49 protein-coding genes and 1 tRNA gene (1 of these 50 cut by a window edge) are annotated in these 56,980 nt (G+C 67.7%); 25 read left to right on the forward strand and 25 right to left on the reverse strand.

Annotated elements, in window-relative coordinates:
* The first annotated feature begins 116 nt into the window (after positions 1–116).
* The 6 genes from tnpA (at position 117) to ACIQCS_RS02885 (ending at position 6,794) form a co-directional block, all read left to right on the forward strand.
* Positions 117–494 (forward strand): IS200/IS605 family transposase, encoded by a 378-nt coding sequence (gene tnpA / locus ACIQCS_RS02860; RefSeq protein ID WP_401530245.1) that lies wholly within the window; start codon positions 117–119, stop codon positions 492–494.
* A 142-nt stretch (positions 495–636) separates the two neighbouring features.
* The gene (locus ACIQCS_RS02865) at positions 637–942 is read left to right on the forward strand and encodes a CopG family transcriptional regulator (protein WP_401530015.1); all 306 of its coding nucleotides are present in this window, start codon (positions 637–639) and stop codon (positions 940–942) included.
* Positions 939–3,026 carry a type IV secretion system DNA-binding domain-containing protein gene (locus ACIQCS_RS02870; protein WP_286774549.1) on the forward strand — a complete coding sequence of 696 codons (2,088 nt, stop codon included), beginning with the start codon at positions 939–941 and terminating at the stop codon, positions 3,024–3,026. Before ACIQCS_RS02865 ends, ACIQCS_RS02870 begins: the two co-directional genes overlap by 4 nt.
* Entirely contained in the window at positions 3,023–5,980 is a 2,958-nt protein-coding gene (gene mobF / locus ACIQCS_RS02875) for a MobF family relaxase (protein ID WP_286774548.1), read from the forward strand. Before ACIQCS_RS02870 ends, mobF begins: the two co-directional genes overlap by 4 nt.
* Entirely contained in the window at positions 5,977–6,537 is a 561-nt protein-coding gene (locus tag ACIQCS_RS02880; RefSeq protein ID WP_401530017.1) for a lytic transglycosylase domain-containing protein, read from the forward strand. The genes mobF and ACIQCS_RS02880 overlap by 4 nt, the downstream gene beginning before the upstream one ends.
* 50 nt (positions 6,538–6,587) lie before the next feature.
* Positions 6,588–6,794, forward strand: coding sequence for a helix-turn-helix domain-containing protein (locus ACIQCS_RS02885; RefSeq protein WP_286774547.1), 207 nt, complete (start codon positions 6,588–6,590; stop codon positions 6,792–6,794).
* 345 nt (positions 6,795–7,139) lie between these two features.
* Here ACIQCS_RS02885 and ACIQCS_RS02890 read toward each other — a convergent pair.
* The 6 genes from ACIQCS_RS02890 to ACIQCS_RS02915 all read right to left on the reverse strand — a co-directional run bounded on the left by ACIQCS_RS02890 (position 7,140) and on the right by ACIQCS_RS02915 (position 12,396).
* A tRNA-Glu gene (locus ACIQCS_RS02890) sits at positions 7,140–7,214 on the reverse strand.
* Positions 7,215–7,308: 94 nt separating this feature from the next.
* Complete coding sequence (locus tag ACIQCS_RS02895; protein WP_345851774.1) at positions 7,309–7,656, reverse strand: DUF952 domain-containing protein; 348 nt, start codon at positions 7,654–7,656, stop codon at positions 7,309–7,311.
* A 135-nt stretch (positions 7,657–7,791) separates the two neighbouring features.
* The gene (gene gyrA, locus ACIQCS_RS02900) at positions 7,792–10,560 is read right to left on the reverse strand and encodes a DNA gyrase subunit A (RefSeq protein ID WP_345852103.1); all 2,769 of its coding nucleotides are present in this window, start codon (positions 10,558–10,560) and stop codon (positions 7,792–7,794) included.
* A gap of 169 nt (positions 10,561–10,729) precedes the next feature.
* Complete coding sequence (locus ACIQCS_RS02905) at positions 10,730–11,344, reverse strand: hypothetical protein (protein WP_345851775.1); 615 nt, start codon at positions 11,342–11,344, stop codon at positions 10,730–10,732.
* 136 nt (positions 11,345–11,480) lie between these two features.
* A complete protein-coding gene (locus tag ACIQCS_RS02910; protein WP_345851777.1) occupies positions 11,481–11,909 on the reverse strand; it encodes a hypothetical protein in 429 nt (142 codons plus the stop codon).
* Between the two features lies 1 nt (position 11,910).
* On the reverse strand, positions 11,911–12,396 hold the full coding sequence (locus tag ACIQCS_RS02915) for a hypothetical protein (RefSeq protein ID WP_345851779.1): 486 nt from the start codon (positions 12,394–12,396) through the stop codon (positions 11,911–11,913).
* Positions 12,397–12,706: 310 nt separating this feature from the next.
* Between ACIQCS_RS02915 and dnaE the strand changes: the two genes are divergently transcribed.
* Together dnaE and ACIQCS_RS02925 are read left to right on the forward strand one after the other, a co-directional pair.
* Positions 12,707–16,180 carry a DNA polymerase III subunit alpha gene (gene dnaE / locus ACIQCS_RS02920; RefSeq protein WP_345851781.1) on the forward strand — a complete coding sequence of 1,158 codons (3,474 nt, stop codon included), beginning with the start codon at positions 12,707–12,709 and terminating at the stop codon, positions 16,178–16,180.
* A gap of 473 nt (positions 16,181–16,653) precedes the next feature.
* Positions 16,654–18,246 carry a long-chain fatty acid--CoA ligase gene (locus ACIQCS_RS02925; protein WP_345851784.1) on the forward strand — a complete coding sequence of 531 codons (1,593 nt, stop codon included), beginning with the start codon at positions 16,654–16,656 and terminating at the stop codon, positions 18,244–18,246.
* A gap of 162 nt (positions 18,247–18,408) precedes the next feature.
* Here ACIQCS_RS02925 and ACIQCS_RS02930 read toward each other — a convergent pair whose 3' ends face one another.
* Entirely contained in the window at positions 18,409–21,018 is a 2,610-nt protein-coding gene (locus ACIQCS_RS02930; RefSeq protein ID WP_345851786.1) for a M1 family metallopeptidase, read from the reverse strand.
* A 318-nt stretch (positions 21,019–21,336) separates the two neighbouring features.
* Between ACIQCS_RS02930 and ACIQCS_RS02935 the strand changes: the two genes are divergently transcribed.
* Entirely contained in the window at positions 21,337–23,436 is a 2,100-nt protein-coding gene (locus ACIQCS_RS02935; protein ID WP_401530022.1) for a GDSL-type esterase/lipase family protein, read from the forward strand.
* Positions 23,437–23,478: 42 nt separating this feature from the next.
* Here the strand turns inward: ACIQCS_RS02935 and ACIQCS_RS02940 are convergent, their stop codons facing one another.
* Entirely contained in the window at positions 23,479–24,549 is a 1,071-nt protein-coding gene (locus ACIQCS_RS02940; protein WP_345851788.1) for a PA0069 family radical SAM protein, read from the reverse strand.
* A gap of 51 nt (positions 24,550–24,600) precedes the next feature.
* Here ACIQCS_RS02940 and ACIQCS_RS02945 point away from each other — a divergent pair, with 51 nt between their 5' ends.
* The gene (locus tag ACIQCS_RS02945) at positions 24,601–24,942 is read left to right on the forward strand and encodes a VOC family protein (protein ID WP_345851790.1); all 342 of its coding nucleotides are present in this window, start codon (positions 24,601–24,603) and stop codon (positions 24,940–24,942) included.
* A gap of 120 nt (positions 24,943–25,062) precedes the next feature.
* On the forward strand, positions 25,063–25,575 hold the full coding sequence (locus ACIQCS_RS02950) for a YbjN domain-containing protein (protein ID WP_280279031.1): 513 nt from the start codon (positions 25,063–25,065) through the stop codon (positions 25,573–25,575).
* A 285-nt stretch (positions 25,576–25,860) separates the two neighbouring features.
* Here ACIQCS_RS02950 and moaB read toward each other — a convergent pair whose 3' ends face one another.
* Genes moaB through ACIQCS_RS02965 form a run of 3 tightly spaced genes read right to left on the reverse strand, consistent with a single transcriptional unit; the run spans position 25,861 to position 28,899 of the window.
* Positions 25,861–26,388: a molybdenum cofactor biosynthesis protein B gene (gene moaB, locus ACIQCS_RS02955; RefSeq protein ID WP_345851792.1), complete on the reverse strand. Its 528-nt coding sequence runs from the start codon at positions 26,386–26,388 to the stop codon at positions 25,861–25,863.
* Positions 26,375–28,180, reverse strand: coding sequence for a lytic transglycosylase domain-containing protein (locus ACIQCS_RS02960; protein ID WP_345851793.1), 1,806 nt, complete (start codon positions 28,178–28,180; stop codon positions 26,375–26,377). The genes moaB and ACIQCS_RS02960 overlap by 14 nt, the downstream gene beginning before the upstream one ends.
* Positions 28,181–28,182: 2 nt before the next feature.
* A complete protein-coding gene (locus ACIQCS_RS02965) occupies positions 28,183–28,899 on the reverse strand; it encodes a uracil-DNA glycosylase family protein (RefSeq protein ID WP_345851794.1) in 717 nt (238 codons plus the stop codon).
* A gap of 127 nt (positions 28,900–29,026) precedes the next feature.
* Between ACIQCS_RS02965 and ACIQCS_RS02970 the strand changes: the two genes are divergently transcribed.
* From ACIQCS_RS02970 to ACIQCS_RS03010, 9 genes are all read left to right on the forward strand, one after another.
* Positions 29,027–30,679: an electron transfer flavoprotein-ubiquinone oxidoreductase gene (locus ACIQCS_RS02970; RefSeq protein WP_345851795.1), complete on the forward strand. Its 1,653-nt coding sequence runs from the start codon at positions 29,027–29,029 to the stop codon at positions 30,677–30,679.
* A 49-nt stretch (positions 30,680–30,728) separates the two neighbouring features.
* Positions 30,729–32,261, forward strand: a complete 1,533-nt coding sequence (locus ACIQCS_RS02975) for a tetratricopeptide repeat protein (RefSeq protein ID WP_345851797.1) — start codon at positions 30,729–30,731, stop codon at positions 32,259–32,261.
* Positions 32,258–33,058, forward strand: coding sequence for a 4-(cytidine 5'-diphospho)-2-C-methyl-D-erythritol kinase (locus ACIQCS_RS02980; RefSeq protein ID WP_345851798.1), 801 nt, complete (start codon positions 32,258–32,260; stop codon positions 33,056–33,058). The genes ACIQCS_RS02975 and ACIQCS_RS02980 overlap by 4 nt, the downstream gene beginning before the upstream one ends.
* A gap of 367 nt (positions 33,059–33,425) precedes the next feature.
* Positions 33,426–34,148: an enoyl-CoA hydratase/isomerase family protein gene (locus ACIQCS_RS02985; RefSeq protein ID WP_345851800.1), complete on the forward strand. Its 723-nt coding sequence runs from the start codon at positions 33,426–33,428 to the stop codon at positions 34,146–34,148.
* Positions 34,145–34,846, forward strand: coding sequence for an N-formylglutamate amidohydrolase (locus ACIQCS_RS02990; RefSeq protein WP_345851802.1), 702 nt, complete (start codon positions 34,145–34,147; stop codon positions 34,844–34,846). The genes ACIQCS_RS02985 and ACIQCS_RS02990 overlap by 4 nt, the downstream gene beginning before the upstream one ends.
* A gap of 671 nt (positions 34,847–35,517) precedes the next feature.
* Positions 35,518–37,239: a dihydroxy-acid dehydratase gene (gene ilvD, locus ACIQCS_RS02995; protein WP_345851805.1), complete on the forward strand. Its 1,722-nt coding sequence runs from the start codon at positions 35,518–35,520 to the stop codon at positions 37,237–37,239.
* Positions 37,220–37,690 (forward strand): hypothetical protein, encoded by a 471-nt coding sequence (locus ACIQCS_RS03000; protein WP_345851806.1) that lies wholly within the window; start codon positions 37,220–37,222, stop codon positions 37,688–37,690. Before ilvD ends, ACIQCS_RS03000 begins: the two co-directional genes overlap by 20 nt.
* The gene (locus ACIQCS_RS03005) at positions 37,687–39,102 is read left to right on the forward strand and encodes an NAD(P)H-hydrate dehydratase (RefSeq protein WP_345851808.1); all 1,416 of its coding nucleotides are present in this window, start codon (positions 37,687–37,689) and stop codon (positions 39,100–39,102) included. The genes ACIQCS_RS03000 and ACIQCS_RS03005 overlap by 4 nt, the downstream gene beginning before the upstream one ends.
* A complete protein-coding gene (locus ACIQCS_RS03010) occupies positions 39,093–40,283 on the forward strand; it encodes a class I SAM-dependent RNA methyltransferase (protein ID WP_345851809.1) in 1,191 nt (396 codons plus the stop codon). The genes ACIQCS_RS03005 and ACIQCS_RS03010 overlap by 10 nt, the downstream gene beginning before the upstream one ends.
* A gap of 36 nt (positions 40,284–40,319) precedes the next feature.
* Here the strand turns inward: ACIQCS_RS03010 and truA are convergent, their stop codons facing one another.
* The gene (gene truA / locus ACIQCS_RS03015; RefSeq protein WP_345851810.1) at positions 40,320–41,060 is read right to left on the reverse strand and encodes a tRNA pseudouridine(38-40) synthase TruA; all 741 of its coding nucleotides are present in this window, start codon (positions 41,058–41,060) and stop codon (positions 40,320–40,322) included.
* Entirely contained in the window at positions 41,057–41,995 is a 939-nt protein-coding gene (gene fmt, locus ACIQCS_RS03020; RefSeq protein WP_345851811.1) for a methionyl-tRNA formyltransferase, read from the reverse strand. The genes truA and fmt overlap by 4 nt, the downstream gene beginning before the upstream one ends.
* A gap of 123 nt (positions 41,996–42,118) precedes the next feature.
* Here fmt and recR point away from each other — a divergent pair, with 123 nt between their 5' ends.
* From recR to rmuC, 3 genes are all read left to right on the forward strand, one after another.
* Complete coding sequence (gene recR / locus ACIQCS_RS03025; protein WP_345851812.1) at positions 42,119–42,715, forward strand: recombination mediator RecR; 597 nt, start codon at positions 42,119–42,121, stop codon at positions 42,713–42,715.
* Positions 42,716–42,976: 261 nt separating this feature from the next.
* On the forward strand, positions 42,977–43,504 hold the full coding sequence (gene def, locus ACIQCS_RS03030) for a peptide deformylase (protein WP_345851814.1): 528 nt from the start codon (positions 42,977–42,979) through the stop codon (positions 43,502–43,504).
* 199 nt (positions 43,505–43,703) lie between these two features.
* A complete protein-coding gene (rmuC, locus tag ACIQCS_RS03035) occupies positions 43,704–44,981 on the forward strand; it encodes a DNA recombination protein RmuC (RefSeq protein ID WP_345851816.1) in 1,278 nt (425 codons plus the stop codon).
* 133 nt (positions 44,982–45,114) lie between these two features.
* Here the strand turns inward: rmuC and ACIQCS_RS03040 are convergent, their stop codons facing one another.
* The 8 genes from ACIQCS_RS03040 to ACIQCS_RS03075 all read right to left on the reverse strand — a co-directional run bounded on the left by ACIQCS_RS03040 (position 45,115) and on the right by ACIQCS_RS03075 (position 51,004).
* On the reverse strand, positions 45,115–45,810 hold the full coding sequence (locus ACIQCS_RS03040; protein WP_345851818.1) for an META domain-containing protein: 696 nt from the start codon (positions 45,808–45,810) through the stop codon (positions 45,115–45,117).
* Between the two features lie 74 nt (positions 45,811–45,884).
* Positions 45,885–46,685 (reverse strand): RNA methyltransferase, encoded by an 801-nt coding sequence (locus ACIQCS_RS03045; protein WP_345851820.1) that lies wholly within the window; start codon positions 46,683–46,685, stop codon positions 45,885–45,887.
* 33 nt (positions 46,686–46,718) lie between these two features.
* Entirely contained in the window at positions 46,719–46,973 is a 255-nt protein-coding gene (locus tag ACIQCS_RS03050; protein WP_373384898.1) for an HPr family phosphocarrier protein, read from the reverse strand.
* Between the two features lie 14 nt (positions 46,974–46,987).
* Entirely contained in the window at positions 46,988–47,395 is a 408-nt protein-coding gene (locus ACIQCS_RS03055; RefSeq protein ID WP_345851821.1) for a PTS sugar transporter subunit IIA, read from the reverse strand.
* A 1-nt stretch (position 47,396) separates the two neighbouring features.
* Positions 47,397–48,326: an RNase adapter RapZ gene (gene rapZ / locus ACIQCS_RS03060; RefSeq protein WP_345851823.1), complete on the reverse strand. Its 930-nt coding sequence runs from the start codon at positions 48,324–48,326 to the stop codon at positions 47,397–47,399.
* Positions 48,323–48,748, reverse strand: coding sequence for an aldolase (locus ACIQCS_RS03065; protein ID WP_345851824.1), 426 nt, complete (start codon positions 48,746–48,748; stop codon positions 48,323–48,325). Before ACIQCS_RS03065 ends, rapZ begins: the two co-directional genes overlap by 4 nt.
* Entirely contained in the window at positions 48,748–50,328 is a 1,581-nt protein-coding gene (locus ACIQCS_RS03070; protein ID WP_345851825.1) for a stimulus-sensing domain-containing protein, read from the reverse strand. Before ACIQCS_RS03070 ends, ACIQCS_RS03065 begins: the two co-directional genes overlap by 1 nt.
* A complete protein-coding gene (locus ACIQCS_RS03075) occupies positions 50,297–51,004 on the reverse strand; it encodes a response regulator transcription factor (RefSeq protein ID WP_280279008.1) in 708 nt (235 codons plus the stop codon). Before ACIQCS_RS03075 ends, ACIQCS_RS03070 begins: the two co-directional genes overlap by 32 nt.
* Positions 51,005–51,179: 175 nt before the next feature.
* Between ACIQCS_RS03075 and ACIQCS_RS03080 the strand changes: the two genes are divergently transcribed.
* Positions 51,180–52,787, forward strand: coding sequence for a phosphoenolpyruvate carboxykinase (locus ACIQCS_RS03080; protein ID WP_345851827.1), 1,608 nt, complete (start codon positions 51,180–51,182; stop codon positions 52,785–52,787).
* A gap of 106 nt (positions 52,788–52,893) precedes the next feature.
* The gene (locus ACIQCS_RS03085; RefSeq protein ID WP_280279006.1) at positions 52,894–53,214 is read left to right on the forward strand and encodes a hypothetical protein; all 321 of its coding nucleotides are present in this window, start codon (positions 52,894–52,896) and stop codon (positions 53,212–53,214) included.
* A gap of 47 nt (positions 53,215–53,261) precedes the next feature.
* On the opposite strand, the gene ACIQCS_RS03090 is transcribed toward ACIQCS_RS03085, so the two are convergent.
* The 4 genes in view from ACIQCS_RS03090 to ACIQCS_RS03105 are tightly spaced (at most 32 nt apart) and all read right to left on the reverse strand, a layout consistent with a single transcriptional unit that may run on beyond the window.
* Positions 53,262–55,004, reverse strand: a complete 1,743-nt coding sequence (locus tag ACIQCS_RS03090; RefSeq protein WP_345851829.1) for a serine hydrolase — start codon at positions 55,002–55,004, stop codon at positions 53,262–53,264.
* Between the two features lie 10 nt (positions 55,005–55,014).
* Positions 55,015–55,860 carry an AraC family transcriptional regulator gene (locus ACIQCS_RS03095; protein WP_345851831.1) on the reverse strand — a complete coding sequence of 282 codons (846 nt, stop codon included), beginning with the start codon at positions 55,858–55,860 and terminating at the stop codon, positions 55,015–55,017.
* Between the two features lie 32 nt (positions 55,861–55,892).
* Positions 55,893–56,261: a DUF2809 domain-containing protein gene (locus ACIQCS_RS03100; RefSeq protein ID WP_345851832.1), complete on the reverse strand. Its 369-nt coding sequence runs from the start codon at positions 56,259–56,261 to the stop codon at positions 55,893–55,895.
* Positions 56,261–56,980, reverse strand: partial view of a DUF885 domain-containing protein gene (locus tag ACIQCS_RS03105; protein WP_345851833.1) — the 3' end only. Its footprint extends 1,101 nt past the window's final position; the window shows 720 of its 1,821 coding nt (coding positions 1,102–1,821); the start codon falls outside the window, past its right edge — the gene reads right to left on this strand; its stop codon occupies positions 56,261–56,263. The genes ACIQCS_RS03100 and ACIQCS_RS03105 overlap by 1 nt, the downstream gene beginning before the upstream one ends.

Below are 56,980 nucleotides of genomic sequence, written 5' to 3' on the forward strand. Positions count from 1 at the left end.
GAGCAATCTCGCCAGCGTCGCCTGATCGCCGAAATTACGCCGTCCACGTCGCCGCCGTCGCCCCGCAACCACGTGGGGCAGTTTTAGCGCTTACGCTTTATCATCATCGGTACCATATTGTCTGGGCGCCGAAATATCGGTTCAAAGTGCTGCACGGTGAGGTTCGTGAGCGAGTGCGCGTTATCATCAAACAGGTTTGCGCGGAGATGGGCGTGACTATCGTCAGCGGTGCTCTATCGCGCGATCACGTGCACATGTTTGTGGAAATTCCGCCGCATCTTGCGGTCAGCGACTTTGTGCGCCGAGCCAAGGGACGCTCGTCACGTAAGATTCAACAGGAATTCGAGCATATCCGGAAGCGCTTCTGGGGGCAGCGTTTCTGGGCGAGGGGATATTTCTCAACAACATCCGGTAACATCACCGACGATGTTATCATGAACTATCTGGAGAGACATACCGCGCCCACCAAATCAGGCTTCAGCCCCGCGCCATGAACCTGCCGGCGTCAGCCGGCCTGTCATTCAGTGTGGCGAACGGTCGCAGTACCATTTGCGCGAGCCCTATCTTGAAAGCGTACAGCGGCAGGAGTAAATAATCATCGCTTCATGACGCCCGCGACGGACTCCGCTGGAGGCCGTGCGCTTGCAGAAAATCAATTTCCGTATCGACGATCGGCTCGACCGAGAGCTTCGTCGTCGTGCATTTGGTGCCGGATTGTCGGTTTCCGATTTCGCTCGCCGGGCGCTCGAGCAGGCGGTCGATGAGCGGAAGCGATATGTCTTTTCGTCGCAGGACGAAATCCTCGCGACCGCTATCCAGATCCTCTCGATCGTGGCAACCTCGGTGGGCGAACGATCTCCCAAAGCGCTGGAGCAGGGAATGGCGCAGGCGCGCGCAATTCTCGCAGAACGAGGGCTGCTCGGCGACGAGACGGCGCGATGAGCATCTTCCGCAACGACACTTTGGGTTCGTGGACCCGCGGCGGACAGGCGATCGTCCACAATGTCCGCATGACGACCCAGGTCTTCTATCAGACCGTGCTCGCCGGGCTGGTGATCTGGATCATGGGCATCGTCTGGTATGCGCTTGAACGGTCGAGCGCCTACGAACGGTTTGTCCTGGTCAAACTGGCTGAGGCCTGGATCAAGGTCGACGCGGCTGGCGGCACCAATGACCCGGTCCGGTTCCACGCGCCCGACGGCAAAATCTATTGGACCTCGGCGGACTGGCTGGTTGCTTCACCGCTAGCAAAAAGAACCATCCAAAGCTTCGAGCTCTACCTGCTCCACGGCGCGCTGATATCGGGGCTGTTCGCCGTTGCGGCGCTCGGCTGGGCCTGGTTCTATTTCACGCGGACGGGGAGGGGCCTTGGTTCCAACGAATATGTCCGCGGCGCGCGGTTCGGTACGGTACGGGAGCTTCGTCGCTCGATGCGCGGCCAGAAGAAGGGCCCGCTGGTCATCGGCAAGGTGCCGGTGCCCGAAGCCTTTGAGCCGGAACATATCCTGATCTGCGGGGCGCCCGGCACCGGCAAGACCAGCCTCATTCTCGATATGCTCGATGGCGTTCGCAAGGCGGGACGTCGCGCGATCGTCTACGACACCGCTGGCACTTTCGTCGAAAAATTCTTCCGCCAGGGCACCGACTCGTTGCTCAATCCGCTCGATGGGCGAACCGCGCGTTGGTCGCCGTGGGTCGATGTCCCGCGCGAATATCATTACGATCAGATCGCGGAGTCAACGATCCCCGAAAAGCATGGTGATCCCTTCTGGGCCAAGGCGGCGCGCGGGACGTTGGTCGCGGTGCTACGCAAGCTCGCCGCCCAGAAGCACACCTATGTGTCTGTGCTACTCGATCGCCTGCTGAGATCGAAGTTGAAAGATCTTTCCGCGTTTGTTTCGGGCACCGATGCGGCGGCATTCATCAGCGCCGAAGGCGAACGGACCTCTGCCGGCGTCCAGGCCGAGCTTGCATCGGTCATGCGCAGCTTCGGCTATCTCGACGATACCGAGGATGGGTTTTCGATCCGCGACTGGGTTGAGAAGGGGGCTAATGGGAGCTGGCTCTTCATCACGGTCAAAGCCGATCAGCTTCCTTCGCTGCGGCCGCTCATCACTGTCTGGCTCGATATCGCGATCAGCGCGATCATGAGCCTGGCCCCCGATCGCGACCGGCGGCTCTATTGTGTCGTCGACGAGCTTCCCACCCTCCAGAAGCTCCCGTCGCTGTCCGATTTCCTCGCTCGCGCCCGCAAATATGGCGGATGCGGCGTGCTGGGGTTCCAATCCTATCCCCAGCTCGAGGGAACGTACGGCATCCAGGATGCCGCGGCGATCACGGGCTATTGCTCGACCTGGGTGGCGCTGCGCGCCAACGATACCGGCACCGCCAAACATGTCTCGGAAAATCTCGGTCAGGTCGAACAGGTCGAGGCCAACGAGGGCATGAGCTATGGCGTGAACGACATGCGCGACGGCGTGAACCTGTCGCGGATGCAGGTGACCCGCCCGCTGGTGATGCCGACCGAGGTCACCAACCTCCCAAATCTCGCGGGATTCCTGCGTTTCGGCCGCAGTCTTCCCGTGGTGCGGTTCGATGGAAACTTCAGCGATCTGCCGACCCTCACCCCTGCGTTTGTAGAGCGCACGGGGCAGCCTTGGCGGGCCGATCAGGCAGAAGAGCTTGTGCAGCTCGCTCACGCCGAAGCGCGTGTTCGTCAGGCGCTTGAACTCGAGACTGCCCGGAAAGCGCAATCCAGGGATCAGCCGCCATCGAAGTCTCCGCCCGCGTCGCCCCCTCCGGAGGCCGCGCCACCCGAACCTCAGCCGGACCTCTTTGATCCAGCATTTCAGAACATAGATCGCCACAAGGTGGAGGAAATCCTGCGCGGTAACGACGAGACCGAACTCCCCATTCCGCCGCGAGTCGCCTGGACCATCCTCGCCGGCCGTCAGGGACAAATCCGCTCCGATCTCGTCCAGCATGGCCGTGATGACGGCCCGCGCGAACCGGCGCGGCCGGCATGATCCAGTCGCAGCGCCTTCACGGCACACCCGCCAATGTCGCGAGATATTATACGGTCGGCGACTATTATACGAAGAGCGGCGAGGAGCCCTCGCAATGGGACGGGAAACTCTCACCCGAGCTCGGTCTGTCCGGTCCTGTCGATCCGAAGGTGCTCCGCCGCTTGCTTGCTGGCAAGGTCGGCGACCAGCAGCTCGGACGGCATCGCGCCGATGGTACGATCGAGCATCATCCCGGTTGGGATTTCACGGTCAGTGCGCCGAAATCGGTGTCGATCATGGCGCTGGTGGCGGGCGACGAGCGCGTGCTCGCCGCGCATGAGAAAGCGGTGTCTGCCGCCATCGGCTATCTCGAAGAGCAGGTCCAGCTACGCCACCGCGCCGAGGGCAAGATCGTCCGCGAGACGACCGGACGGTTTCTTGTCGCGCGCTTCACCGAGCACGGCAGCCGCGACCTCGATCCGCACCTCCATACCCATCTGGTCGTACTCAACATGACCAACCGGGCGCCCGATGACCGAATGGCGAGCCTTGAGAGCCGGCTCATGTATGAGGAGAAGAGCGCGGCGGGGCAGGTCTACCGGAATTCGCTCGCATTCTCGTTGCGCGAAGACGGATTTGGGATCGAGTTCGATCCGCGCACCGGCCTGTTTGAGATTCGCGGGGTACCGAAGGACCTGATCCAGGATTTCTCGCAGCGCAGCCGCGAGATTGAAGAGCATGCACGCGAACATGGGCTTGTGGGGCAGAAGGACAAACAGGCCTCATTCTATGCGACCCGCAAGGCAAAGGCGAAGGTCGGGCACGGCGATCTCATTGAGCAATGGTGCCAACGATCCGGGGAAAGACTCGCAGATATCCAACATCTTAGAGAGGCTTCTCGCGACGCCGAGGGAAAACATCTCCCGCCCACCGATCGTGAGGCAGCGCGCGCGGCGCTGTTCGGCCTGAAGCAGTTGGAGACGGCCGAGGCGGTCAATAACTTCGGTCATATCCTGCGCACCGGTCTTGCCGCGCATGTCGGTGAGGTGCGGCTCGAGGATATTCGCCCCCGGCTTGAAGCACACGAGGCGGCGGGCAAATTGCTACGCACGCATGAGCCAACGGGAGATCGCGTGCTGCCTCGCGGGCGGTCGTCGCGCGCGACCTGGCGGCTCGAACTCACGCTTACGCAGCATATCGCGCTTGGCCTCGACGATGCCCGGCCGATTGCGTCACATGACCGTCTGCTCGCCGTTCTCGAACAGACCAATCTCAATCTACCTCAGCAGCGGGCGCTGGTCGAGATCGCGACCAGCCGCGACCGGATCGCCGGGCTGCATGGCGTTGCCGGGTCCGGCAAATCGACTTTGGTCAAAGTGCTGGGCGAAGCCGCAGAGCCGGGGACCGCATTCATCGCATTGGCCCCGACATCGTCCGCGGCAGCGGGGCTCGGAAAGACCGCAGGATTCGAATCGCATACCGTTGCGAGCTTTGTCGCGCGCGGCGGTCATGGCGTGACCGACCGCCATGTCCTGGTGCTCGACGAAGCGGGGCAGCTCAGTAACCGACAGGCCAGGCGGCTTCTCGAGATCAGTAGGACGACGGGTGCGAGGCTCTTGCTGATCGGTGACGAAAAACAGACCGGAGCGATCGAGCAGGGCAAGCCTTTCTGGCTCATGCGCCGGCTGGGGCTTCCGACCGTCGAACTGACCGAGACTGTCCGCCAGGAAACCCAATCGATCAAGGATGCCGTCGCTTACGCCCGGGCACGCAATTATGCGGATTCGCTGGCCAAGCTCGATCGGGTCGCGACGGCCGCCGACAACGAGGACATGGCGAAACAGGTCGTCGCTGCCTGGACTCGGCTCAAGCCTGCGTCTCGCGCGGGCACTAACGTCCTGGTGCTGGACAACGCGACGCGGCTGATCGTCAACACCAAGATCAGGGAGGCGCTGCGGGACGAGAACGTCCTCGCCGCGGAAGACACCCGGCTTTCAATCCTGTCGCCCGCTGGCCTGACCGATACCGAGAAGCATATGGCGCGCTTCTATTCGGGCGGACAGGTCGTGCGCTTCGATCGGGACATTGCCGGCGCCGGCATTGCCCGCGACATTGAATATCGGGTGATCGGGCTGGGGCGCGAAGCCAACGGCCGTCAGATCGTGCGGCTCGTCGACGAACACGGGCTGATCGTTCGATGGGATCCACAATCCACGGCGGCACGACGCATCAATGTTTTCGATCGCGACGAGCGGGATCTGGCCGAAGGCGACCGCATTCAGTGGCGGCTCGTGAACAGAGAACTCGACCTGCGCAACGCCGAGCGCGGCACGGTCGAGAAGCTTGAAGGCCATATTGCGACGATCCGCTGGGACCGGAAGGCGGAACCGCAGCAAGTCGATCTCGGCGTCCACAAAACATGGGACCACGGTTACGCCGAGACCGTCTATTCCGCGCAGTCGAAGACCTATCCAAGGGTGTTCGTGCTGGCGCCGGTCGAATCGCCGCTGGTCAATGGGCAGAATTACTACACCGCCATCACGCGCGCCCGGTACGGTGCGAGGCTGTGGACCAACGATCCCGAGCGGCTGGTCGACAAGCTTGAGCGTTTCTCGGGCGAGAAGACCTCGACGTTGGAAGGGCTGGGACGGCTGCGCCAGGATCGCGCGCAGGTGTTCGCCGACCGGCACCGCGATCGCCTGGAAACCCTGCGGACCGAGCAGCAGAACGAGCGCGCCGCACTTCGTGAGACCGCGCTCGAACGTGAACTTCGTCGCTACAACCGCGCCGAACGACCTCCGGCCGGCATTGCCGAGCAGCTCGCGGAGCGCGGGCGCAATCTGGCGGGGGCCCTCGACCGCTTTCTCGTGCGCATCCTTGATCGCGCGGAGTGGGGCAACGCCGATCGAGACCGACAGGTCGCGAACCAGCCAATCGAGCATCAGCCACAACCGTCGCAGGGGCACGAACGATGAATACGTTCCTCCGCCGCGCTATCGTGATCGCACCCGCCGCTTTGATTTTTGGAGCGTCACCGGGGCTCGCACGACCCCTCGACCCGATGGCGGAGCAGGCGATTGCCCAATGCATCCGGCAAGCGGCACAGGGCAGGCCCTGGCTTGAGAAGACCCTATGGGGCCTTCGTGACCAGGAGGCTGGCTGGATCGGCGCTGAGGTGCCTAATGCCGATGGCTCACATGACCTTGGTCCGCTTCAGATCAACAGTTGGTGGGTACCGCGAATCGCGGCCCGGATATCGCGACCGGAAGCGAATGTCAGACATTGGCTGAAATTTGACCCGTGCTTCAATGCGGAGGCCGCGCGCTGGATCTTCCTAGTCGGGCTGAGCCCGAGCGGTGATTACTGGAAGGCGGTTGGCCTGTACCATAGCCCCGTCGAATGGCGCCAACAGCGTTACGCGAATTTCGTGGCGAAACGTATCGCTCGCAGATTCGATCAGGAGAAGCTCCCAGTTCGTGGTGGCGCCGTTGACGCGCGCAATGAGGCCGCAACGGCTCGCATTGAGCGATGAAAAAGCGGCGGCCCCTCCGCCCAGTCACGGGCACCTCTGACTTGGAAGGCATGCGTCCGATCACGGTGAGGATACCGGGAGCGGTCAAGCTGACAGGCATGAGCCGGTCGAGACTCTACGAATTGATCAAGGAGGGGAAAATCGAAGCGATCAAGGATCGGGGCACGACATTAATTACCGTCGAGAGCCTCGAGCGATTTATTGATCAGCGTCGGCTTGAAGCGCGAGATCCCGCTGGTATGCGCACTCAGACTTAGCCTTGCTATCCTCCGCCGGGGCCAGTCGCCTCCAAAACGGAATCTAGCTGCTGCCTGCAGCCGACCTCGGAAAAATGCTCGGGAGGCTGACAAATGGCTTGGGCGAATCAATCAATCCAACGTCCGAAACATTGGAGCCGAATCGCTTAACCCGAAGGTGGACAAGTAGGTGCTCGTTCGCCCGGAACGTCGCAATTTTGGGGGGAGGCTCTGCCCACCAGCGTACCGCCGATCGAACGAAATATGTCCAGCTGCATCCATGCTTATCCGAGCGCTTCTATTACACGAAATTACACGATTTCGTATAATCGAGCTTCGAAATTCGCGCTAAGTGATTGAAATTGCTGGTGACCCCTACGGGACTCGAACCCGTGTTTTCGCCGTGAGAGGGCGACGTCCTGACCGCTAGACGAAGGGGCCGTTAGCGCTGCGGAAGCGGGCAATTACGGGCAGCTTCTGTGCCCGTCAAGCGCCTTCCGGATGCGCCGGCAATTTTATTTCCCGAGCGGTGGCCTCACCCGGTGACCGGCAGGCGCAGCGTGCCGTCCGGTTCGTAATGCACTTCGCTGTACGCCGTCACCGCGACCAGCGGCAACGGCGCATAGAGATGCGGGAACAACTGGCCGCCGCGCGATGGCTCCCATCGCACCGCGTCGCCCATCGCCTCCAGATCCACCGCGACGAGCCAGAGGCCGGCCTGGCCGGCAAAATGCCTGTCCAGCGTCTCCGCCACCTGCGCGGCGGTGGAGAGGTGGATATAGCCGTCCGCCAGGTCGATCGGCGCGCCCGCGAAGACGCCCTCATGCTCGAGGACGTGCATCTGATCCGCAGTGAGGATCTTGTAGGCGGTGGCGTCGGGCATCGGCTTCTTCCACTTCGTCTCTCCCGCGAAAACGGGAGCCCATCTCCCGTCCGGGCAACGCGCATCACGGCTGTTGCCGAACGGGAGAAGGCAGGAGATGGGTCCCCCGCTTTCGCGGGGGTGACGGTTATCGGCTCACTGCCCGTCCTCGGGGCCCTGGGCGAGATCCTCGCCGGTGGTGCCGTCCGGGGTGGGTTCGCCGGTGGCGGGGCCGTCACCCAGCTCCGTCTCGGCATCGCCTTCGCTCTCCTCGATCCGCGCGGCGGAGACGACATGCTCGTTGTCCGCCACGTTGAACAGGCGCACGCCCGCCGAGCCGCGGCCGATCACGCGCAGGTCGCCCAGCGACATGCGGATCATCTTGGCCTGATCGGTGACCAGCATCAGCTGATGCCCCTTGCTCGCCGGGAAGCTCGCCACCACCGGCCCGTTGCGGCCGATATTGTCGATATTGGTGATGCCCTGGCCGCCGCGGCCGGTACGCCGATACTCATAGGCGGAGCTCAGCTTGCCATAGCCGTTGGCGCAGACGGTGAGGATGAACTGCTCGCGGCTCTTGAGCTCCTCGAAGCGATCCGCCGCCAGATCGGGCTCGCCCTCCTTCTCGGCCTTCCACGGCGCGAAGCGGAGATAGGCCTCGCGCTCCTCGCTGGTGGTGCCGACGCGGTGGAGGATCGACAGCGAGATCACTTCGTCGCCCTCGGCCAGCTTCATGCCGCGCACGCCGGTGGAGTTGCGGCTCTGGAACTCGCGGACATCGTCCGCGGCGAACCGAATCGCCTTGCCCTGGCGGGTGGCGAGCAGCACGTCGTCGCCCTCGTCGAGCAGCGCTACGCCGATCAGCCGGTCATCGGCATCCTCGCCCTCGAACTTCATCGCGATCTTGCCGTTCGAGGGCACGTTGTTGAACGCGTCCATCGAGTTGCGGCGCGCCGAGCCCTTGGCGGTGGCGAACATCACATGGAGCTTGCCCCATTCGCTCTCGTCCTCGGGGAGCGGCAGCACGGTGGAGATGGTCTCGCCCGCCGCGAGCGGCAGGATGTTGATCATCGGCCGGCCGCGCGTGGCCGGGCCGCCCTCGGGCAGCTTCCAGACCTTCATGCGATAGACCTTGCCGAGGGTCGAGAAGAACAGCACCGGCGTGTGCGTCGACGTGACGAACAGCTCGGTGACGGCATCCTCGTCCTTGGTCGCCATGCCGGCGCGGCCCTTGCCGCCGCGATTCTGGGCGCGGAAGGTGTCGAGGCTGGTGCGCTTGATATAGCCCTGCACGGTCACGGTGACGACCATGTCCTCGCGTTCGATCAGGTCCTCGTCCTCGATGCCGTCGGCGGCGGGGGCGATCTCGGTGCGGCGCGGGGTGGCATAGAGGGCGCGGACCGTGGTCAGCTCCTCGACCATCACTTCGTACAGCTTCGCGCGATTGCCGAGGATCTCGAGCAGCTCGGCGATCGAATCGGCCAGTTCCTTGAGCTCGTCGCCGATCTCGTCGCGGCCGAGCGCGGTCAGGCGGTGCAGGCGCAGGTCGAGGATCGCGCGGACCTGGGCGTCCGACAGGCGATAGACCTCGCCGGTGATCTCGGTTTCGACCGCTTCGACCAGCTTGATATACTGGGCGATCTCCGCGATGGGCCATTCGCGCGCGAGCAGCTTGTCGCGGGCGTCCGCCGGGCTCGACGAGCCGCGGATGATGCGGACGACCTCGTCGAGATTGGTGACCGCGATCACCAGGCCGAGCAAGATGTGCGCGCGCTCGCGGGCCTTGGCCAGCTCGAACTTCGAGCGGCGAGTGATGACCTCCTCGCGGAACTTGACGAAGGCCTGGATGATGTCCTGCAGGTTGAGCAGTTCCGGGCGGCCGCCGCGGATCGCGAGCATGTTGGCCGGGAAGCTCGACTGGGCAGGGGTGTTCCGCCAGACCTGATTGAGCACGACCTCGGGAGTCGCGTCGCGCTTCAGGTCGATGACGATGCGGACGCCCTCGCGCGACGATTCGTCGCGGATGTCGCTCACGCCTTCGATGCGCTTGTCCTTGGCGGCCTCGGCGATCTTCTCGACCAGCGCGTTCTTGCCCTGCTGGTACGGGATCTCGGTGAGCACGATCGAGCGGCGATCGCCGCGCTGCTCGAACGCGTGGCGCGAGCGGACCATGATCGAACCACGACCGGTCGAATAGGCGTTGCGGCAGCCGGTGCGGCCGAGGATCAGCGCGCCGGTCGGGAAGTCCGGGCCGGGGACGATCTCCATCAGCTCCTCGAGCGTCAGCACCTCGCGCTGGCCGAGCATCGCCTTGATGTGCTCGAGGCAGGCATCGACCACTTCGCCCAGATTATGTGGCGGGATGTTGGTCGCCATGCCGACCGCGATGCCGCCGGCGCCGTTGACCAGCAGGTTGGGGAAGCGTGCCGGAAGGACCGCCGGCTCGCTTTCCGAACCGTCATAGTTCGGGACGAAGTCGACCGTGTCCTTCTCGATATCGTCGAGCAGGGCCGAGGCGACCTTGGCGAGGCGCGCTTCGGTATAGCGCATCGCGGCGGGCGGATCGGGATCCATCGAGCCGAAATTGCCCTGGCCGTCGATCAGCGGCACGCGCATCGCCCAATCCTGGGCCATGCGTGCCATCGCGTCGTAGATCGAGCTGTCGCCGTGCGGGTGGTACTTACCCATCACGTCACCGACCAGGCGGGCCGACTTGCGATAGGCGCGGCCGGCGACATAGCCGCCTTCCTGCGCGGCGTAGAGAATGCGGCGGTGAACCGGCTTCAGACCGTCGCGAACGTCCGGGAGCGCGCGCGCCACGATCACGCTCATCGCGTAATCGAGGTAGCTCGTCTTCATCTCGTCGACGATCGAGATCGGCGTAATGTCGGAGGGGTCGTCGGCGAGGATGGTCTCGTCGGTCAAAGTGTTCACCGCTTTCGGGTTCTTGAGTGTGTCTTACGGCTCTAACGATGCCGATGCATCCTGCCAACCCCGCGCCCGCGTGTGCGCGTACGTGAGGAAAGTTGGGGATAAGTTTGATGTCAGCGAAGCGCCACGAACCGGAAGGAACTCGCTCGACCGGCGTCATCGGTTAGCTTGGGAGTGCTCGACAACGCTCGTAGGTGGCTTCAGGGTTACCGTTGTCAAGCGACGCGCGCAGCACATCACCGAACACCTCTTCGTTACTTTCGATATTGCTTCTGTTCAGTCTTCCCAGGTCAAACAGCGCGTCCATATTAGGTTCGAAGCGCGTAAGAAATGACATGAACTCCGCTCTTGCCAACTCCGCATCATTCCCCTTCGCGGTAGCTACAACTTTGGAGAAAAGCGCGATCATACCAAAGCAGAGCATATCTCGGTCGATCGGATCCTTGGGTAACGGCGTTGGCGCAGTGGTGCGCGCGAGCGGGAAACGTTGATCGCAGGCTGTGAGTGTCACAGTTTTGTCGATATTGCCTGAGCGAAGCTTGGTATCTTCCTCGCCTATAATTGCGTTGGTGCGCACGAGGAACGGTCTGCCGGCCAGGCCCTCGCTGCGGGCGGTGAGCATGGCAAGATAGGTCAACTGTGACACCCCGCGCAGGCGGTTTACCTTGTTGCGGACGATTTCGAGCGCATAGGGAGCCATGCATTGACGCGCGGCCTTGCCGACATTGGCGTCGAGCCCTGCTGATTGACCGAATAATGCAAGCGTTAGGAATAACATCGCCCCCCCCTTTTTGGATTAGCAATGGTACCTAGCAGGGCAGAAGCGGGGAAGGAAGGTGACCGGTGGCGGGGCGGGAGAAGGGGTGCCTCACCACCGGCACCTGGGGGAACCGCGCTGTGCCGGCGCGGTGCCCCTAACGGGTCGTGCCGGTATGCGGCAGGCGGATCACATGCTGGCCGCTCGGCTCGATGCCGCTGGTGTCGTCCTCCGCCTCGGCGCGCACCAGCTTGCCGAGATTGGCGAGCGCGCCGACCATGCCGAAGCCGGCGCTGAACCGGCGACCGCGCGGGTCGCGGCGCGGCGCCGGCCGGGCATTGCGAGGCGCGCGGCGGCGGGGCGGGGGCACGATGCGGGCCATCCGCTCGGCGACCGAAGCCGCGTCGCTCGCGCGGCCGAATTCGCGCCACACCACCTGGAAGCCCTCCGGCACTTCGCTCCACTCGCCGCCCGCGGGCCGGACCAGGTCGCGGCCGCAATGGTGGCAGACCGCGAAGTCCAGGCCCTGATTGTGATGATGGGTGGTGCCGGCGGCATGGCCCATCACGTTGCAACGGATACGCATCTCACTGCACTCCCTTGGATTTGCTGCCGCGCATCCGCAGGCGAAATTCGGCCAGGGCGCGGAAATGCTCGTCCTCGCTCTCCAGGGCGAGGACCGGGTTCCAGATCTCGAAGCTGTCGCCGGCGCCGACGAAGAGGGCGAGGTCCTCGATACGGCCGAGATGGCGCATCGCGGCCGGGATGCACAGCCCGGCGCCCGCGCGCGGCATCCGCTCGGAAAGGCCGAAGGTGCCGCGCATGCGGCGATAATGGCCGCGCGCCTCGTCGCCGCGATCCTCCTCCGCCATGCGGCGGCGCTCGGCGCGCGCGGCAAGAGTGGCGAGATGGGCGCGGCCATAGCCGATCAGGCAGCGATCGGCGCCATGCTTGGCAAGGATGATCTCGGGCTCGGCCTCGGGAGAAAGCGCGGCTTCGAGAAAGGCCGGCACCGCGACGTTCCCGTCCGGGTCCACCTCGCAGAGCTCGCTACCATGGTAAAGGGCATTCATGGGCATCGACTCGTCAGAAAGGAGTGATTCTGTTCTGGTAAGTCACTGAAACCAAATATGGTTTCCTTGCTTGCCTTATGTTTGCCATAATAACGCCTAATTCTGATCCGCCGATGAACCGTTCCGTTCCGTCGGCGAAATGTTTACTGGCGTTAACCATGATGTGAACGATCAGTAACGAAGCCGCCATTCAGGAGAGCACCCGTCCGAGTCCGCGCGTAGGGGAGAATCCTGAGCCCAACGGCTTGAAAATTGTGGACAACGCTCCCCATGGGTGGCGCCGCGCGGGGCGGTTCCCTACACTCGGGCCATGCATTCCGGCTTCGTTCCGCTTCGGGTCTTCTCGTCCTTCACCATGCTGGAGGGCGCGATCGAGCCGAAGGCGATCGCCAAGCGCGCGAAGGAACTGGGTTTTCCGGCGGTCGCGGTGGCGGATCGCAACGGGCTCTACGCGTCGATGAGCTTCGGCGATGCCTGCATCAAGTCGGGCATCCAGCCGATCATCGGGACGCTGCTGGCGGTCAAGCGGCCCGACATGCCCGACGGCGTCGCAGCGCCGATCGACTGGTTGGCGCTCTATGCCCAGGACGAGGCCGGCTATCTGAACCTGTGCGACCTCGTCTCGATGGCGCATCTCGACCGCCCGACCGAGGAGGATGCGCACATCCCGTTCGACGCGCTCGAGGGGCGGACGGAGGGGCTGCTCTGCCTGACCGCCGGCCGCGAGGGCGCGCTGGCGCGGCTCTATGCCGAGCAGCAGGACAAGGCGGCGGACGCCTATGCCCGGCGGCTGGAGGCACTGTTTCCGGAGCGGCTCTATATCGAGATCGTCCGCCGGCTCGACGAGGTGGAGGGCCGGGCCGAGGCCAGGCTGCTCGACCTCGCCTATGGCCGGAACCTGCCGCTGGTCGCGACCAATCCCAGCTGCTTCGCCGAGCCGACCTTCCACGAGGCGCATGACGCGATGCTGTGCATCGCCAACAGCTCCTATGTCGCGTCGGACGATCGCCCGCGCTCCTCGCCCGATGCGTGGATGAAGCCGGCGAACGAGATGCGGAGCCTGTTCGCGGACCTGCCCGAGGCCATCGCCAACACGCTCGTCGTCGCCCAGCGCTGTGCCTATGCCGCGCCCAAGCGCAAGCCGATCCTGCCCAGCCTGGCCGGCGACCGCGAGGGCGAGGCGGCGATGCTGCGCGAGCGGAGCTGGCAGGGGCTCGACGCGCGGCTCGAAAAGGCCGGCATCACCGGCGCGGAGGACCGCAAGCCCTATGAGGACCGGCTCGAGTTCGAGCTCGACGTCATCATCCAGATGGGCTTTCCGGGCTATTTCCTGATCGTCGCCGACTTCATCCAATGGGCGAAGGCGCACGATATCCCGGTGGGGCCGGGCCGTGGCTCGGGCGCGGGCTCGGCGGTCGCCTGGGCGCTGACCATCACCGATCTCGATCCGCTGAAGCTCGGCCTGCTCTTCGAGCGCTTCCTCAACCCGGAACGCGTCTCGATGCCCGACTTCGACATCGATTTCTGCGAAACCCGGCGTGGCGAGGTGATCCGCTATGTGCAGCAGAAATACGGCGCCGATCACGTCGCGCAGATCATCACCTTCGGTACGATGAAGGCGCGCGCGGTGGTCAAGAACGTCGGCCGCGTGCTGCAGATGAGCTATGGCCAGATCGACCGTCTCGCCAAGCAGATCCCGAACCACCCGACCGATCCCTGGACGCTGGAGCGCACGCTGAACGGCGTCGGCGAGTTCCTTGCCGAATATAACGCGCACAAGGACATCAAGTACCTCGTCGACCTCTCGATGCGGCTCGAGGGGCTGCCGAGCCACTCGTCGACGCACGCCGCCGGCGTGGTGATCGGCGACCGGCCGCTGTCGCAGCTCGTGCCGCTCTACCGCGATCCGCGCTCGGACATGCCGGTCACCCAGTTCGACATGAAATATGTCGAGGGCGCGGGCCTGGTGAAGTTCGACTTTCTCGGCCTCAAGACGTTGTCGGTGCTGAAAAAGGCAGTGGAGCTGCTCTCCGACCGGGGCATCGACGTCGATCTCGACGCGCTCGCCTGGGACGACACCGAAGTGTACGACCTGCTCCAGCGCGGCGACACGGTGGGCGTGTTCCAGCTGGAATCGGAAGGCATGCGGCGCACGCTGACCGCGGTGCGCCCGACCAATTTCGGCGACATCATCGCGCTCGTCTCGCTCTATCGTCCGGGTCCGATGGACAACATCCCGAGCTTCGGCCACCGCAAGGGCGGGCGCGAGGAGATCGTCTATCCGCACGACCTGCTCGAGCCGATCCTGAACGAGACCTATGGGATCTTCGTCTATCAGGAGCAGGTGATGCAGGCCGCCCAGATCCTGGCGGGCTATTCCCTGGGCGGCGCGGACATGCTCCGCCGCGCGATGGGCAAGAAGATCAAGGCGGAGATGGACGCCCAGCGCGAGACCTTCGTGAAGGGTTGCGCCGAGCACAACAACATCAAGCCGGCCAAAGCCAACGAGCTGTTCGACCTGATCGACAAGTTCGCCGGCTATGGCTTCAACAAGTCGCACGCCGCCGCCTATGCGCTGCTCGCCTATCAGACGGCGTGGCTCAAGGCGCACCATCCGCACGAATTCTTCGCCGCCTCGATGGCGTACGACATCCACCAGACCGACAAGCTGGCGATCTTCGCCGACGACATGAAGCGGCTGGGCGTCCGTTATCTCTCGCCTGACATCAATCGCAGCCAGGCCGATTTCTTCGTCGAGAAGACCGAGGAGGGGCTGGCGGTCCGTTATGCGCTGGGGGCGCTCAAGGGCGTCGGCGAAGGCGCGATGGAAGAGCTTGTGCGCGATCGGGAAGAGCGCGGAGTCTTCAAGTCGCTCGACGACTTCGCGCTGCGCACCAACCCCCAGCTGATCAACAAGCGGCAACTGGAAACCCTTGCCGCCGCCGGAGCCTTCGACTCCATCAACGACAATCGCGCCGGCGTCTATGGCGCGGCGGAACGCATCATGGCGGTCTGCCAGCGCTCGCACGGCGAGCGCAACAGCTTCCAGGCGTCGTTCGACATGGTCACCAAGCCTGCCGGCGACGAAATCCGCCTCTCCGAGGACGTATATTGGTCGACGGCCGATCGGACGGGCCATGAAAGGGAAGCCTTTGGCTTCTATTTCCAGGCGCATCCGCTTGATCGTTACCAGCATCTCGCCAGGAGTTTCGGCGCGCGCGACATCGTCTCGCTGGGCGAGATCGACATTCCCCCCGGCACCCGGGTCGGCGCGACGATCGCGGCGCTGGTCGAGGATTGCCGCCCGCGCACCTCGGCGCGCGGCAACAAATATATGATGGCGACGATCTCGGACAAATCGGCGCAGACCATCGCCACCTGCTTCGAGGACAGCGCCGTCCCCGATCTCGAGCGCTGCGCCCGCGAAGGCGGCTGCGCGGTGCTGACCGTCGAGCTCGACAAGCGCGCCGGCGAAGATACGCCGCGCGTCTCGATCAAGCGCGTCCAGAGTTTCGAGGGGCTGGCCAACACGGCCCGGCTGGTGCTCGATGTGACCATCGACGATGTCCAGGCGATCCCCATCCTCGCCGGCATCATTGGCGACCAGCGTGGCGGGCGCGGCGAGGTGCTGGTGCATGTCGGCATTCCGGGCGGCGAGGCGGAGCTGGTGCTGGGTCGCGACTTCCGGCTGGACGGCGAGCTGGCCCAGAAGATCGAGAATGTCCCCGGCATCCGCTGGGCCTCGCTCAAGAGCGCGGCGGCGAAGCTGGCCGAGGCGGCATAGGCCTGAATGCCATAATCCCGGTGAGAGCCGGGATCTCAGGTGATCGCGCGTGGGAAGATTATTTGTTCACGCGGAGACGCGGAGACGCGGAGACGCGGAGAAGAGGAAGGTGGTTCGCGCAGAGGCGCAGAGGCGCAGAGAGCGCGGAGAGGTTTCGCTCGCGGCGCGTTCCGGCGCCGCGTCAGCGGCAGGAGAGGTGGAAACCTTACGATGGAAGGCGTCGTTGCACGGCGCTGAATATCTCTGCGCTCTCTGCGCCTCTGCGCGAACAAAATCTCCGCGCCTCCGCGTCTCCGCGTGAAAATCGAAGATGACGAGCAGTTGAGATGGCGCCCGCACCGTCGATATTCTCTCCTTTCGGGAAGCAGGCCGCGTAGGCGGCCCGCCGCCGAAATCCTTCCTTACATTCCCCGCTCTCGACACTCGCGCGCATCGCGGGTTACGCTCTCGAAAAATCGGTATGGAGAGCCGGGATGCTTGGAGGAATGCAGGATTTCGAGCTGCGCGTCACCAGTCTGCTCGATCACGCCGCGCGCGAGCATTGGGGGCGCGAGATCGTTACCCGTTGGGCGGACGGCAGCGAGACACGCACCACCTGGGCCGGCATCGCCCGCGATGCCCGCAAGCTGGCCCAGGCGCTGGAGCGGCTGGGTCTCCAGAAGGGCGACCGCGTCGCCACCCTGGCGATGAACCATGGCCGCCACCTCGTCACCTGGTACGGCGCCGCCGGCATGGGCGGGGTGGTCCACACGATCAACCCGCGCCTGTTCGACGACCAGCTGATCTTCATCGCCAACCATGCCGAGGACAAGGTGCTGTTCTACGATCGCGCCTTCGCGCCGCTGGTCGAGCGATTGAAGCCGCATTGGAAGTCGATCGAGCATTATTATTGCTTCGACAGCGACGGGCCGGACGGGTTCGAGGCGCTGCTGGCCGCCGAGGACGGCAATTACAGCTGGGCCACCGGCAGCGAGCGCGAGCCCTGCATGATCTGCTACACCAGCGGCACCACGGGCAATCCCAAGGGCGTGATCTATACGCACCGATCGAGCGTGATCCACGCGATCGCCGAGATGCAGCCCGATGTGTTCGATCTCTCCGCCCGCGCGGTGGCGATGCCGATCGTGCCGATGTTCCATGCGGTGGGCTGGGGCCTGCCCTGGGCCGGCGCCGCGGCGGGGATCAAGTTCGTCTTCTCGGCGGTGAACGATCCGCTCGTCCTGTGCGAGCTGATGAACCGCGAGAAGGTGACGCACACCGCGGGCGTGCCCACCGTCTGGTTCGCGATGTTCCAGCACATGGACGCCACCGGCGAAGAGCCGGAATTCCTCAGGATCGTCACCATCGGCGGGTCGGCCGCGCCGCGCGCGATGATCGAGCGGCTGATGAGGATGGGGATCCGCGTCAACCATGCCTGGGGCATGACCGAGACGAGCCCGATCGGCACGATGGGCGCCCCTTCGTGGAACTGGGACGAGCTGAGCTTCGAGCAGCAGGTCGACCAGGTCTGCAAGCAGGGCAAGGTGCCCTATGGCGTCGAGCTGCGCGTGGTCGACGACGAGGGGCGGGTGCAGCCGCGCGACGGCAAGAGTTCGGGCCGGCTCCAGGTGCGCGGACCCTGGATCGTCGAGCGTTATTTCAAGGCGGACGCGCCCGCGGTCGATGCCGACAACTGGTTCGATACGGGCGACGTGTCGGTCCTCTATCCCGACGGCACGATGCAGATCACCGATCGCGCCAAGGACGTGATCAAGTCGGGCGGCGAGTGGATCAGCTCGGTCGAGCTGGAGAATGCCGCGGTCGGCTGCGCGGGCGTGGCCGAGGCTGCGGCGATCGGCGTGCACCACCCCAAATGGGACGAGCGGCCGATCCTGCTGGTGGTCCGCAAGCCGGGCAGCGCCGTGACGGCGGAGGAAGTGCAGGTGCATCTCGCGCAGCACGTCGCCAAATGGTGGCTGCCCGACGAAGTGCTCTTCGTCGAGAGCCTGCCGCACACTGCCACGGGCAAGCTGCTCAAGACCGCGATCCGCGAACAGTACAAGGATTTCAAGCTGGCCGCGGCTTAGATCCCGTAATTCCTCCCCCAGCTTGTCTGGGGGAGGGGGACCGCGCCCGAAGGGCGTGGTGGAGGGGCCGGCGCAGCACGCCGGTGCCCGCCGCGCCCCTCCACCATTCGCTATGCGAATGGTCCCCCTCCCCGAGACAAGCTCGGGGAGGAATTGAGTTCCTCACATCCCCGCGAACGCCGCGGTGACCTCGCCTGCCTTGGCGTCCTTGAAGCGGGCGCAGTTGCGGATGCCCTCCACTGCCCGGTCGAGTGCCAGCGTGCTGCCGCCCTCGGCGCGCAGCTTGGCGTCGACCGTGTCGGCGGCGGCGAGCGAGCATTGCGACTTGAACATTTCCGCCGAGCGGCCCGAGAAGATGCCGCCGCCGCCGGTGAGCTTCGAGAATTCGTCGAAATGGGCGAGCATATAGGCGAGCGCCGCGTCGCGGGTATCGGCGTCGTTCAGGAAGAGCGATGCGGCGAACAGCCGCTCGCGCGGCGTGTAGCGGGGATCGTCGAACTCGGTGAAATACCATTTCGCGACATCGGCATTGCCGGAGGAAGCGATGGCGCGGAACGCGGCCTGGCGCAGGTCGGGCGCCTTGCCCGCCAGCGCCGTCTCGGCAAGCGTCTTGGCGAACGGCACGCCGCGATCGCCGACCGCGACGGCCAGGGCCAGCGGCGCGAAATCATCGTCGAGCGCATGCGCGTCGCCGGCGAGCCGGGCATCCGCGGCGGCGATCAGCCTGGCGCGCAGCGCGGCGTCATGGCCGTTGTCCGCCACGAAGCCCACCAGCTGCTCGCGCAGCTCCGTGGTGTCGGCATTGTCGTTCGCATGCGCGCCGGCCTTGGGGTCGAAGCCGATCTTGGCCAGCATCGGGCCGTAAAGGTCGACGAACAGCTTGCGATAAGCGGGCAGCGCCGCCGCGCCGATCAGCCCGCGGTCGCGCAGGCCGGCGAGCCGGGTGCCGTTGTCGAGCTGCATCTTGGTCTTGGGATGCCGGGCCATCGCGCGGGCGAGCGCGACGAGCCGGGCAGTGTTCGCCTTGCCGGCGTAGAAGCTCGCCCACAGGCTGTCGTCCACCGCCAGCGCCTCGCCGGTCGGCAGGGTGGGGGCGGCGGTGATCAGCGAATCCCAGTCGGCGGGATCGAGGTCGAAGCGGTAATAGCCCCAGCCGCCGGCATTGGGGACGATCGCGCCCGTGCCGCCGGCAACGATCGGCGCGCTCGGCTTGTCGAGCAGCGTGCAGTTCTTGGCATCGCCCTGGCGGATGCAGAGCGGGATGATCCACTGCTCCGCGGGGGCATTGGTGCCGAAATAGGCGAAGCGCTGCTGGCTGGCGGTGAGCACGCCATTGGCGCGGTGGAAGGTCACGACCGGCACGCCCTGCTGGTCGACGAAGCCGCGCAGCACTTCGAGCACGCGCGGATCATGCGCGGCGTCGGCCAGCGAAGTGAAGAACTGCTCGGTGCTCGCATTGCCATATTTGTGGCGCGACATGTGCAGGCGCACGCCGTCGCGGAACTTCTCGTCGCCCATATAGGCGGCGATCATGCCGACGACCTGGCCGCCCTTGCCATAGGTGATCTGGTCGAACGCGGCGTCGATATCCGCATCGTTGGTGATCTTCTGGTGGATCGGCCGGCCGGCGACCAGCGCGTCGAGGTCCATCGCCTCGAACCCCTCGGAGATGGCGTCGACGCCGATGTCGAGATCGGGCCGCCATTCGTTGCCGATGCGATAGCCCATCCAGTTGGCGAAGCTCTCGTTCAGCCAGATATCGTCCCACCAGGCGGGCGTGACGAGATCGCCGAACCATTGGTGCGAAAGCTCGTGCGCCACGACCATGCCGAAGGTCTGCTTGCTCGACGTGGCATCGTCCTCGTCGACGAACAGGATGGAGTCGCCATAGATGTCGGCACCGGCATTCTCCATCGCGCCCGGCATCACCGGCGAGCCGATCTGGTCGAGCTTGGGGAAGGGAAATGCCTGGCCGAAATATTTCTCGAGCAGCGCGACGATCGGGCCCGAATTGTCGAGCGCGAACTGCATCCGGTCCTTGTAGGGCTGGGTGCCGACGATGCGCAGCGGCAGCGGCGTCCTGCGCTCGGGCGTGGGCGCGACCTTGGTGCCGATGGTGGAGAAGGGGCCGACGACGAAGGCGACCAGATAGGTCGGCAGGGGCTTGGTGGCGATGAAGCGGTGCCTGACCAGCGCGCCGACCTTGGCCGGCTTGCCCGTCTCGGGCGCGTTGCTCAGCGCGACGAAGCCCGGCTTGGTGGTGAGCGACACGGTGAAGGGAGTCTTGAAGCCCGGCTCGTCGAAGCCGGGAAAGGCCGCGCGCGCGTCGATCGATTCGAACTGGGTCCAGCTGTACCAGCTGCCCGCCACGTTGATGCGATAGGGCCCCGAGGCGCCGGTACCGAACGCCGCGTCATAGTCGAACTTCAGGGTCAGCTTGCCGGGCTGCACCGTCCTGCCGAAGTCGATCTGGGCCAGGCCATGGGGGCTCTTCTGCGTGAAGCCGAGCCGAATCTCCTTGCCCGCCACCACCGCCACCGCCCTGGTGACGTTGAGGTTGCGGCCGTGCATCCACACCGTCTGCGCCGCCCGGTTGAGCTGCACGTCGATCTCGGTGTGGCCGCTGAAGCGCGGCTTGTCGGGGACGATCGTCAGGTCGAGCCGATAGGCGAGGGGAGTCACCGTATCCGGCAGCTTGCCGGTGGGCTGGGCGTCCTGGGCATATGCGACAGCGGGAAGCGTGAGGGCGAAAGCGAAGGCAAGCGCGCGCATGAAGAGTCCTTATGATCTATCCCTGGCCTAGGCCCGGTGCCGGGCACCTGCAATCGGCCACATGTTTCCGTTCAACTACTGTATGTTTCCATATTGTGTCTGTCATGGGGATGGCTATGGTGTCCCCAGGTCTCAGACCACCGGGCGGCGTTTGGATCCCTCTTTCCTCCGCCCGGCTACTTTTTCGGGGGGCCACCTGCTTCCACGCGGCGGCCGCCGTCTTTCCCGCCGGCGACCTTCGATTGGCCATTGCGCGCCGGCCCGGCTTGACTATGGTAGCGCTATCATTGCGCACAGGCGCAAGCAGGGGAGAGGGATATGGGGCTGATCGCGCGCCTGGCGGCGCTGGTCCTGCTGCTCGGTGCCGCGGCGGCGCCGGGCGAGCGCTGGGTGACGGTCTGGGCCACGTCGCAGATGATCCCGGGCAGCAACGCGCTGCCGGCGGAGGATCTGAGGGACGCGACGCTGCGCCAGGTGGTGCGCGTCCAGATCGCCGGCACCCGGCTGCGCGTGCGCTTCACCAATGCCTATGGCACCCAGCCCCTGCGGCTCGGCGGGGCGACGGTCGCGCGGGCGCTCGACCCGGCCTCGCCGCGGATCGATGCCGCGAGCCTGGTGGGGCTGCGCTTCGGCGGGGCGAAGAGCGTCACCATCCCGGCGGGCGCGGATTACTGGTCCGATCCGGTTACCCTGCCGGTGCGGGCGGGCGCGGACCTCGCGATCACGCTCTATCTGCCCGAGGCGCCGGCGCAGCAGACCGGCCATCCCGGCTCGCGCGCGACCAGCTATCACCTCCATGGCGACCATATGGGCGATCCCGATCTGCCGGGCGCCGGCAAGGCCGATCGCTGGGTGCAGATCGGCGCGATCGAGACCGTGTCGGCCAAGGCATCGGCGGTGGTGATCCTGGGCGATTCGATCACCGACGGCTATGGCGTGCCGGCCAACGGCAACCAGCGCTGGACCGACGCGCTCCAGCTGCGCCTGCGCGCCACGCCGGCGCTGGCCGACATGGCGGTGCTCAACGCCGGCATCGGCGGCAACCGGCTGCTCAACGACGGGCTCGGCCCCAATGCGCTGGCCCGGTTCGACCGCGAGGTGCTGAGCTATCCGGGCGTCACCCATCTCGTGATCCTGGAGGGAGTCAACGATCTCGGCACGCTCACCCGCGATGCCCCGGCGACGCCCGACGCGCATGCCGCGCTCGTGGAGGGGATGATCGGCGCCTATCGCCAGATGGTCGCCCGCGCCCGCGCGCGCGGGATCAAGGTGATCGGCGCGACGATCCTGCCCTATGGCGGCTCGGCCTATTATCACCCCGATGCGCAGAATGAGGCCGATCGCGCCGCGGTGAACGCCTGGATCCGCGCGCCCGGCAATTTCGATGGCGTGATCGACTTCGACGCCGCGCTGCGCGATCCCGCGGCACCGACCCGGCTGCGCAAGGAATATGACAATGACGGCCTCCATCCCTCGCTCGACGGCTATCGGGCGATGGCCGATGCGGTGCCGCTGTCGCTCCTCTCGGACCGGGTGCGGGATGCGGGCAGGGTGGCCGCCGCGCCGGCCGCTCCCGCGCCGATGATCGCTTTCACCTTCGACGATCTCACTGCCCATGCGCCCTTGCCCGAGGGCCAGAGCCGGGTCGGCATCGCCGAGCAGATCATCGCCGCGCTGAAGGCGGGCGGCGCGCCGGCGATGGGCTTCGTCAACGGCGTGCAGCTCGAGCGCGAGCCCGCCTCGGCGCCGGTCCTCGACAAATGGCGGGCGGCGGGGCTGACGCTGGGCAACCATGGCTGGAGCCATGCCAATCTCGACCAGCTGAGCGATGCGCAGTTCCTGGACGAACTTGCGAAGAACGAGCCCATCCTCAAGGCCCGCATGGGCGCGGCCGACTGGCGCTGGTTCCGCTATCCCTTCCTATCCGAGGGCGCGGCCGATCCCGGGCGGCGCGCCCGCATCCGCAAGCTGCTGGCCGGGCGCGGCTACAAGGTCGCCACGGTGACGATGGATTTCTCCGACTGGGCCTATAACGGCGCCTATGCCCGCTGCCTGGCCAGGGGCGACGAGGATGCGATCCTGAAGATGGAGCATGCCTGGCTCGGTGCCGCCTCGGTCCAGGCCGATCGCGCCCGGGCGATGAGCCATGCGCTTTATGGCCGCGACATTCCCTATGTGCTGCTGCTGCACCTGGGCGCCTTCGACGCGCGGATGATGCCGCGGCTCGTCGCGCTCTATCGCGAGAAGGGCTATCGGTTCGTCTCGGTCGAGGCGGCGGGCCGGGATCCCTATTACGCGCCCGAGATCGACCCCGCGCTGCCTCCGCAGCCCCAGGGCCTCGACGGCGCGATGGCGGCCAGGGGCCTGAAGGCGCCGCAGGCGCCGGCGCTGCTGCCGCTGGAGACGATGTGCCGCTAATTCTCCCGCTCCCCTTCAGGGGAGAAGCTTGGAGAGAGGGCGTTAGAACAACTCCCCCTGCGCCCCGCGCGGCGGGCGGAACAGGTCGGTCCGCAGCCGCAGCACTTCCCGGTCCAGCCCATGGCGCTTCGCCGCCATCCGGAACCGGGTGCGCAGCAGCTCGGCCCAGGGCCCCTGGCCGCGGAAGCGCGTGTGCCAGTCGGGATCATTGTCCCGGCCGCCGCGGATCGACTGGATCGTCGCCATCACCTTGCCGGCGCGATCGGGGAAATGCGTCTCGAGCCAGGCGCGGAACAGCGGCGAGACTTCGTGCGGGAGCCGCACCGGCAGGAAGAAGGCGGTCCGCGCCCCGGCTTCGGCGGCGCGCTCGAGGATGTGCTCGATCTCGTGATCGGTCACCTGGGGAATCACCGGCGCCAGCGAGACGAACACCGGCACGCCCGCATCGGCCAGCTGCCGCATCGCCGCCAGCCGCTTCTCGGGATGCGGGGCGCGGGGCTCCACCGTCATCGCGATCCTGGGATCGAGCGAAGTGATGGAGAGCATCACCGCCGCCAGCCCCTTCGCCGCCATCGGCGCCAGCAGGTCCAGGTCGCGCGTCACCCGGTTGGACTTGGTGGTGATCGTCAGCGGATGATCATGCTCGGCAAGCACTTCGATGCAGCCGCGGGTGATCCGCCATTCGGCCTCGATCGGCTGATAGGGATCGGTGTTCGTCCCGAAGGCGATCGGCCGGCACACATAGCCGCGCTTGCCCAGCTCCGCGCGCAGCAGCGCGGGCGCATCGGGCTTGGCGAACAGCCTGCTCTCGAAATCGAGCCCCGGCGACAGGTCGAGATAGGCATGGGTCGGCCGGGCGAAGCAATAGATGCAGCCATGCTCGCAGCCGCGATAGGGATTGATCGAGCGATCAAAGGCGATGTCGGGCGACTGGTTGCGCGTGATGATCGTCCGCGCCCGCTCCACCGTCACGGTCGTGCGCAGCGGCGGCGGGGCGTCGTCCAGCGCCGCCCGCGCGTCGAGCCAGTCGCCGTCCGCCTCGCGCGCGGGCAGGTTGAAGCGGCTGCTCTCCCGGTTGAGGGTGGCGCCGCGCACCGGACGATTCTTCGCCATTGCCATAGCCTAGGCGTCCGACTAGAACATAGCAAGAACATTGGAGGATTTATGGCACGGATCAGCTATCTCGAACTGCCCGCCAAGGATGTGGCCGGCACCCGTGATTTCTATGCCAAGGCGTTTGCCTGGCAGTTTACCGATTTTGCCCCGCATTATGCGGCCACCACCACGGGCGACACCGATCTGGGCATCAACGGCTCCGACGAGCAGGCGATCCCGCTGCTGCTGCCGATCGTCGAGGTGGACGACCTCGAGGCGGCGTTCGAGCGCGTGCAGGGCGCGGGCGGCGCGATCACTGTGCCGATCTTCGCCTTTCCGGGCGGCCGCCGCTTCCATTTCCGCGATCCGGCGGGGAACGAGCTGGGCGTGTTCGTCAACGAGCCGGAATGATTGCCGCGCCGCGACGGCGTGATAGGGTGCGGGTCCTGGGGAAATTCCGATGGGCCCGGCGCCGGCGGCCGTCGCGGCGGACTTCCCCAGCAGGAAACCGAGGCAATGAAAGGGGGAGTGATGGGCAAGGCTTTGATCGCGGTCGCGCTGGCGGCCGGTTTGTGGGCGATGCCGGCGGCGGCGCAGAAGGGCGATCCGGCGCGGATGGTCGACATCGCGCATCCCGAGGAAGTGGTGAAGCTGCTCCAGGGCGAAGGCTATAAGGCCGAGCTGAAGAAGCATGAGGACAGCGGCGATCCCTATATCGGCAGCGCCGCCAACGGATCGCCCTTCACGATCGAATTCTATGATTGCGGCACGGCCAAGGGCTGCACTTCGATGCAGTTCTTTTCCTGGTACAAGAAGAAGCCCTGGTACGATGCCGGGCTGGCCAATCGCTGGAACGCCAAGAAGCGCTTCCTGCGCATCGTGATCGACAAGGACGGCGACCTCTCCACCTGGATGGACGTCACTACCGTCGGCAAGGTGAGCTATGCGAATTTCGCCGACACGATCGACTGGTGGTCGTCGATGACCGGCGACCTGTTCACGTTCCTCGACGAGGAGGAGAAGGCGGCGGGCGGGAAGAAATAGGCCCATTGTCCCCCTCCCTGGAAGGGAGGGGCTAGGTTGGGACCCCGAACAAGTATCTGATATTTCACCGTCATCCCGGCCTTGCGCCGGGATCCCGCTCCTTCCTGTGCTGGCGAGACAGCGGGACCCCGGCGCAAGGCCGGGGTGACGAAGGAAGAATGTGAGTCCTCAATCTAGGGGTGGGTGGGAGCCTGGCGATACGGATGAATCGGGCTCGGTACTGGCCGTATCGCGGTCATCGACTCACCCCCCGGCCCCTCCCTGGAAGGGAGGAGAGAGGTAATCTCACCGCTCACCCAGCCGCGGCAGCAGCTCGACGAAGTTGCAGGGCTTGTGGCGGATGTCGAGCTGGGTCGCCAGGATGCCGTCCCAGGCGTCGGTGACCGCGCCGGTCGAGCCGGGCAGGGCGAAGATGTACGTGCCGCGCGCCACGCCGGCAGTGGCGCGGGACTGGATCGTGGACGTGCCGATCGACTGGTAGCTGAGCCAGCGGAACAGCTCGCCGAAGCCTGGGATCTCCTTGTCCTGGACACGCGCCAACGCCTCGGGCGTCACGTCGCGGCCGGTCACGCCGGTGCCGCCGGTGGTGAGCACCACCTCGACCCGCGGATCGTCGATCCAGCCATGGAGCCGGGCGACGATCCCGTCCGCATCGTCGCGCACCATCGCCCGGTCCGCCAGCACATGCCCGGCTGACGTCAGCCGCTCGACCAGCCGGTCGCCCGAGCGATCGTCCGCCAGGGTCCGCGTGTCGGAGACCGTCAGCACCGCGATCCGCACCGGGCGGAACGCGATGGCCTTATCGATTGGCATTGCCGTCCTGGTGGAAGGCAAGCTTGCGCACGCCGAGCTTCACGGCCGCCGGGCCCTGCATGCCGGGGAATTTCGGCCACAGGCCCTGGGCCAGCGCCTCGCGGCTGCTCGATTTCCGGCCTTCCTGATTCTCGTACATCCAATAGTTGCGCAGCACCGTCATCACATAGCCGCGCGTCTCCCAGTAAGGGATGCTCTCGATGTAGAGCAGCGGATCGCCGCCGTCCTTGATCATCGCGTTCCAGTTGGCGACCGGGGTGGGGCCGGCATTGTAGGAAGCGATCACCTTGGGCAGCAGCCCGCCGGTGAAGGGCTGGTCGCGCAGCTGCTCGAGATAGGACTGGCCGATCTCCATGTTGACCGACGGCTTGGTCAGGTCGCTCGCGGCATAGTTCACGCCGTTGCGCCGGCCGATGTCGATCGCCGCGCCGGTCTTCACCTGCATCAGCCCCATCGCCCCGGCCGCGCTGCGGATCTCCGAGTTGAAGCGCGATTCCTGCAGCGTGTGGGCGAACACCAGCGCCTTGTCGACGCGCCAGCCGCCCGCCGGCGTCCAGTTCGGCGCCGGATAGCGCGCCGCGGTGAGCGGCTGGGTGCCCTGCGGGCAATTATGGGTGAGCCAGAGCTGGGTGGCGGGCAGGCTCAGCCGGCCGGCCAGGCGCGTGAGGGCGATATGCTCGGCAGGGCTGCCGATCTTGGCCTGGTAGCGCAGCACTTCGTCGGCCAGCCCGTCCTCGTCGATCTCGACCAGCGCGGCGGCGACGCGGACGTTCGGGCGGCGCTCCAGCGCGCGCCAGTCCTCGGCGACGAACCTCTCGCCCTTGCCCGGCTTGTCCTCGATGCCGAGCGCCGATTTGGCGAGCAGGCCGTAAAAGGTCTCGCCATATTGGGTGGCAGCGCGCAGCTTCACCGCGACTTTCTCGGGGCGGCCGCATGCCATTTCGGCGCGCGAGCCCCAATAGAGGCCGGCGGAGCGCAGCTCGGTATCGGCGGCGCGGGTGGCGACGCGTTCGAAGGCGGCGGTGGCGCCCGCGCAATCCTGCTCGCGCCAGGCGGCGAGCCCGGCGACCCAATCGGCCTGGGGCGCCCAGTCGCCCGCGCCGTCCTGCGCCTTGGCGGCGACGCGGCGGGCATTGTCGTCGTCGCCGGCGACATAATAGATCCAGGCGACCTTCTGCTGCCACTCGGTCCTGGCCTCGGGCGTCAGATCGGCCTCGAACTTCGCCACCACGCCTTCGGCCTCGACGCCCTGATCGGCCTTCACATAGGGCTGGATGGCGAGCGCGATCTCGGTGGCGGCGGTGTCGCTCTTGATCGAGCGGGCGCGCTGACGGACCGGCGCGCCGTCATACCAGATCAGCCGCGCCGCCGCCGGGATGGCAGGGGTGGTCATCGCGCCGCGCGTCCTGGCCATGCGGCTGAGCTGGTCGGCCTGGGGCAGCTCGGGCGCGTCGCCGATCAACTGGAGCAGCGGGGCCAGTTCGACCTTGGGGGAGTTCTTCGCGGTGTAGAGCTCGGCGCGCGCGATCGCATGGAGCGGGCCCGGCTTCATCGAATCGAGCTGGAGCTGCGCGTCCTGCCAGCGCTGGGCGCGGATGGCGGCGAACACCTTGCGATATCCGGCCTTCTGGTCCGCATCGAGCTGATCGGGAATGCCGTCGCCCTCACGCGGGGCCGGGGCGGCGACGCCGTCTTCGGTGGCGGTGGCGGAACCGTCCGCGCCAGCCGGAAGATCGGCGGCATGGGCGAGCGCCGGTGTCGCGAGCAGGGCGGCGGCAATCAGGATACGCATGGTCACAGGCTCCCCCGGGTCAACAGCAACAGGTGCTTCCAGGCTTCGCTTTTGGCGGCGGGGCGCTCCAGCAGGAAGCGCGGGTGCAGGCTCGCCACTGCCTGCGTTTTTCCGCCGAAATGGTTAACATCGACTAAACCATTGGCCGGTGCGTCGTCGTTCGCCTCGGCCACGACACGGCTCGCCGCCTGGCCCAGGATCAGCAGCCGGGCGGGCTGGAGCAGCTTCAGGTGGTGCTTGGCGATCTCGATCAGCCGGCCTTCCTGGTCCGGCGGGATCCGGCCGGCCAGCGGGCGGGCGACGGCGAGCGACAGGAAATAGACCGAATCGCGGGCGATTCCGGCGGCGGTGAGCATGCGCGAGAACAGCCTTCCGGCCGCGCCATCGGCCAGGAGCGCATCCTGATCGTCGCTTTCGGGCATGTCGGTGAGCACCACGAGCGCCGCGTCGGCGGGGCCGCCGGGGCCGATCCGCGGAGTCAGCCAGGCGGCCTCGGGAACCGTCTCGCCGGTGCGCCAGGCCGTGAAGGCGGCAAGCGTATCGGGCAGGCTTTCGGGCTGGGGCGACGTTACGGCAGCCTGCGCCGGCTGCACCGGCGCGGGCCGCGCGAGCCAGTCGCGAGCCTCGTCCTCCTGAAGGGTTTCGACCCCCGCGTCGCGCCACCATTCGAGCGCGCTCGCCAGGGTACGCCCCCAATCCGCTGTGTACTCGCCTCCCACGCTGCCTAAGAGTCATGCCTTGACGGGCGGGTCAATCTGCCTTCATCGACCAAGGGACAGGACGTTGCCAGCATGCGACGACAAGCGAAGCGGCGCGTGCCAGGCCAAGATTGTGAAGGATGGGATGATGAGCGAACGGGAGTCGATGCCCTATGACGTCGTGATCGTCGGCGCGGGGCCCGCGGGCCTTTCGGCGGCGATCCGGCTGAAGCAGCTGGCCGGGGAAGCGGGCAGCGAGCTTTCGGTCTGCATCCTCGAAAAGGGTTCGGAGGTGGGCGCCCATATCCTCTCCGGCGCGGTGATCGACCCCAGGGCGCTCGACGAGCTGCTGCCGACCTGGCGCGACGATGGCTGCCCGCTGGCGCGGACGCCGGTGACCGAGAATCACCATTGGGTGCTCAGCGAGAAGGGCAAGTCGGGCTTTCCCGAGTTCATCACCCCGCCGTTCCTGCACAACAAGGGCACCTATACCGGCTCGCTCGGCAATCTCTGCCGCTGGCTGGCCGACAAGGCGCAGGAAATGGGCGTCGAGATCTTCCCGGGTTTCGCCGCGGCCGAGATCCTCTATCACGACAATGGCAGCGTGAAGGGCGTCGCCACCGGCGACATGGGCGTGGCCCGTGACGGCGAGCACAAGCTGGACTATCAGCCCGGCCTCGAGCTGCACGCCAAATACACCTTCTTCGCCGAGGGTTGCCGCGGGCACCTGACCAAGCAGCTGATCCGCAACTTCGCGCTCGACGCGGACAGCCAGCCGCAGATCTACGGCATCGGCATCAAGGAACTGTGGGACATCGATCCCGCCAATCACGTGCCGGGCCGGGTGATCCACACCCAGGGCTGGCCGCTCACCGACGGCGCCAATGGCGGCGGCTTCCTCTATCACCAGGCGGACGGGCAGGTCGCGCTCGGCTTCGTCACCTGGCTCAACTACAAGAACCCCTATCTGTCTCCGTTCCAGGAGATGCAGCGCTGGAAGACCCATCCGGAGATCGCGGCGATCCTGAAGGGCGGCAAGCGCGTCTCCTATGGCGCGCGCGCCATCTCGGACGGCGGCTTCCAGTCGGTGCCGAAGCTGGTCGCGCCCGGCGCCGCGCTGATCGGCGACGCGGCGGGCTTCCTCAACGTGCCGCGCATCAAGGGCACGCACACGTCGATGAAGAGCGGCATGATGGCGGCGGAGGCGGCTTTTGCCGCGGTCGGCGCCGGCCGCGAGGCGGACGAGCTAGCCGCCTATCCCGAGGCCTATGCGCGGAGCTGGGTCTACAAGGAGCTGCGCGGCGTCCGCAACGTGGCGCCGCTGGTCAAGAAGTTCGGCGACACCTGGGGCACGCTGCTTGCCGGCGCGGCGATGTGGATGGAGCTGCTCGGCCTGCGCTGGCCCTTCACCATGAAGCACAAGCCCGACAATGAGGGGATGTGGCACGCTTCGGTGGCGCCGAAGATCGACTATCCCAAGCCCGACAACGTGCTCACCTTCGATCGCCTCACGTCGGTGTTCCTCTCGAACACCAATCATGAGGAGGACCAGCCGGTCCATCTGACGCTGAAGGATCCGGAAATCCCGATCGGCTACAATCTTCCGGTGTACGCCGAGCCGGCGCAGCGCTACTGTCCCGCGGGTGTCTACGAAGTTGTCGGCGAGGGCGACGATCTGCGCTTCCAGATCAACGCGCAGAATTGCGTCCACTGCAAGACGTGCGACATCAAGGATCCCACCCAGAACATCAACTGGGTGGTTCCCGAAGGCGGGGGCGGCCCCAATTATCCGAACATGTAGCCTGGCGCTCGCGCTGCTGGCGGCGCTGCCCGCCGCGGCGCAGCGGGCCGTGCCGCAGGCCGATCTGCGCGACTATGCCCGGGCGCGCGCCGCCGATGCGGCGGGGGAGCCCGTGCTCGCCGCCGCCGGCTATGCCCGCGCGCTTGCCGCCGTGCCCGGCGATCCGGTGCTGGCGATGCGCGCCTATCGCCAGGGGCTGGCGGCCGGCGACTTCGCCCTGGCCACCCACGCCGCCGCCGTGCTGGCCAAGGCGGGCACCGCCCCGCCGGACGCCGACCTGCTCGCCTTCGCCGTCGCGCTGCACGGCAAGGACCGGCTCGGCGCCGAAAGGGCGCTGGAGCGGCTGTCGCGTGCGCAGCTCGACTTCATGGTGCCCGTGCTCGGCGCCTGGCTCGCGCTCGATCGCGGCCAGGATCCGCTGCCGCTGCTCGACACCGCGCGCGGCAATGCGCTCGCCTCCCGCTTCGCCGATCGCAATCGCGCGCTGCTGCTGATCGCGTCGGGCAAGACCGATCAGGGCCTGTTCGCGCTCGCCGCCGCGCGCGGAGCCGAGGACGCGTCCGACCGGCGCATCGATGCCGGCATCGCGCTGCTCCGCGCCGGCAGGGGCGACAAGGCGGATTTCACCCTGGGCGACCTTGCCGGCGCCTCCCGGGCGTGGCGCCAGCGCGAGGCGAAGGCCGGCCGGCCCGATGCCGCCTTCGGCGCCGCGCATGTATTCCTCAGCCTTGCCGGCGACCTGGGCAGCGAGGATATCGCCCCGCTCTCGATCGTGCTCGCCCGCGCGGCGCTGCTACTCGATCCGCAGGAGGAGCGGGCGCGGCTGCGGCTCGCCGATGCCCTGTCGCGCAGCGACGCGACCGACCTGGCGCTGGCGACGCTGGCCGCGATCCGCCCCGACGGCCCGTTCGCGCGCGGCGCCGCCGCCGGCCGGGTCGCCGCGCTCCGCCGCGCCGGCCGCCTGCCCGAGGCGCTCGCGGACGCCCGGGCGCTGGCCGCGCCGGAAGGGGCGACCGCGCAGGAGCTTCGCGACTATGGCGAGCTGCTGGTCCAGGTCGAGCGCTATGGCGAGGCGGCCGACGTCTTCGCCCGGGCGCTGGCCAGGGCAGGCGGCGACGGCGGCTGGGAGCTCCATTATCTGCGCGGCGCCGCGCTCGACCGTGCCGGCCGCTGGGACGCGGCGCTGCCCGAGCTCCAGCGCGCCGTCCAGCTCGCGCCCGACGAGCCCCAGGCGCTGACCTGGCTGGCCAGTGCCCAGGTCGAGCGCGGCACCGACCTGCCCGCGGCCCAGGCGCTGCTCGAGCGCGCCAGCAAGCTCAAGCCCGACGATCCCGAGATCACCGACGCGCTCGGCCGCGCCTATTATGCCGATGGCCAGCTGGCCAAGGCGGTGCCGCTGCTCGAGGCGGCCGTCCGCGCCGATCCGGGCGGCGCCCGCGCCAACGAGCATCTTGGGGACGCCTATTGGCGGCTCGGCCGCCGGGTGGAGGCCCGCTATGCCTGGCGCGCCGCCGAAGTCACTGCCGACCCGGACGATCTCGCCCGGCTCAAGGCCAAGCTCGCCGACGGCCTGGCGCAATGATCGTCGAGACGGCGCGGGCCAAGCTCAACCTGGCGCTGCACGTCCGCGCGCGGCGGCCCGATGGCTATCACGAACTGGAGACGCTGTTCGCCTTTGTCGAGCATGGCGACGTGCTGAGCATAGCGCGCGCCGAAGCGGACAGCTTCACGCTCACCGGCCCCTTCGCCGCGGCGCTGGACGGGGAGGGCGACAATCTCGTCTCGCGAGCGGCGGCGGAATTCGCCCGCGAATTCGGCCATGGCGCGCACGCGATCACCCTCGACAAGCGCCTGCCCGTCGCCTCGGGCATCGGCGGCGGCTCGGCCGATGCGGCGGCGACGCTGCGGGCGCTCGGGCGGCTGCACGGCGTATCGGTGGAGGCGATGTTTCCCATCGCCGCCGGGCTCGGCTCGGACGTTCCCGCCTGCCTGCTCAGCCGCACCGCGATCGGGCGGGGCAGGGGCGAGCGGCTGGAGCCGGTTCCCGGCCTGCCGGGCACCCCGGTGCTGCTGGTCAATCCGGGCGTCGCCGTCTCCACCGCCGAGGTGTTTCGCCGCTGGGACGGCTTGGACCATGGGCCGCTTCCGGCCGATCCGCGTAAGGGCCGCAACGACCTCGAGCCGCCGGCCCGCGCCATCGCGCCGGTGATCGACACGGTGCTGGACATGCTCGCCGCGCAACCGGGGGCGGGGCTGGTGCGGATGTCCGGCTCAGGCGCGACCTGCTTCGCGCTGTTCGAAAGCGAGGCGCGCCGCGACGCGGCGGCGGCGGCGCTGTCCGGCCGGGGCTGGTGGCTGCTGCCCACGCGATTGACTTGATTCCCCGGGTTTGTTCGGCGCCTGCTCGCCCGGACAAGTCCCTTTCCTCCATCCTCCCCTTCCTCCGTCATCCCCGCGCGCGATTGCGTCGATTGTCCCATATTATCCTGGATCCCCGCCTGCGCGGGGATGACGGAAATGGTTTCAGATGACGGGATGGTTTCAAGGGCGTGGTTCCCGGCCCGGGCGCCGCGCGCGGCGCCATTAACCACGCTCGCAAACCCGGCCTTTCCCCTTTCCGGCCTATGCCATCCTCAGCGGATCGACTGCCGGGAGCAGAACGTCTGTCGGTGGCGCGGGCGAAAGCCCGCCCCATCCGGCGCACCCGGCCCTTGACAGCGCCGCCCCATTCGGGCCGATCCGCGCCATGATCCATCTCACCCGCAACGGCCATGTCGCCACCATCGCGCTCGCCAGGCCCGAGGCGAAGAACGCGCTCCCCACCGCCGCCTGGCAGGCGCTCGCCGCCGCCGCGCGTGACGTGGGCAATGCCCGCGCCGTGATCCTCAGGTCCGACGTGCCCGGCATCTTCTCCGCCGGGGCCGATGTCCGCGAGTTCGAGCAGCTCCAGGCCGATCCGGCGCTCCGCACCCGCTTCCGCGAAGCCATGCGCGAGGGGATCGAGGCGATTGCCGCGCTGCCCATGCCGGTGATCGCCGCGATCGACGGCGGCTGTTTCGGCGCGGCGGTGGCGCTGATCCTTGCGGCCGACATCCGCATCGCCGGCGCCCAGGCCGAGTTCGCGATCACGCCCGCGCGGCTCGGCCTCGGCTATCCGCGCGAGGACGTTGCCCGGCTGGAGGCGCAGGTGGGGCGGGGCATGGCCGCGCTGCTGCTCTTCACCGGCGACAAGCTCCGTCCCGACGAGGTGCACAAGATCGGCCTGGTCGAACTGAAGACCCGCAAGGCATTCGACACCGCCACCGCCATGGCGAGCGCGATCGCCGGCAACGCGCCGGCGGCGATCCGCCTGCTCAAGCGCACCCTGGGCGGGGAGCGGACCGACAAGGGCTTCGAGGACGCGTTCGGCGGCGCCGAGTTCGCCGAGGGCCTTGCCGCCTTCCGCGCCCGCCGGAGCCCGGCCTGGTGAGCGCCGCGGAGATCCTCGAGGGTGCCGCGCGCGACGTCCTCCTCCTGTGCGACCATGCCTCCAACGCCGTGCCGGCCGACATCGATCTCGGCATCGATCCCGCGCTGCTCGACAAGCATATCGCCATCGATATCGGCGCCGCCGCCGTCACCCGCGCGCTGGCGGCGCGGCTCGGCTGCCCGGCGATCCTCGCCACCGTCTCGCGGCTGGTGATCGATCTCCATCGCGAGCCCGATCATGTCGGCCTGATCCCGCACCGGAGCGACGGCCATCCGGTCCCCGGCAACGAGACGGTCGACAAGGCCGCACGCATCGCCCGCTTCCATGCGCCCTATCACCGCATCCTGCGCGATCGCATCCGCACCCAGCGGCCCAGGCTGATCCTCTCGATCCACAGCTTCACGCCCTGTCTGGAGCATGGCGGCACCGATCGCCCCTGGCAGGTCGGCGTGCTCTACAACCGGGATGTCCGCGCCGCGCGTCCGACGGTGGCGTTCCTCGAGGGGCGGGGCTTCGTCACCGGCGACAACGAGCCTTATTCGGGCCGGCTGCTGAACGCGACGCTCAACCGCCATGCCGAGGGGCAGGGCATCCCCTCGGCCGCGATCGAGATCCGCAACGACCTGATCCGCGAGGATGCCGGAGTGGAGGAATGGGCGGGCGTGCTGGCGGATCTGGCGGGGCATCTGCTCGCATAACCGTCATTTCCCCGCCCCAGGCCGTCGTCCCGGCCCAAGCCGGGATCCCGGGCGGTTCTTTCCCCGCCTTCGCCTGAGATCCCGACTTGCGCCGGGAGCGTGCCGGTGCGGGAGCTCGGGCGATGGCGCGGAGAAGAAGAAGTCGGTTCGCGCAGAGGCGCAGAGAGCGCGGAGGAACCGCGCGCGCGGTGAGTTCAGGTTGAGTATTCCTATTCTCCGACGGCATCCCCGCTATCCCTTCCTCGTCATCCCCGTGCAGGCGGGGATCCAGGGCCAGGAGCAAGGACCGTGAGGCGCGGTTTGCCGTTTCCGGCGACCCTGGGTGCGATTGCATCGATTGGCCCATATTACCCTGGATCCCCGCCTGCGCGGGGATGACGGAATGTGCTGATTGGGTGGCGACCCTCAAGCGCCGCGTCGGCGGCGGGAATCCTGGAAGCTCTGCGATGAAGGGCGTCGCTTGCGCAGTACCGAACCCCTCCGCGCTCTCTGCGCCTCTGCGCGAGCCAGCTTCTTCTCCGCGCCTCCGCGTGAAAAGCAAAGCGCCGCGGACGAGCGGAATCCCCCTCCCTTCCAGGGCGGAGGAGCAACGGCGCTTCGCCAGCCGCGATAATTTCTTTGCGCAATAGTCTTGCGCAAAACCTCCTTCTCGCGACATAGGCTTGCGCATCATGACCCAGCGATTCGACAAGTCCAAGCTCCCCAGCCGCTATGTCTCGGTCGGCGTCGAGAGCGCGCCGCACCGCAGCTATTATTACGCCATGGGCCTCACCGAGGAGGAGATCGCCCGGCCGTTCGTCGGCATCGCCTCGGCCGGCAATGACAGCGCGCCGTGCAACACCACGCTCGACCAGCAGGCGGACTGGTGCCGCCAGGGCGTCAACGAGGCTGGCGGCATGCCGCGCCGCTTCAACACGATCACCGTGACCGACGGGATCGCCATGGGGCATCAGGGGATGAAGTCCTCGCTGGTCAGCCGCGAAGTCATCGCCGACTCGGTCGAGCTCTCGGTCCGCGGCCATTGCTATGACGCGCTCGTCACCTTCGCCGGCTGCGACAAGTCGCTCCCCGGCATGATGATGGCGATGCTGCGCCTCAACGTGCCGTCGATCTTCGTCTATGGCGGCTCGATCCTGCCGGGCCGCTACCAGGAGCGCGACCTCACCGTCATCGACGTGTTCGAAGTCGTCGGCCGCTATGCCGCCGGCAAATGCCCGCTCTCGGAAGTCACTGCGATCGAGAAGGCGGCGTGCCCGGGGCATGGCGCGTGCGGCGGCCAATATACCGCCAACACCATGGCCTGCGTCGCCGAGGCGATCGGCCTGTCGCTGCCGAACAGCAACATGGCCCCGGCACCCTATAAGTCGCGCGAGGAGATCGCGATCGCGGCGGGCCGCCAGGTGATGGAGCTGATCGCCCGCAATATCCGCCCGCGCGACATCTGCACCCGCGCGGCATTCGAGAACGCCGCCCGCATTGTCGCGGCGACCGGCGGCTCGACCAACGGCGCGCTCCATCTGCCGGCGATGGCCAATGAGGCGGGCATCGCGTTCGACCTGTTCGACGTCGCCGAGATCTTCAAGACCACGCCCTATATCGCCGATCTGAAGCCCGGCGGCCGCTATGTCGCGCGTGACATGCATGAGGCCGGCGGCATCTACATGCTGATGAAGACGCTGGCGGCGGAGGGTTTCCTCCATCTCGACTGCCTGACGGTGACGGGGAAGACGCTGGGCGAGAATATCGAGCAGGTGACCTGGAACCCTGACCAGAAGGTCATCTACGACGCCAGGACGCCGATCACGCCCACCGGCGGCGTGGTCGGGCTGCGCGGCTCGCTGGCGCCCGAGGGCGCGATCGTCAAGGTCGCGGGGATGAAGCGCCTCCAGTTCACCGGGACGGCCAAGGTGTTCGAGCGCGAGGAGGATGCCTTTGCCGCGGTCGAGGCGAATGCGATCGAGGAGGGCACGGTCGTCGTCATCCGCTATGAAGGGCCCAAGGGCGGGCCCGGCATGCGCGAGATGCTGTCGACCACCGCGGCGCTCTATGGCCAGGGGCTGGGCGAGAAGGTGGCGCTGATCACCGATGGGCGTTTCTCGGGCGGCACGCGCGGCTTCTGCATCGGCCATGTCGGGCCCGAGGCGGCCGATGGCGGCCCGATCGCGCTGGTCGAGGATGGCGACGAGATCAGCATCGATGCCGAGGCCGGCACCGTCGACCTCAACGTGCCCGAGGCGGTGCTCGCCGAACGCCGCGCGAAGTGGGAACCGCGCGCGAACGATTATCAGTCCGGCGCGCTGTGGCGCTTTTCCCGGAATGTCGGCCCGGCCTATAAGGGAGCGGTAACGCACCCGGGAGCCAGCGCCGAAACCCATGTCTTCGCGGATATCTAGACCAAATCTCCCTCTCCCCGCGCGTGGGGAGAGGGTCGGGGAGAGGGGCGGCGCGCGGCACGCACTTACGCTGGCTGCTCTCGCCCTCCTCACCGCCTGCAACACCCAGGTCCGCGACAAAGCGGCGGAGGCGCGCAACGAAGTCCAGGCGGAGAAGCGGGAAAAGGCCGAGGGGCGCATCGAATGCGCGCCGCCGGGTGCCGAGCGCTTCGCCTATGCCTGCACGATCGACCGGGTCCAGTCGCAGGACGGGCTGTTCCTCACCTTGCGCCATCCCGATGGCGGTTTCCGCCGGTTGCTCGTCACCACCGATGGGCGCGGGGTGGTCGCCGCCGATGGTGCGGAGAAGGCAGTGGTGACGCCGCTTGCCGCGAATCTGATCGAGGTCGCGATCGGCGGGGCGCGCTATCGCCTGCCCGCGACGGTGCGCGGGGCCGGGCCGGGCAAATGATTCCGCCCGGCGCACCGATCGTCACCGCCGCCCGGATGCGCGCCGCCGAGGAGGCGCTGTTCCGGCGCGAGCCCCAGCTGGACGTGATGGAGCGTGCCGGCGCCGCCGTGGCGCGCGCGGTGGCGCGCTTCGCCCGGGGCAGTCCGATCCTTGTCCTGGCCGGGCCGGGCAACAATGGCGGCGATGCCTATGTCGCCGCGCGGCTGCTGAAGGCAGCCGGCCATGACGTCGCGGTCGCGGCCGGCGGCGAGCCCGGCACCGCGGCCGCACGGGCGATGCTGGAGCGCTGGGGCGGGGAAGTGGGCTCGCTCTACCAGGCCCGGCCGCGCCCCGTGCTGGTCGACGGGCTGTTTGGCACCGGCCTCACCCGGCCGCTCGAGCGCGGGATCGCGCCGGTGCTCGCCGAGCTGGTCGCCGCCGCCCGGTTCGCGCTCGCGATCGACCTGCCCTCGGGCCTGGCGACCGACAGCGGTGCCGATCTGGGCGCGCCGCGCGGGATCGCCGCGACGCTGGCGCTGGGCGCGCTCAAGCCCGCGCACGTCCTTGGTGCCGGGCTGGAGCGCTGCGGCCAGGTCCTGCTCGCCGATATCGGCATCCCGGTGGCGAGCGACTGGCGCAGCGTCGCCCGGCCGAGGCTTGCCGCGCCGGGGCCGCGTGCCCATAAGTATAATCGCGGGCTGGTCGTGGTGGTGGAAGGCGGCATGCCCGGTGCCGCCCGGCTCGCCGCCCATGCCGCCATGGCGAGCGGCGCCGGCTACACGATCCTCGCCTGCCGCGATGAGGGTGGGGGCGGGCGCGGCGGCGGGGGCGGCGGTCCCGACGCCCTGGTGCGCCACCGGATCGCGAATGGCGACGATCTGGCCGATTTCCTCACCGAGAAACGTATCGGGGGAATCCTGATCGGCCCCGGCTTGGGCCGCGATCGCCGCGCCGAGGGACTGCTCAAGGCCGCGCTGAGTGCCGAACTTCCCCTGATCCTCGATGGTGACGCACTGACCTTGCTGGGAAAATCCGCCACCGCCTGGCTGCAGCGCCGCACCGCGGCGACCTGGCTCACGCCCCATGAAGGCGAGTTCGGCCGCATGTTCGAAGGCGATGGCGACAAGATCTCCCAAACCCTTGCCGCAGCATCGGAATCCAGGGCGACCGTGATCCACAAGGGGGCCGATACGGTGATCGCCGGTCCCCGGGGCGAAGTGCGGGTGCTGGCCCGGGCATCGTCCTGGCTCTCGACCGCCGGCACTGGCGACATACTCGCCGGCACGCTTGCCGCCCAGGTTGCGGCTGGCAATAAAAACGCCGCTGAAACAGCGGTTTGGCTCCATGCCCGCGCGGCCGCTCTTGCAGGGCCGGCCTTCATCGCCGATGCGCTGCCGATGCATCTTCCCCAAGCGATCGCCGAATGTCTCTGAGCGAAGTCCTGAAAGTCGCGGCGCGCGGCGACGGCGTCACCGCCGATGGCCGCCATGTGCCCTTGGCCGCGCCCGGCGACCGGATCGGCGCCGATGGCAGCATCGTTCCCGGCCCGCACCACCGCGAGCCACCCTGCCGCCATTTCCCGACGTGCGGCGGCTGCCAGCTCCAGCATCTCGACGATGCGGCGTGGAGCGGCTTCATCGTCGACCGGATCGCCGGCGCGCTCGCGCAACACAAGCTCGAGACCGAGATCCGCACGCCCCAGCTGTCGCCGCCGCGCACCCGCCGTCGCGCCACGCTCCATGCCGAGCGCCGTGGCCGCCAGGTCCATCTCGGCTTCACCGCGCAGGGCAGCCACAATCTGATCGATCTGCAGGAATGCCATGTCCTCGCCCCGGAGCTGTTCGCGCTGCTCGCGCCGCTGCGGGGCCTGCTCGCCGCGCTGCTGCCGGGTTCGCGGCGGATCAACGTCCACCTCGCCAGGGCCGACCAGGGCGTGGACGTGCTGCTCGACGGGCTGGAGGCGGAGGGGCTGGCTGCGGCCGAGGCGATCACCGCCTTTGCCCATCGCCACCAGCTGGCGCGCTTCGCGATGGACGAGGGGCTGGGCCCCACCGCGCGCTGGGAGCCGGACCCGGTCACGGTCACGCTGGGCGGCGTCGCCGTGCCGTTCCCGCCGGCCAATTTCCTCCAGGCAACGGCCGAGGGCGAAGCGGCGCTGGTCACCGCGGTCCGCGAGATTGCCGGCAATGCCGGCACCGTCGCCGATCTGTTCGCCGGACTCGGCACCTTCACCTTCGCCTTCCCCACGGCCAAGGTCTATGCGGCCGAGGCGGCGCGCGACTCGATCCTGTCGCTCAAGGCCGCGGCGGCGCAGGCCCGCCGGCTGGTCTTCGCCGATCATCGCGACTTGTTCCGCCGCCCGGTGACCGGCACCGATCTCGACAAGTTCGATGCCGTGGTCCTCGATCCGCCCCGTGCCGGCGCGCGCGAGCAGGTGGGCGAACTCGCCAGGGCCAGGGCGCCGCACATCGCCTATGTCTCCTGTAATCCCAGCACCTTCGCACGGGATGCGGAGATATTGTGCGAGGGTGGTTATACGCTCGACTGGATCCAGCCCGTCGGCCAGTTCCGCTGGTCGACCCATGTCGAGCTCGCGGCGCGTTTCAGCCGCTAGGGCCCGCGCACCTGCAGGGTCTCGGGGCGCGGGATCTCAGGGATAGTCCGCCCGCAGGAAGAACAGCCCGTCGGACGGCGCGTTGAGGCCCAGTGCCGCGCGGTCGCGGGCTTCCAGCGCCGCGGTCATGTCGTCGGGGCTCCATCGCCCCTGGCCGACCAGCACCAGGCATCCCACCATCGAGCGCACCTGGTGATGGAGGAAGGAGCGCGCCGAGGCGAACACGCTGATCCGCTCCCCGTCCTGCACCACGTCGAGCCGGTCGAGCGTGCGCAAGGGGCTGTCCGCCTGGCAATGGGCCGAGCGAAAGGTGGTGAAGTCGTGCCGCCCCAGCAGCCGGGCCGCACCCTCGGCCATCCGCCCTGCGTCGAGCGGCGGAATCACGCGCCAGGCGAGGCCCTTCTCCCAGGTGAGCGGCGCGCGCCTTGTTGAGATTCTATATTCATAATGACGTGCAACACACGAGAAACGCGCGTGCCAATCGTCCGCAACCTCGACGCAATCGAGAATCGCCACCGGATTGGGCCGCACCCGCGCATTGAGCGCTTCCATCAATCGGAAGGCAGTGATCGGCTTTTCGATGTCGAGATGCGCGCGCATGCCGAGCGCATGGACGCCCGCGTCGGTGCGCCCGGCCGCCTGCACCGCGGCGCGCTCGCCGGTGACCGCGAAGGCGGCCTCCTCGATCGCCTGCTGCACGCTCGGACCATGGTCCTGCCGCTGCCAGCCCATGAAGGGCCGGCCGTCAAACTCCACCGTCAGCGCGAAGCGCGTCAAAGCCGGGTCCCCGGTGGAATGGGGAAGCCGCGCAGCAGCTCGGTCACCGTCATGACGCCACGCCCCGCGCGCTGCACGCTATCCGGGCGGATCGCGCCGTCGCCGCAGCCGATCGCCAGCTGCGCGTCCAGCACCAGCCCCGGCGTCGTGCGATAGTGAACGTCGCCCGGATTGTCGGAAGCGCTCTGGACATGCGCGGTCAGGATCTTGATGCGTTCGCCGGCATGTTCGAACCAGGCGCCGGGCGCCGGATTGAAGGCGCGAACCTGGCGATCGACCTGGCGCGCGCCGACGCTCCAGTCGATCCGGGCCTCGGACTTGTCGATCTTGGCGGCGTAGGTGACGCCTTCCTCCGGCTGCGGCTGGGCAGGGTAGTGATCCAGGTCGCCCAGCACCTGCACCATCAGCCGGGCGCCGAGATGCGACAGGCGGTGCGTGAGCGCGCCGCTGCTGTCGTGAGGCCCGATCGGTGACCGCTCCTCGAGCCGCACCGGGCCGGTGTCGAGCCCGGCTTCCATCTGCATGATGCCGACGCCGGTCTCCGCGTCGCCGGCCAGGATCGCCCGCTGGATCGGCGCGGCGCCGCGCCATCGCGGCAGCAGCGAGCCATGAACGTTGAGGCAGCCGTGCCGAGGCGCATCGAGCAGCGCCTGGGGCAGGATCAGGCCATAGGCCGCGACCACCGCCACGTCCGCCGCCAGCGCCGCGAAGGCCGCTATCGCATCCGGCTCCTTGCGAAAGGAGAGCGGCGTGCGCACCTCGATCCCCAGCTGCTCGGCCCGGGCATGGACCGGCGAAGGCGTCAGCGCCTTGCCTCGCCGCCCGCCGGCGCGCGGAGGCTGGCTGTAAGCCGCCACGACGTCGTGCCCGGCCTCGACCAGCGCGTCGAGCACCGGCACGGCGAATTCGGGCGTCCCCATGAATATCACTCGCATGGGCGGGTCTCTAACCGTCCAGCACCTTCCCGTCATCCCCGTGTGGGGCGCAGCGACGATGGCGGGTATCGCGGGACAATGGCATGGTTTCCTTTCTGTTCCTGCATGGCTACATTTCCACCCATGGCATCTCCCGAGATCGAAGCGCTCACCCAGGCCCTGTCGCGACTTCCCGGCCTCGGGCCGCGCTCGGCGCGGCGCGCGGTGCTGCATCTGCTCAAGAAGCGCGAGACGGCGCTCGATCCGCTGCTGTCGGCGCTGGGCGCGGTGAGCCGCAACCTTGCCACTTGCGGGGTCTGCGGCAATGTCGACACGTCGGACCCCTGCCAGATCTGCGCCGATCCGCGGCGGGATGTGCGATCGCTCTGCGTGGTCGAGGAAGTGGCGGACCTGTGGGCGCTCGATCGCGCGCGGCTCTTCCCGGGGCGCTTCCACGTGCTCGGCGGGCGCCTCTCCGCGCTGGAGGGCGTGCGGCCGGAGGATCTGCGCATCGACCGGCTGGTCGCGCGCATTGCCGCGGGCGGGATCGACGAAGTGGTGCTGGCGATGAACGCCACGCTCGAGGGGCAGACCACCGCCCACTATATCGCCGAGCGGATCGAGACCTATCCGGTGCGGGTCACCCAGCTCGCCCATGGCCTGCCGGTGGGCGGCGAGCTCGACTATCTCGACGAGGGCACGCTGGCCCAGGCGCTGCGCGCGCGGCGGCCAGTGGCCTGAGATCCGTTCACGCGAAGACGCGAAGATTTTGTTCGCGCAGAGGCGCAGAGAACGCAGAGGGGTTCAGCGCCGCGCAAGCGGCGCCCTTCATCACGGGGTTTCCACGATTCCTGCCGCTGACGCGGCGCCCAGGCTCACCGCGAGCGGAACCTCTCTGCGTTCTCTGCGCCTCTGCGCGAACCACCTTCTTCTTCTCCGCGCCTCCGCGTCTCCGCGTGAACCAATCTTGCGACACGCGCCCGGCTCGCCTAAATTATGTCGATGGCCATTCTACCCATCGTCGAAGTACCCGATCCGCGCCTGCGCCTCATCTCCGAACCCGTCGCGGAGGTGACCGGCGAGTTGCGCGACCTGATCGCGGACATGTTCGACACCATGTACGACGCGCCCGGCATCGGCCTTGCCGCCATCCAGGTGGGCGTGCCCAAGCGTGTGATCGTGATGGATCTCCAGGAAAAGGAGGACGAGGAAGGCAAGCCGATCCGCGAGCCGCGCGTCTTCATCAATCCCGAGATCCTCGATCCGGCCGAGGAGCAGTCCGTCTATACCGAGGGCTGCCTGTCGATCCCGGAGCAGTTCGCCGATGTCGAGCGCCCTGCGCGCTGCCGGGTGAAATGGCTGGACGAGAAGGGCGGCGCGCACGACGAAGTGTTCGAAGGCCTGCTCGCCACTTGCATCCAGCACGAGATGGATCACCTGCAGGGCATCGTCTTCATCGATCATCTCTCGCGCCTGAAGCGCGACATGATCCTCAAGAAGCTCAACAAGGCGCGCCGCGCCGCGGCCTGATCCGGCGCATTCCCGTGAAATCGCGAGCCGCGGGCGGAAACGTCCGCGGCTTTTGCGTGGGCGGCGGAAATTCGCGCTGTCCTACGCTTGCCGTTCGAATTATGTTCCGGTGGTGAACGGCCCCGCGCGGGGCATGTGCCCGCTGGGGCAGCCGCGCGCGATGGGGTAAGGGCTTTTGTGACTTTTCGGGAGGCTTGGGTTGGATCTGCTGGCGCTATTGGTTGCGGTCGCCGCGCTCGTCATCGGGCTCGGCCTGGGCATGTTCCTGGGCGGGCGTCAGGCGGCGCAGATGCGTTCGGAGCGCGATGCCCGCGAGGCGGAGTTCAAGGCCGCCGCCGCCGATCTCGGCCGCGCCCAGATCGAGCTGGCCAGCCTCAAGGCCGAGACCAGCGGCATGGAGAGCCGCTTCGCCGAGCTGGCCCACCGCATCCTGGGCGAATCACAGAAGAGCTTTCTCGAGCGGGCCGACCAGCGCTTCGCCCAGGCGGGGGAGACCAACGAAGCGAAGATGAAGGCGCTGCTCGCCCCGGTGCAGGAGACGCTGACGCGTTATCAGCAGGGCCTGAGCGAAGTCGAGAAGGAGCGGGTGGGCAGCTATCAGGCGCTGCGCGAGGCGGTGCAGCAGCTCCATGCCGGCCATAGCCAGGTGCGCGACGAGACCGCCAAGCTGGTCAATGCGCTGCGTGCCAGCCCCAAGGCGCGCGGGCGCTGGGGCGAGCAGAGCCTGCGCAACGTGCTCGAGCAGGCCGGCCTGTCGCAGCATGCCGATTTCCAGACCGAGGTTTCGGTGAACACCGAGGACGGGCGGCTGCGCCCCGACGTGATCGTGCGCCTGCCCGGCGGCAAGAAGCTGATCATCGACGCGAAATGCTCGCTCAACGCCTTTCTCGACGCCAGCGAGGCGCATGACGAGGGCAGCCGCACCGCCCATCTCGCCGCGCATGCCGCTGCGATCCGCCGGCATGCCGAGCAACTCGGCTCGAAGAATTACTGGGCGCAGTTCGGCGACGCGGCTGATTATGTGATCCTCTACATCCCCGGCGAGCATTTCCTCACCGCGGCGCTGGAGCAGGACGATGCGCTGTGGGAATGGGCGTTCGAGCGCCGCGTGCTGCTCGCCACGCCCACCAACCTTGTCGCGATCGCCCGCACCGTTGCCAGCGTGTGGCGGCAGGAGAAGCTGGCCGAGGAAGCGGCGGAGATCGCCCGGCTCGGCAAGGAGCTGCATTCGCGGCTCGCGACGATGGGCGGCCATGTCGCCCGGATGGGGCGCAACCTGGAACAGGCGACGGGCGCCTATAATGCGATGGTCGGCAGCCTGGAGAGCCAGGTGATGACTCAGGCCAAGCGCTTCGAGGCGCTGGAAGTGTCGAGCGGCGCCAAGGAGATCGAGCCGCTGCCGATGGTGGAGAGCGCGCCGCGCCCGCTCACCAAGCTGGTGACGGGCCCGGCGGACGAGGCGGCGGCGGCGGAATAGCCCGGGGCCGGCTGGGGTTCGGGACCCGCATTCCCCCCTCTGTCGTCCCCGGGCGCGCGCTCGTCGTCCCCGCGAAGGCGGGGATGACGAGAATCTGGTCGGATGACCGAACCTGGTCGGGTTTGACCCTGGTTCAGGGCCGGGCGCGAACCAGGGTCATGGTGCGGCCACGGGCGCCGGTGAGCACCAGCTTGCCGGCACGGTTGCCCGACACGGTCAGGCGCTCGCCGAGCAGGTCGAGAATGGCCCGCTCCTGCAGGTTCCGGTCGCGATCGAGGCAGGCCATCTTGGTGCTGGCCACGCCGCCGGTGTTGAGCCGGCCGCGGGCGAAGTCATAGCTGCCGGAGAAGCGGTTGCAGCCCGTGCTGCCCGAGATGCGGCCGTTCTCGAACGCGACCACAGGGCTGGAGCCGCGCAGCACCGGCCGGCCGTCCAGCGCTTCGATCCGCCAGTTGCCGTCGATCACGCTCGCGCCGGCCTGGGCACGCGGCTCGCCGCCACAGCCCTTGAAGGTCCGGCCGTCCACCCGGACGGTCACCGTATCGGGATAGACGCGGTCGCTCATCCCGTCGCTGCACTGGCGGTGGTTGGTGTTCACGTCGATCCGCCGGGTCTGCCAGATCTCGCCGGCGAAGCCGTGGATCACTCGGGGCGTGGGCACGCTCACGGTGGGGCGGCCGGGCGCTTCGAAACGCATCGTCCGCGCGCCGATGGTCAGGCTCCAGAAGGGCTCGGTGCCCGAAGCGCGGTATTCGCCCTGAGCCTGGGCCGTGGCGGGCAGGGCGGCCAGCGCGATCAGGCTGGCGGCGGCGATAGTCGAAATGCGCATGTCTCACTCCTCTTTGTCGCGAGCAATGCGCGGCCCGGGCTGAACGCTCCATGGCCGTAACGATTATCGGGCGTTCAGCTTCGCTGCTGGCCGAGCACTTCATAGGCCATCACCGCGGTGGCCACTGCGGCGTTCAGGCTGTCCGCCTTGCCGAGCATCGGGATCTTGACGAGCAGATCGCAGGCCTCCGCCATGAAGCCGGGCATGCCCTGCGCCTCGTTGCCGGTGAGCAGGAAGGTGGGCGCCGCGTAGCGGGGTGCGCGATAGTCGTGCTCGGTGTCGAGGCTGAGGCCCACCAGCTGGCCGGGCCCCTGGCGCAGCCAGACGAGGAAATCGCCCCAGCCCGCCCGCGCCACCGGCACGGTGAACAGGGCGCCCATGCTCGCCCGCACCGCCTCGACCGAGAAGGGGTCGACGCAATCGTCGATCAGGATCAGCCCGCCGGCGCCCACCGCATCGGCGGTGCGCAGGATGGTGCCCATGTTGCCCGGGTCGCGCAGCCGCTCGGCGACCAGCCAGATGCCCGCCCGGTTCCGGTCGAGATCGGCGAGCGTGACTGCGAACTCGGGATACACGCCCACCACCGCGCCGGGATTGTCCTTGCCGGAAAGCTTGGAGAGGATGTCGGCATTGGTCTCGATCGCTTCGCCGCCGGCCGCCTCGGTGGCGGAAACCAGCGCGCGGACCAGGGTATGGCCGGCCATGTCGCGGGCGAAGAACAGATAGTGCGGAACGCGCCCGGCCTCGTGCGCCTCGGTGAGGATGCGCAGGCCCTCGGCCAGGAACAGGCCTTCCTCGCGGCGATGCTTCTTGTCGCGCAGGTTGCGGACACGCTTGATGAGGGGATTGGAAAAGGCAGTTATCTCGCGAGGCATCGGCGATGCCCTAATGCCAATTTCCGCCCGAGGCTATTCCTCGTTGAACCGCGCCTCGACCAGCGCGACCAGCGCCTGGACCGCCCCGTCCGCGCCATCGCCCTCGGCACTGATCGAGATGGTATCGCCCTTGGCGGCGCCGAGCATCATCAGGTCGAGGATCGAAGTGCCCGAGGCCGTGTTGCCGTCCTTCTCGACGGTGAGTTCGACCGGCTGGGCGGTGGCGAGCGTCACGAAGGCCATGCTGGCGCGCGCGTGCAGGCCGCGCTTGTTCTCGATCGTGACCATACGGATGCAGCGGTTCAAGCGGCGGCCTCTCCCAGCACTTCGGATGCGATGGTGATGTACTTCCGGCCAGCATCGCGCGCCGCGGCCACCGCTTCGGTGACCTTCATCGTCTTGCGCGCGCTGCCCAGGCGGATCAGCATCGGCAGGTTGATCCCGGCGATCACCTCGACCCGGCCCGCTTCCATCAGCGAAATGGCGAGGTTCGAAGGGGTGCCGCCGAACAGGTCGCTCAGCACGATCACGCCCCGGCCCGAATCGACGCTCTTGATCGCCGCGGCGATGTCCGCGCGGCGACCTTCCATATCGTCCTCGGGCCCGATGCAGATCGAGGCGACCTGCTCCTGCGTGCCTACTACATGCTCCATCGCGACTACGAACTCCTCAGCGAGTCGTCCGTGCGTCACGAGCACCAAACCGATCATCTCAAACTCCGCCCCCTGCCGTGGTCACCGGGGCCCCCTCCAGCGAATCCTGCGGCGCGGTCTTCGTATCACGATGCGTCACCGTGGGCGAAAAACCCGCGTCGCGCAACCGCGCGGCCATCCGTTCGGCGACATGCACCGAGCGGTGGCGGCCCCCGGTGCATCCGAACGCTATCGTAACATACGCCTTTCCCTCGGCCTGGTAGCGCGGCAGCAGCAGGAGCAGCAGCGACTCGATCTGGGTCATCGCCGCCGGATATGCGGGGTCGGCCGCGATATAGGCGGCCACTCGGGGGTCCTTGCCGGTGCCCGGGCGCAGCTCCGGATCCCAATGCGGATTGCGCAGGAAGCGCATGTCGAACACCAGATCGGCATCGCGCGGCAGCCCGCGGGCGAAGCCGAACGAGACGACCGAGATCACGGTGTCGCCCTGGCCCGCGCCCGAAAAGGTGGTGCGGATCTGCTGGGCGAGCTCGTTGGCGCTCAGGTCGGTCGTGTCGATCAGCCGGTTCGCCCAGCTGCGAAGCGGGGTGAGCAGCTCGCGCTCGTGCGCGATGCCGTCCTGCGCCGGGCGGTCCTGGGCCATCGGATGGCGGCGGCGCGTCTCGGAATAGCGCCGTTCCAGCTCGGCGCCCGAACATTCGAGGAACAGCGTGCCGACGTCATGGCCATGGTCCTCGCGCAGCTTCTTGATGCGGCGGACGATGTTCTCCGGATCGAAGCCGCGCGTCTGGGTGCCGATGCCGATGGCCAGGGGCCGATCGTCGTCGGCATCGCCCGGCGCGGTGTCGAGCAGGCGGTTGAGCAGCAGCAGGGGCAGGTTGTCGACGGTCTCCCAGCCCAGATCCTCGAGCGTGCGCAATACCGTCGACTTGCCGGCGCCGGACATGCCGGTGACGAGCAATATCTGTTTCGGGCGCTTGCTCGTCATGCGAACGCCTTCAGCGCATATTCGACCTTGATCGGCGCGGCCGGCTCGTTGGGGGCGAGCGCGATCACCGGCACGTCGACGCCGGCGATGCGCTGGGTGCGCCGGTCCTCGGGCAGGCGTGGCGCGGTGTCGAGCACCACCGCGATCAGCGCCACCGGCACTTCGGCAAGGCTGGGCAGCTCCACCGCGCCGATGCCGCGGATCTCGATGCGGCCGGCGGCACCGGTGGGTGCCGTGCCGCGCAGCTCGGCACCGCGCCGCACGCAAACGGTGCGCGTATCCGCCACCAGGGTGGCGCCGCGATCCAGCAGGCGGAGCAGCAGATCGGTGCGCTGCGCCTCGTCGCGCGCCTCGATCAGCACGCCGCGCCCGTCGATCGCCACACAGGCGCCCAGAATCGCTTCCGACGACAGCTCCGCCATCAATTGCGTCCCGTCAGTGGCAGTCGCACCACGAATCGCGCCCCGCTCAATCGATCCTCCCGCGATTCGACTGAAATGCTCCCCTGGTGGCCCTCGACGATCGTGCGGGCGATGGCAAGCCCCAGGCCGGAATGCTGGCCGAATGCCTCGTCCTGCGGGCGGACCGAATGGAAGCGGCGGAAGATGTTGTCGCGCGCTTCCTCGGGCACGCCGGGCCCCTCGTCCTCGACCCGGACGGTGAGATACTCCTCGTCGCTCGATGCCGAGATCGCGATCAGGCTCCTGGGCGGCGAGAAGGAGATGGCGTTCTCGATCAGGTTCTCGAACACGCGCTCCAGCCGCGCGCCTTCGCCGAGCACGGTGAGCTCGACATTGGGCCCGCGATCGAAGGCGATGCGGATGCCGTTCGGAATGCCGCGGGCCTCGCGCTGGTCGAGCAGTGCCTGGATCATCGCGCCGATGTCGACCGGCTCGAAGGTGGCGCGGCTGAGCTGGGCGTCGAGGCGGGAAGCCTCCGAGATGTCGGTGATCAGCCGGTCCAGGCGCAGTACGTCGTCGCGCACGATCTCGAGCAGCTGGTCGCGATGTTCCTTCTTCTTCACTGCCGCCATGCCGTCCACCGCGGAACGCAGCGAGGCGAGGGGGTTCTTCAGCTCGTGCGTGACGTCCGCGGCAAAGGCCTCGGTCGCGTCGATCCGGGCACGCAGCGCCTGGGTCATGTCGGACAGCGCGCGGGCGAGCAGGCCGATCTCGTCGCTCCGATCGGGCAGGCGGGGCACCACCACTTCGCGCGCACGGCCCAGCCTTACCCGGATCGCTGCCCGCGCGAGCAGGCGCAGTGGCCGCACGATCGTGCGCGCCAGGAACAGCGAGAGCAGGATGGAGAAGACCGAGACGAACAGCAGGACCATGCCCAGGCGGAAGCGCTCGGCCCGCACCGTCTGGGTGATGTCGCGCGCGTTCACCGTGGTCATCACCACGCCCAGCTCGGTGATCGGCGCGGCGGCGGTGATCACCGGCGTGCGATCGGGCGCGCGCCAGACGGTCGCGGGGGTGCCGTGCGCGGAAAGGGCAGTGCGCACGTCCGGCCAGTCGAGCCCCTGGTCCGCGGGGCGCTCGCGGTAGAGCGGCGCGCGATCGGCGCCGGCCACCGTGTCGATCACCGCATCGAGGAAGCGCGCCGCCTCCAGCCCCCAGGGATCCTTGTCCGGATCGCGCAGCACCACGTTGCGCAGGCCCAGCGCCTTGCTGTCCGCGAGCAATTTCCCCTTTTCGTTGAACAGGCGGATGCGCGTGCCGGTGTCGCGCGCCAGGCTGAGCACCAGCAGGTCGCGGCGCTTCTCGTCCTTGGCGGAGGCCAGGGCCTGGGCGATCAGCCGCACCTCGCGGCCGGCCTGCTCCACCCGGCTGTCCACGATCCGGCTGCGATAGGAATCGAGATAGGAGAAGCCGCCGCCCAGCAGCGCCAGCGCGAAGATGTTCACCGCGAGGATGCGCGGCGTCAGGCTGACCCGATTGGACCATTTGAGCGCGAGGTCGCGCTCGTCCCTATTCGTCCGAGAACCGGTAGCCCGCGCCATACAACGTCTCGATGGCGTCGAACTCCGAGTCGACCTGCCGGAACTTGCGGCGCACGCGCTTGATGTGGCTGTCGATGGTGCGGTCATCGACATAGATGTCGTCCTGATAGGCGGCATCCATCAGCTGGTTGCGGGTCTTCACGATGCCCGGGCGTTGCGCCAGCGTCTCCAGGATCAGGAATTCGGTGACGGTCAGCGTCACGTTGATGCCGTTCCAGGTCACGCGGTGGCGCGCCGGGTCCATGGTGAGCCGCCCGCGCTCCAGCGCCTCGGCAGTCACTTCCTCGCCCCCTTCCGCGCTGGGCTGCGTCGCTTCGGTGCGGCGCAGGATCGCGCGGATCCGCGCGATCAGCAGCCGCTGGCTGAACGGCTTGGCGATATAGTCGTCCGCGCCCATCGCCAGGCCGAGCGCCTCGTCGAGCTCGTCGTCCTTGCTGGTGAGGAAGATCACCGGGATGGTGCTCTTCTCGCGCAGCCGGCGGAGCAGCTCGAGTCCGTCCATCCGCGGCATCTTGATGTCGAGCACCGCTAGGTCGGGGGGATTGTCGATCAGTGCCTTCAGGGCGCTTTCGCCATCCGAATAGACGCGTGTGAGGAAGCCCTCGGTCTGCAGCGCGATCGAGACGGAGGTGAGGATGTTGCGGTCGTCATCGACCAACGCGATCGTTGCGGTCATGCTTGTGCGGCACTCGGATCCATTGAATCCGTGGCGTAACCGAAAGTTCTTTGCCGCTCAATCGGCTGACAACGTTTACTCGGGTTGACCCCCGTCCGGCTGAGGTCCAAGGCCGCGCAATATTATTGCACCGGAGGGCAACAATCCGGGCAAGCACTTGGAGACGGAGGCTAATTTGACCGAGCGCACGCCGCGCCATGGTCTCGATGCGATGGGCATCGGGACGGACGCCGACATTATCTGGAACCTGGAGACCGCGCAGCTCGTCGAGCATGCCGTGCGCCGCGGCGAGGGCAAGCTGGCCAAGGACGGCCCGCTGGTCGTCACCACCGGCAAGCACACCGGCCGTTCGGCCAAGGACAAGTTCATCGTCCGCGACGCCACCACCGAGGACAGCATCTGGTGGGGCAAGGTCAACAAGGAGATGAGCCCGGCGCATTTCGCCGCCCTCAAGGCCGATTTCCTTGCCGCGCTGGCGGATCGCGACACGCTCTTCGTGCAGGATCTCCATGGCGGCTCGCAGGCCGAGCACCGCGTCAACGTGCGCGTGATCAACGAGCTGGCCTGGCACAATCTGTTCATCCGCACGATGCTGGTGCGTCCGCCGGCCGGGGACCTTGCCGGCTTCGTGCCGGAATACACGATCATCGACCTGCCGAGCTTCCGCGCCGATCCGGAGCGCCATGGCTGCCGCAGCGAGACGGTGATCGCGGTCAGCTTCAGCGAGAAGCTGATCCTGATCGGCGGCACCGCCTATGCCGGCGAGATGAAGAAGAGCGTCTTCGGGCTGCTCAACTATCTCCTGCCCCAGGACGGCATCATGCCGATGCACTGCTCGGCCAATATCGGCGCGAACGGCGATACGGCGGTGTTCTTCGGCCTGTCGGGCACCGGCAAGACCACGCTCTCGGCGGATGCATCGCGCACGCTGATCGGCGACGACGAACATGGCTGGTCGGACACTGCCGTGTTCAACTTCGAGGGCGGCTGCTACGCCAAGATGATCAACCTCTCGGCCGAGGCCGAGCCGGAGATCTTCGCCACGACGAAGCGCTTCGGCACGGTGCTCGAGAATGTCGTGATGGACGAGGAGAGCCGTGCGCTCGACCTCGCGGACAACAGCCTCGCCGAGAACAGCCGCGGTGCCTATCCGATCGACTTCATTCCCAACACTTCCGAGCGCAATCTCGGCCCGGTGCCGCGCAACATCATCTTCCTGACCGCGGATGCCTTTGGCGTGATGCCGCCGATCGCCAAGCTTACGCCGGATCAGGCGATGTATCACTTCCTCTCGGGCTATACCGCCAAGGTAGCCGGCACCGAGATCGGCGTGACCGAGCCCGAGGCGACTTTCTCCACCTGTTTCGGCGCCGCCTTCATGCCGCGCCATCCGGCGGTCTATGGCAATCTGCTCAAGGAGCGGATCGCGAAGGGCGGCGTGGATTGCTGGCTGGTCAATACCGGCTGGAGCGGCGGGCGCGCCACCGATCCGGGCATCAGGCGCATGCCGATCCGGGTGACGCGAGCGCTGCTCAACGCCGCGCTCGACGGCAGCCTGGCCCAGGCGGAGTTCCGCAAGGATCCCAATTTCGGCTTCATGGTGCCCGTAGCGGTGCCGGGGGTGGACGGCGCGATCCTCGATCCGCGCGCGGCCTGGGCGAACAAGGCGGACTATGACGCGACCGCCGGCAGGCTGGTCGACCAGTTCGTCGAGAATTTCGCCCAGTTCGCCGATCATGTCGATGCGGGCGTGCGTGAGGCGGCGCCCAAGGTCTCGGCCTGATCCGTCGCGCTTTTCCCGGCCGGATGCCCGGGGGAAATTGTGGGCGCCCGCGCCAAGCTGTGCTAAGCCTGCTCCCGTTCCGATCACTCGTAACGGGAGCAAGCATATGAGCATCCTCGACGGCATTCTCGGCCAGGTTTCGCAGAACGTGGACGTGGCCAATCTCGCGGCCAAGGTCGGGCTTTCGCCCGAGCATGTCGAGCAGGCGGTCCAGGCGCTCGCCAAGTTCCATCCGATGGACACCGACACTGCCGAAGGTGCCGCCTCGGCGACCGGGCTGCCGGTGGAGAAGCTCCAGGAGATCATCGGCCATATCGGCGGCGAAGGCTCGCTCGGCCGCTTCTCGCAGCTGATGCAGGAAGGCGGCGAGGGCGTGCTCGGCCAGCTCGGCGGCCTCGCCTCGGGGCTGTTCGGCACCAAGAGCTGAGGTTCGCGCAGGGCTCGCCCGGTCCCTGGCCGGGCGAGCCTCGCGCCTCAGCGCACCGCCGGCAGGATATGGTCCGGCGTGTATTTCTCCTGGGGCACGTACATCACCTTGTCCCCGTAATTGCCGCCGAAGATCGCGACGACCAGATCGAGCTTCGGCACCACGATCACCACCTGGCCGCCATTGCCCGCGGCATAGAAGGCCGGCAGCTTCGTGCCCTGCCAGGGCAGGTCGATTCCCCACCAGAGATAGCCATAGTGCAGCCCGCGCAGCTCGCCGCTCGGGGCAGTGGAGCGCCGCACCCAGTCGGCGCTCAGGATGCGCTTGCCCTGCCAGGTGCCGCCGTCCAGCATCAGCTGGCCGAGCTTCATGAAATCGCGCGGCCGGAACTGCGCGCCGCCGCCCATATAGGGCTCGCCGCTCGGCTGCAGGTTCAGGGCATAGGGCCCGAACTGCATCGGCCGGGCGATCAGCCGGTCGAAGCTCTGCTCCAGCGGCTCGCCGGTCACGCGCGCCAGCATGCCGCCGGCAAGGTTGGGGTTGGTGCTGCAATAGACGCGGCTCGCCCCCGGTGCCGCGACCATCGGCAGGTCGAGCGCATAGCGATACCAGTCGGGCTGGGCCTCCTGGTCCTGCATCACGTCCTCATTGCCCGGCGCCTTGGGATCGCGATCGTCGCAGTGGAATCCCGATGCCATGCCGAGCAGGTCGCCCAGCGTCATCGCCCGCTTGCGCGGATCGAGATCGGCGGGGAGCGTCTTCGCCATCGTCGCATAGACCGGCGTTTCCGGCCCGATCCGCGTGCCCTGCTGCATTGCCGCGCCGATCAGCACCGAAGTGAGGCTCTTCGCGGCCGAGCGCGTGTCGTGCAGGGCATCGCCGTCCGTGCCGTGGAGATATTCCTCGAGCACCAGCCGGCCATGGCGGGCGATCAGCACGGCATGGATATCCTGTGCGTGGACCGAATCGATCGGCTGGTCGATCAGCATCTGGACGAAGCGCTCGATCGCCGCACGGTCGATCCCTTCCGCCGCCAGCGTCGAGACCGGCCAGCCATCCTGCTTCGGCAGCGGCGCGCGATAGGCATAGGGCGCCGTGAGGCCGGGGCGGGGATAGAAATCGCTCAACGCGCCCGCCGGCTCGAAATCATAGCTGTTGCCGCGCCCGGGAATGGCGATCGAGAGCAGGCGGTTGCCGGCATCGAAGCTGCCGGTGGCGATCTCCACTTCCTCGGCCGCGCCGCCGGGCTTGCCGAGCAGTCGCACATGGCCGTCCTTCAGCTCGACATGCCTGAGGTCGACGTTGCGGCCGATATTGCGGTCGGGATTGCGCAGGAACACGCCGAGCCGCCCATCCGCCTCGCGGTCGATCTTCAGGTAGAGCGTGAAGGTCTCGTCGAGCGGCCGCACCTCGCCGCGCCAGAGCGAGGGGCCGGCGGCGGCGAGTACTACCGGGGTCGCATAGCGCATGCCGCCGGTGACGCTCCGGGGCTGGATCCAATGGCCGCGGATGCGGTCGCCTTCGATCCGCCCGCGAAAGCCGCCCAGCTCGCCCGGCAGCGTGAAGCGCAGCGTGTCGCCCGCCTGCGTCACCGCCGCCTCGCGCCCGGCGATCTCGGCGCGCCAGCCCGACGCTTCCCGGACCAGGGTGAGCGTGCCGCGCACATCCGGGCCGAAGCGCTTCTTCGCGGCCCAGAGCCCGACGAGATCCCGGGCCGCATCCTGCGCGGCGAGGGGAACCGGGAGAGTCATTGCGGCGGCGAGCAGGACGGAGAGGAAGGCGGTACGCATCGAAACCCTTTCATCGGTTGGGTCCGCCGCTCTGCGCGGGCCGCGCGCCACCGTCTTGTATCCGCGCAACCTCGCGCCGCCAGCGGGCCGGCGTGGCGCTGAACGCGTCCCGGAAAGCGTGGCTCAGATGCGCCTGGTCGACGAAGCCGGTGGCATAGGCCACTTCCGCCAGCGAGGCCGTGCCGCTCCCCAGCATGGCCGCCGCCCGTTCCAGCCGCCGCCCGCGCAGCAGTTCGCCCGGGGTGCAATGGAGATAGCGGCGAAATACGCGGGCGAGGTGCACCGGGTGCACCCCGGCCTCGCGGGCAAGGTCGGCGACGCATAGTTCCGGGTCGTCGGCAGTGAAGCTCATCTCGAATACCCGGCGCAACCAGGAAGGCGGCCTGGCGGCACGTCGCGCCTCGTCGGAGGAGAGCGGCTGCACGCTGGCGACCAGCTGGTGCGCGCGCCCGTCAAAGGCGAGGGGGGAGGGCGCCGCACGGTCGAACTGCGCCGCGACGGCGTGCGCCGTCCAGATCGCATAGGGATCGAGCACCCGCACCGCCGGCCCTTCGCCGCGCGCATATCCGCCCGAGATGGCGAAGAAGCTGCCCCGGCCGTTATGGAACCGGTCGCGGTGCGTGGTGCCGGGCGGGTTGAACACCAGCAGCGGCGTGCGCGAGACCGGCGGCGCATCCCTGGCCGAGGATTTGTACCCGCCCGAAAGGACGAGCACGAAATGCGCCTCGTCATGCGTATGCGTCTCGACTTCGTGCTCGGGCGCGGTGGCGGCAAGGCGATGATAAGTGAAGCCGCCGATCGCGCGATAGGCGGGGCCGTCGCCCCAGAATTCATGCCGCGCCCGCCGCAACGCCACCGTTTCCAGCCCCTCTTGGTTTGCCAGCTGTATTAGTTCGGCAATACTCTTCGATCAACCGCCAGCGCGATTCCGGCGCCCGTGGCATAGGCGAGGAAATCAAGCCACTCGAAGCTGCCGCCGAGCACCACGGCGGCGACCCGGTTGCCGCGCAGCCCGAGCAGGTCGAGGATGTGGATCGCCTGGCCGAACTCGATCAGCGCGCCGATCGCGAAGGCCGCCGCCGCGGCGGGCAGGGGCCGGATCGGCAGCACCGCGCGCAGGCTGCAATGGACGAGGATCACCGCCAGCACATCGCCCAGATAGGGCCGCACGAAGCGATCCCGGACATGGAGCGCGATCAGCACTTCCACCACCAACAGCAGCGCCGCGACGATCGCGTGGCGCGGGCGCCAGGCCATCAGCCCTTGCGTTCGGCGATGTGCCGGTCGATCACATGGCCCAGCACGGTCATCGGCACATTGCCGCCCAGCACCACCGCATCGTTGAACGCGCGGAAATCGTAGCGCTCGCCCAGCGCGGCCTTGGCATGGTCGCGCAGGCGATTGATCTCGCTATGCCCCACCTTGTAGCCGCATGCCTGGCCCGGCCAGGAGCAATAGCGATCGACCTCGCCGGAGACTTCCTCCACCGATGAGCCGTTGGCGGTGACGAACCAGTCGATCGCCTGCTGCCGCGTCCAGCGCTTGGCATGGAGGCCGGTATCGACGACCAGCCGGCAGGCGCGGAAGCCGAGCGACTGGAGATAGCCGAGCTTCTCCGCCGGATTCTCGGCATAGACGCCCAGTTCGTCGGCCAGCTGCTCGGCATAGAGCGCCCAGCCTTCCGAATAGGCGTTGAAGGCCAGGATCGAGCGGATCAGCGGCATCCGATTGGCATATTCGCCCTGCCAGACATGGCCCGGAATCGCTTCGTGATAGGCAAGGTCGGGCAGGCTGAAGCGGGTGTGCAGGCTGGTGGTGCGCAGGTTGATCCAGAACTTGCCCGGGATCGTGCCGTCGATCGATCCCGCGCCGCCATAGGCGCCGGGCGCGCCAGGCTCCTCCTCGGGCGGCAGCCGCTTCACTTCGACATTGCCCTTCACCAGCGTGTGGAAGGCCTGGGGCATGCGGCCGCGAAT

The sequence above is a fragment of the Sphingomonas sp. NPDC092440 genome (assembly GCF_044754985.1).
Taxonomy (GTDB): Bacteria; Pseudomonadota; Alphaproteobacteria; order Sphingomonadales; family Sphingomonadaceae; genus Sphingomonas.

What these genes read in the sequence shown, in the direction of transcription:
- ACIQCS_RS02870 (WP_286774549.1), top strand. Translation starts at nt 939, where the DNA reads ATGAGCATCTTCCGCAACGACACTTTGGGTTCGTGGACCCGCGGCGGA.
- ACIQCS_RS02985 (WP_345851800.1), top strand. Translation starts at nt 33,426, where the DNA reads ATGATCCATCTCACCCGCAACGGCCATGTCGCCACCATCGCGCTCGCC.
- ACIQCS_RS03040 (WP_345851818.1), bottom strand. Translation starts at nt 45,810, where the DNA reads ATGCGCATTTCGACTATCGCCGCCGCCAGCCTGATCGCGCTGGCCGCC.
- ACIQCS_RS02930 (WP_345851786.1), bottom strand. Translation starts at nt 21,018, where the DNA reads ATGCGCGCGCTTGCCTTCGCTTTCGCCCTCACGCTTCCCGCTGTCGCA.
- ACIQCS_RS02940 (WP_345851788.1), bottom strand. Translation starts at nt 24,549, where the DNA reads ATGGCGAAGAATCGTCCGGTGCGCGGCGCCACCCTCAACCGGGAGAGC.
- ACIQCS_RS02935 (WP_401530022.1), top strand. Translation starts at nt 21,337, where the DNA reads ATGGGGCTGATCGCGCGCCTGGCGGCGCTGGTCCTGCTGCTCGGTGCC.
- ACIQCS_RS03100 (WP_345851832.1), bottom strand. Translation starts at nt 56,261, where the DNA reads ATGGCCTGGCGCCCGCGCCACGCGATCGTCGCGGCGCTGCTGTTGGTG.
- ACIQCS_RS02905 (WP_345851775.1), bottom strand. Translation starts at nt 11,344, where the DNA reads ATGTTATTCCTAACGCTTGCATTATTCGGTCAATCAGCAGGGCTCGAC.
- ACIQCS_RS02945 (WP_345851790.1), top strand. Translation starts at nt 24,601, where the DNA reads ATGGCACGGATCAGCTATCTCGAACTGCCCGCCAAGGATGTGGCCGGC.
- ACIQCS_RS03010 (WP_345851809.1), top strand. Translation starts at nt 39,093, where the DNA reads ATGTCTCTGAGCGAAGTCCTGAAAGTCGCGGCGCGCGGCGACGGCGTC.
- ACIQCS_RS03085 (WP_280279006.1), top strand. Translation starts at nt 52,894, where the DNA reads ATGAGCATCCTCGACGGCATTCTCGGCCAGGTTTCGCAGAACGTGGAC.
- fmt (WP_345851811.1), bottom strand. Translation starts at nt 41,995, where the DNA reads ATGCGAGTGATATTCATGGGGACGCCCGAATTCGCCGTGCCGGTGCTC.
- ACIQCS_RS03045 (WP_345851820.1), bottom strand. Translation starts at nt 46,685, where the DNA reads ATGCCTCGCGAGATAACTGCCTTTTCCAATCCCCTCATCAAGCGTGTC.
- ACIQCS_RS03070 (WP_345851825.1), bottom strand. Translation starts at nt 50,328, where the DNA reads ATGGCGCGGGCTACCGGTTCTCGGACGAATAGGGACGAGCGCGACCTC.
- ACIQCS_RS03005 (WP_345851808.1), top strand. Translation starts at nt 37,687, where the DNA reads ATGATTCCGCCCGGCGCACCGATCGTCACCGCCGCCCGGATGCGCGCC.
- ACIQCS_RS02980 (WP_345851798.1), top strand. Translation starts at nt 32,258, where the DNA reads ATGATCGTCGAGACGGCGCGGGCCAAGCTCAACCTGGCGCTGCACGTC.
- ACIQCS_RS03075 (WP_280279008.1), bottom strand. Translation starts at nt 51,004, where the DNA reads ATGACCGCAACGATCGCGTTGGTCGATGACGACCGCAACATCCTCACC.
- dnaE (WP_345851781.1), top strand. Translation starts at nt 12,707, where the DNA reads ATGCATTCCGGCTTCGTTCCGCTTCGGGTCTTCTCGTCCTTCACCATG.
- ACIQCS_RS03000 (WP_345851806.1), top strand. Translation starts at nt 37,220, where the DNA reads ATGTCTTCGCGGATATCTAGACCAAATCTCCCTCTCCCCGCGCGTGGG.
- ACIQCS_RS02950 (WP_280279031.1), top strand. Translation starts at nt 25,063, where the DNA reads ATGGGCAAGGCTTTGATCGCGGTCGCGCTGGCGGCCGGTTTGTGGGCG.
- ACIQCS_RS03065 (WP_345851824.1), bottom strand. Translation starts at nt 48,748, where the DNA reads ATGGCGGAGCTGTCGTCGGAAGCGATTCTGGGCGCCTGTGTGGCGATC.
- mobF (WP_286774548.1), top strand. Translation starts at nt 3,023, where the DNA reads ATGATCCAGTCGCAGCGCCTTCACGGCACACCCGCCAATGTCGCGAGA.
- ACIQCS_RS02880 (WP_401530017.1), top strand. Translation starts at nt 5,977, where the DNA reads ATGAATACGTTCCTCCGCCGCGCTATCGTGATCGCACCCGCCGCTTTG.
- ACIQCS_RS02885 (WP_286774547.1), top strand. Translation starts at nt 6,588, where the DNA reads ATGCGTCCGATCACGGTGAGGATACCGGGAGCGGTCAAGCTGACAGGC.
- ACIQCS_RS03055 (WP_345851821.1), bottom strand. Translation starts at nt 47,395, where the DNA reads ATGATCGGTTTGGTGCTCGTGACGCACGGACGACTCGCTGAGGAGTTC.
- ACIQCS_RS02895 (WP_345851774.1), bottom strand. Translation starts at nt 7,656, where the DNA reads ATGCCCGACGCCACCGCCTACAAGATCCTCACTGCGGATCAGATGCAC.
- ACIQCS_RS02960 (WP_345851793.1), bottom strand. Translation starts at nt 28,180, where the DNA reads ATGCGTATCCTGATTGCCGCCGCCCTGCTCGCGACACCGGCGCTCGCC.
- ACIQCS_RS02925 (WP_345851784.1), top strand. Translation starts at nt 16,654, where the DNA reads ATGCTTGGAGGAATGCAGGATTTCGAGCTGCGCGTCACCAGTCTGCTC.
- ACIQCS_RS03090 (WP_345851829.1), bottom strand. Translation starts at nt 55,004, where the DNA reads ATGCGTACCGCCTTCCTCTCCGTCCTGCTCGCCGCCGCAATGACTCTC.
- ilvD (WP_345851805.1), top strand. Translation starts at nt 35,518, where the DNA reads ATGACCCAGCGATTCGACAAGTCCAAGCTCCCCAGCCGCTATGTCTCG.
- moaB (WP_345851792.1), bottom strand. Translation starts at nt 26,388, where the DNA reads ATGCCAATCGATAAGGCCATCGCGTTCCGCCCGGTGCGGATCGCGGTG.
- ACIQCS_RS02910 (WP_345851777.1), bottom strand. Translation starts at nt 11,909, where the DNA reads ATGCGTATCCGTTGCAACGTGATGGGCCATGCCGCCGGCACCACCCAT.
- ACIQCS_RS02970 (WP_345851795.1), top strand. Translation starts at nt 29,027, where the DNA reads ATGAGCGAACGGGAGTCGATGCCCTATGACGTCGTGATCGTCGGCGCG.
- rapZ (WP_345851823.1), bottom strand. Translation starts at nt 48,326, where the DNA reads ATGACGAGCAAGCGCCCGAAACAGATATTGCTCGTCACCGGCATGTCC.
- recR (WP_345851812.1), top strand. Translation starts at nt 42,119, where the DNA reads ATGGCATCTCCCGAGATCGAAGCGCTCACCCAGGCCCTGTCGCGACTT.
- def (WP_345851814.1), top strand. Translation starts at nt 42,977, where the DNA reads ATGGCCATTCTACCCATCGTCGAAGTACCCGATCCGCGCCTGCGCCTC.
- ACIQCS_RS03050 (WP_373384898.1), bottom strand. Translation starts at nt 46,973, where the DNA reads ATGGTCACGATCGAGAACAAGCGCGGCCTGCACGCGCGCGCCAGCATG.
- ACIQCS_RS02915 (WP_345851779.1), bottom strand. Translation starts at nt 12,396, where the DNA reads ATGAATGCCCTTTACCATGGTAGCGAGCTCTGCGAGGTGGACCCGGAC.